This window comes from Blautia sp. MSK20_18 (genome assembly GCF_020553125.1).
Lineage (GTDB): Bacteria > Bacillota > Clostridia > Lachnospirales > Lachnospiraceae > Blautia_A > Blautia_A fusiformis.
Genome location: NZ_JAJCGR010000011.1, coordinates 57,672 through 104,595, shown reverse-complemented (window position 1 = coordinate 104,595; position 46,924 = coordinate 57,672). Strand labels below are relative to the sequence as shown.

Below are 46,924 nucleotides of genomic sequence, written 5' to 3'. Positions count from 1 at the left end.
CCAACTAGCTAATCCAACGCGGGTCCATCTTATACCACCGGAGTTTTTCACACCGGACCATGCGGTCCTGTGCGCTTATGCGGTATTAGCAGTCATTTCTGACTGTTATCCCCCTGTATAAGGCAGGTTACCCACGCGTTACTCACCCGTCCGCCACTAGAAACAATCTAAATCTGCCGAAGCTTCAATAAAAGGTTTCCCGTTCGACTTGCATGTGTTAAGCACGCCGCCAGCGTTCATCCTGAGCCAGGATCAAACTCTCTGATAAAATGTTTGATTCGTTTACTCAAGACAACCGTTTGGCTATCTCTCGTTTTTACTGCTTTTGGTTTGTTTAAACCGTTCTTTAAATGTAAAGAAATTTTCGAGAATCGTATGTGTTTCACTGTTTAGTTATCAAGGTTTGTTGTGTCTGTCTCTCAGACAGCTCGTTTATTTTATCTCATCTCTTTTTGTTTGTCAAGCACTTTTTTAAGTTTTTTCAAACATTTTTGAGTTAAGATTTTGTTGCCGCTTTGTTGGCGACTCGGATACTTTATCATATCTTCTGTCTTTTGTCAACTATGAATTTCATTTTTCTGAAATTCTTTTTAATTGTTTGTTTTTCAAAAACAATTATTTGCGACAGCTCAGTTATAATACCACTGGGAGTTATGCTTGTCAACCATAAAATTCAATTTTTTTAAAATATTTCGTTTATCCCGTTTATTAAGAAAGACGCTGCCAATAAAAGCAGCGTCCTTCCACCACACTATCTCCAAATCCCCTTTCTCTTCCGGATCGTATAAAACAACTCATTCTCCATCGCCATAACCTTCTGGATCGGCACACTCTTAAACACCGGCATCTTCATCCTAGTCCTGATCCACCAGAAAGAATAAACCGCCAGAACCACAAAAGTGATCACCACAACCAGCCAGATCATATTCCGCTCCACCGGATCAGAAGAAATATTCAGGATCATATAACACGTCCCCGCAATACCAACAAGCGGAAACACCGGCCCACCAGGAACCCTGAAGCTCCTCGGCACCTTCGGCATCCGCTTTCTCAGAATCAGCACATCCACATGCGCCAGCACATAAGAAATCATCCAGAACACCGAACCCACCAGGATCAGGAACGAAATAATAGAAGAAGAATCATTACTGATCAGTGCAAAAATAAAAATCGTCACACTGACAAATACAACGCCACACCAGGGAACCCCGTGCTTATTCGTCTTCGCAAAAATCCTCGGCATCATATTCATCTTCGCCATCCCCTGGCAGATACTCGCCAGACCATTCACCGTAGAATTCTGCGTACTCACAACTGCAAGCGCAGCCACCAAAGTCATCCAGATCTTACCTGCACTGCCAAGAAGATTTTCTCCGTAAAGCAGATGCGGAGCCGGGGAATCCATAAGCTCCTGCCATGGCGTATAATTATGAAAACCAAACACCATGATCGACTGCACACCACAGATCAGAGCAAGACCTATGATCATACCAAGAGGAACATTCCTCTTCGCATTCTTAACACTCTTGGAAACCGGGATCACATACTCCGCCCCGATAAATAGCCAGAACGCCGTAGCTGTAGCAGAAAACAGCTCCGAAGGCTTCGTGGCCATTGTATACGGCTGCGAAACCACCTGCCCTGTCCCCAGCTTAAGCATACCGATCAGTCCCATGATGATCATGGAACCAACCAGAAGAAACGCGACCAGATCCTGGATCTTTGCAAACATATCCACACCACGAAGATTTGCGATCATGATCACAATGGTCATGATCAGCGTATACGCAATACTGGGAACCGGCAGCTTGATCGTCTGCGCCATCGCATAGGAAAAAATCGAAGCCTCCACACCAGAGGACAAAATATTACAGAGCAGATAACCGCCCACCATGGAGATCAGCGTGGGAAAAGGCCCCAGACATGCCAGCGTATACTGCGCCAGGCCACCCGTCGTATTCGGCATAATGGCATTCAACTCCGAAAGCGAAGCCACCGTAGTCATATTCAAAAGACACGCAATAATCATGGAAAAAATAAACACAACACCAACCGTACCTGCACCCTGCCCCAGTGAGACCAGACAGCTGGTGGCAATGACCAACCCTACTGATATAGATACAACACTTCCCAGCCCTAATTTCTTATCTTCACTCATAATCCCAGTCACCTCCCAATAAGTCAGACGGATATTCGCGATCCGCATTCGTTTAGCAGCCCAAAACAGACAACATAGAAACAGGCGAAGTTCCGCTTTATCTGCGGACACCCTCGCCTGCCATCACGATTCTCTGCTTACCCTTTACAGAGCATCTACACCTTCATCACCCGTTCTTACACGGATCACATTATCAATATCGTAGATAAAAATTTTGCCATCGCCAATATGCCCAGTATAAAGCTCATGCTTGATCACTTCCACAATCTTATCCACCTGCTCCTTTTTTACCACAACACTGATCTGCTGCTTCGGAAGGAGCTCCATCTCGTAATTTTCATCCACCTCGTACTCACGGGTACCTTTTTCAACGCCACATCCAAGCACCTGCATAACAGTCATACCTCTGACACCGGCTTTACTAAGTGCAGATTTCAGGCTGGAAAATTTTGCAAGGCTTGTGATGACTTCTATTCTGCATAAGCTCATCTTATAATATCATCCCTTTCTGAAAAAATACATTGATCATTAACTCAGATATTCACGTCTATCTCTGCAGCATATCCATCAATATAAATGCTTTGTAATTCATTCAGAAAAGACATCAGCCCAGCTAAGCCGATGCCTTTCCGCATAAAAAATACTCTCTGTAAAATTCTGTCTTATCTTATACATTAAGTTCTTTCTTTGTATCAGCAAGAGCCTCGTCCATTCTGGAGATAACATCCTTGATATCCTGTTCGGAGATAACAGCTGTAGGCTCGAAACGGATGGTTTTCGCATTAACAAGTGTTCCTGCTGTCATGACACGTCTTGCAAACAGACCCTTTGCAGTCTCATAGCCAAGCTCACATGTATGGAACTCAACTGCAAGCATAAGACCTGTACCACGAACCTCCTGGATGATCTCAGGATATTTTTCCGCAAGGCTCTGAAGTCCTGCTTTCAGGATCTCACCTTTACTTTTGCAGACACCCGGGATATCATTTTCAAGCATATATTTGATAGTTGCGATAGCTGCTGCACAGCATACCGGGTTTCCGCCAAATGTAGGAGAGCCAAGAAGCCATGGGTTGTCGATCAGATCCTGAACCCACATCTTCGGTTTACAGATGATACCTGTGATCGGCATGATACCGCCGCCGAAAGCTTTACCATATGTCATGATATCCGGTGTAACACCCTCTGCCTCACATCTCCACATTGTACCGGTACGTCCCATACCTGTCTGGATTTCATCAAAGATCAGCGCCACACCTGTCTCATCACAGATCTCACGAACCTCCTGAAGGTATCCTGCCGGAGGAACGATAACGCCAGCCTCGCCCTGGATCGGCTCAAGGATCACACCGGCAACCTTCTCTCCAACTGCCTGAAGGTTCTTGATCGCTTTTCTTACATCATCTGCAATACCATACTGCACATGCTGTACCTGCTGTACCATCGGAATATAAGGAGTACGGTATGTACTTTTACCACCCATGGAGATTGCACCCATGCTCTTGCCATGGAAAGCACCTACTGTGGAAATGAACCATCTTCCGCCGGTTGCGATACGTGCAAGCTTCAGAGCCATCTCAACGGCCTCTGCACCGCCGTTTGTGAAGAAGCAGTACTGCAGGTCGCCAGGTGTGATATCTGCAAGTGCTTTTGCAAGATATCCACGAAGCGGATCAAGAAGTTCCTGAGAATGAAGTGCCTGATGATCAAGCTGCGCTTTTACGGTTTTCAGAATCTCCGGATTTCTGTGACCACAGGTGTAAATACCGAAGCCGCCAAGACAGTCGATAAATTTTTCTCCGTTCAGTCCATAGCAATAAGCTCCTTCATCCTGCCACTCAAGAACTGCACCCTGCTCAGAGTCAGAAGAAACAGATTTACGGTATTTCAGCCAGCCCGGGCTTACATAGTTGTCAAAATGATCGATGGTATCTGCCACCATCTGTTTTTTCTCCTCTGCCGGAATATCTTTCATATCTGTGTTGATCAGTCCGATCACTCTATCAAGATCTTTGATTACCTGTTCGCTCTTTGCCATAATACATTCCCTCTCTTTCTGAAAATCATCCCGCGATCTGCCTCTGCATCCTGCGTTCATTCTGGTAAAAAAACAGGCGCATTCGCTGTATTTCTACAACAAATGCGCCTTTGCATTTCGTTTAATTGTTTTTTGAATTGCCTATATTGTACCCCGGTCAGCCAATGTGTACAATTCTTAATTTCTGGCTGTTTATGATTAGTTTCTGGTAGGCATACTTGTTTTTAAGTATATCTCTTCTCAGTTTCTCTCGAAATTATCTGCAATATACTCTACGATCGGTGCAGGATCTTCCAGACTGTGCGGATGATGGTCACAGTCCGGTTTTACGATCACTTTGATCTGGCCGCCGTTTTCCTCATAATATCTGACCAGATTGGCACCGTTTTCCTGATAAGGCACAACACTGTCAACCGCACCCGCTACCAGCATGATCCTGATCCCCGCTTTAAGAAGCTGAGGCATTTTGTCCAGAGGATTCCCCCTAAACTCCAGAGCATTCTCATCTGTGAGATGATAAACTGCCTTACACTCTTCCCATTCTTTCGAATAACGCTCACTTGCTCCATATCCTCCCGGCCAGCTCGTCACATTCATAACCGGCGCATCCAGATACAGCGTGGAGATCGTTTCAGGATTTTTCACCGTATAATTGACAGAATAAAGACCGCCTCGGCTGAAGCCGAAAAGATCTGCTTTTTTATTAAGGCCTTCTTCCTCTGTGATATACTGATAAAACATTTCCATAAGGCTTATGGATTCCGGGCATCCGTACATGTCGCTGATCATCATATATGCAATATGCCAGCCTTTTTCAAGAAGTGCTCTGTCTGCATAATCAAAAGCTCCGAAAAACTCTGCGCGCCATACCCATGGTTTTCCCGGATGCACTTCTTTCGGCATGACCAGGATACACTCATGGCCATCCAGTTTAAAATCCTTTCTCTGATATCCTTCCCATTCGGAGATCCTAACTTCTTCTGCTTTCATTCCATTACCTCCATTATTCATGCCCACACAAGCCACTGCTGCATAAGCTCTTCACAATCCACAGTTTGAAAATGCCGCCTCCCTCAAAGGAGACGGCATCCAGACATCCGCATCAGCAGACATGTTTATTCTTTTTTATTACCACTGGCACGGCTCAAAGTCTGCTGTGTTCTCAGAAGTAACAACGTCTGTTCTCAGATAGTTTACACGGTTTACATCAATGCCACAGAACCACTCGGAGATTGTACGAACTGCAAGACCAGCATCACCCTGGCAGGTCTGATAGGACATACCATAAAGTTTTCCGTCTTTTACAAGATCAAGACCCTGTTTGGAGATACCAGCTGCAACGATTACGATATCGTCACGTCCTGCTGCCTCGCAAGCCTCAGCTGCACCGATAGCCTGGTCAGAGTCATCTGCAAGAACGATAGCATTTAATTTATCGCCATATTTTGTGATCCAGTCGGATACGACCTGTTTAACCTTGGAAGCCTCAAATCCAGGAGACTGGATATCAAGTGTCTCGATATCCGGATATTTCTCAGCAAGCTCTGTCATAGGTCCATAGCAGCGTGCATAGTAAGGAGATCCACCTACGTTATGTGTAATGTAAGCAACTCCTCCTTTGCCTTCCATCTTCTCGCCAAGCATATCGGCAAGTGTTCTCATCTGGTACCAGTCATTCGGGCCAGTGTAGGAAATGATGTAGTTCATAGCTTCTGCTTCTGGTGTTGTATTTACACAGAATGCCGGGATTCCAGCGTCTGTGATCTTCTTGAACTGCTGTGTTGCATGGTCAGCGGAAAGCGGAATCAATGCGATTGCATCCGGATGCTCGTTGATCGCCTGGTCAATGTAGCTGTCCTGATTTCCCTGATCCCAGTTTGGATCATAAACAGTTACTTCCATTCCGACTGCATCACATGCTTTCTGGAAAGCCTCTGTGTAGCATGTTGTCCAGGCATGTGCACCATGAACGATCAGGATAACTTTTTTGCCTTCCTGTCCATCTGCCGGTGACTCCGGGAATTTTGCATCATTTGCCTCGTCCCAGTCAAGATACTCTTTGTAATGCCAGTGATTGGCATCTGTCTCTTCGTAATTGTCTTCACAATATGCAGCATCTCCGTCTACTTCCGGAACATCGAAGCTAAGCGGTGCTTCCATCATGAGATGGTCATCTGTTGTTTTTAATGTTTTTTCTGCTTCCTGCAGTTTGTCGTAAGAATCTTTTGCAGCGTCCGGAACTTCTACTGCTTCCTCTTCTGCACTCTCATCACTTGCCTCTGCCTCAGTTGCCTGGGCGTCTGTGTTCTCCTCTGCAAATGCTACAGACCCCGTACCTAACAACATAGCACCACATAACAGAACCGCCAGTCTCTTTTTCATCATGTTTTCTTCCTCCTATACCTTATATAGTTTTTATTTTATTAAAAGCTCCCTCCGCTTTTAATTTCCCCTATTATTTTTCATTACTTATTTTGCACCTTTCATCTCTTTGAGATGTTCCAGATGAAGATTCGGACGACGTCCAAGGATCTTATCTTTATTGTATTTTGCAACTGTCTCATAGATCAGGCAAAGCACAAGTGCTGCACCGATAACCAGTACCTGAAGCTCTGTGGATTTACAGAGAGATTTCAGGAACGCGATCATCAGAAGAGAAATGTAGGTCCAGCCTACGCTTCCTTTGCCGCCGTAGATATCTGTTCCACCGATAACAGTTGCTGTAAATGCCATATAGAAAGGTGAGATTCCTTTTTCACCCATGGTTACATTCGCCGCGCCGGAATAGATTCCGTTCAATGCTCCGCCAAGTCCTGCTGCAAGTCCGGAAATGATAAATGCTGCTATTACAACACGGTCACTGTGGATACCTGCAAGCCATGCTGTCTCTGCATTGCCACCTACCATATGGATATTTCTTCCAAGTCTTGTGTAACGAAGAATTACAATTACCAGGATTACAAAAAGTGTTGTGATAATAAAGTACGTTGAGAATGGAAGAAATGGAAGCAGCTGATTATTCAGCTTCTCATTCAGATCATAATCTCTTCCGATACTCAGCTCACTTCCGTTACAGTACACATACATGATTCCCTTGAGAACCAGCTGCATACCGATACTTGCGATAAATGCGTGGATCTTCAGCTTTGTAACAAGCAGTCCCATGATCAGGCCGTTTACAACACCCATCAGAGCACCGATGAGAATGCAGATTGCCCACGGAAGCTTCTGGTTGCTGTGAAGCCCAAGTGTAAGAAGTGCTGCAAAGGTTGACATGTACATAACTGTCATATCCATATGCCCTGCAATGAGGACGATAGTAAATCCAAGTCCCAGCCAGATAACAAGACTTCCGTTACCTGTTACTGCCCGGATATTGTAGGCTGTATAGAAATTGTCCACAAACAGTCCACAGAAAAGTACGATCGCAAGTAATAAAAATGCGCGGTTTTTGTTGATCATTGCTGCATTCAGCTTAAATTTCTTCTCCATCATGCTTTACCCAACTTTCTGTTTGAATGTGTGTTTAACCATACGATGAACAGGAATACGATACCCTGGACAAGATACTTGGTGTATGTCCCAAGACCGATCCAGGAAAGAATATTGTTGAGGATACCATAAGCAAGAACACCACCGAAGGTTCCAACAATACTTCCTTTTCCACCGTTCAGGGAAACGCCACCCAGAAGGATCGCAGTCAGAGCATCAAAATCATAAGCGGTTCCGTTTTCGTAGGAAGCACATTTTCTGAGAGCTGCATAAAAGATACCAGCTGTTGCGCTGCAGAGACCATTGATCACATATGCGATAATGATCTGTTTTGTACAGTTGATTCCTGAAAATTTCGCTACTTCATAATTGGTACCGATGATCTTCAGTTTCTGTCCGAATGCTGTTTTTGTGTGAATCACCCATGAGATCACAAACATAACCAGCATAACGATTGCCATCAGGGAGATTGCTCCACCGATATAGGTTCTGGAAATCGCGTAAAACTTTTCAGCAGATGACTGCATGCTCTCTTTCGCGATATCCTCTGCGTAGAGCATTTTTCCCTGCCATACTACTCGTATGACACCGGATATCAAAAGATTTACCGCCAGTGTCCAGATGATGGCGTTGGCTCTCATCTTACCGATCATGAAACCGTTGATCAGACCGATCAGGGCACCTGCAAGAAGTCCTGCAATAATAGATCCCACAAAACCGAAGTTAATGCACTGTACTGCCATAACTCCGCCGAATGCCATTGTGATCGGCACAGACATATCTGTCATGTTTCCTGAATATGTAACGTAGAACAGTCCTGCACAGACCATACCGGTCAGGGCTACTGCTTCCAGAATAGACTGGATATTACTTTTTCCGAAGAACTGTCCTTTCGAAATGATCATTCCCAGAATGATAAGTCCTGCAACAATGATCCAGATGCCAAGCTGATTAAAGATCAGGCTGGCTTTGTTGATCTCTGTTTTTCTTGTATCTACCTTTGGAGCGGCAGTATTTCCATTTTTATTTACTTCTGACATGATACGAACTCTCCCTCCCCATTAGCTGCAATCAGTATTGAATTTTCCGTCATATCTTTTTTCCGGATCATTCCGATCGTATGTCCTTCACGTAAGATCACTGCTCTGTCTGCAAGTCCCACAACTTCCGGAAGGTCAGAAGAAAGAAGAATTACGGAATTGCCTTTTGATACATAATCCTTAACTACATTATGGATAACCTGCTTGGCATTAACATCAACACCTCGTGTAGGTTCATCCAGGATCAGGATATCAACACCTGCTGCCAGCCATTTGGCCATCAGCACCTTCTGTTGGTTTCCACCGGAGAAGCTGTTTACCAGACGGTCTCTGTCTGCCGGATAAACGCTCATCTCATTGATCTTCTCATCAATCAGTCCGTTCAGTTTCTTCTGATTGTAGAAAATACCGTTGGAATTCCGATCAATAATACAGGAGGTCACATTATCACCAACTGTCTGGTTCAGTGCCAGACCTACGACTTTTCGATCCTCTGTCAGATATCCAAGTCCTCCGGCGATAGCTTCTCCGAAGTTCCTGAAATGCGTCTCTTTTCCATGTATATAGACTTTTCCACCATCGGCCTTATCCACACCGATCAGTGCTCTTGCGATCTCTGTTCTTCCTGCCCCGGCCAGTCCGCAGATAGCAAGTACTTCACCCTTATGAAGCTCGAAGTTTACATGATGGAAAAATCCCCAGTGTGTATAATCTTCAACCTTCAGTACAACTTCATCCTGTACCATGGATTTATGGTTCTCATAGAAATTCTTTACAGGAGTTCCTACCATCATCTCAACCAGCTTGTCCGGATTCGTATCAGCTACTGCACAGGAGCCTACCAGCTTACCATCTCGCATAACTGTAACATTGTCTGCGATCTCAAAGATCTCTGCCAGGTGATGGGAAATATAAACCACTGCAAGCCCCTCTGCCTTCAGCTGACGGATGATCTTGTAAAGGCGTTCAACCTCGTCGCTGGAAAGAGCGGATGTGGGCTCATCCATAACAATAATGGATGGATTAAAGCCAAGAGTTTTCGCAATCTCGACAAGCTGTGCTTCGCACTGGCTGATTTCAGAAACATCCATAGTCGGATCAATATAATCCAGTCCCACTCTTGCAAGAAGTTTCTTTGACTCCTCAATTGCTTTCTTCTTATCTACAAAAATACCTTTCTTCGGAAGTCTTCCCACCAGAAGATTCTCATAAATGGAAATTCTTCTTGCAAGAGAAAGTTCCTGATATACCATTCCGATTCCTGCTTCCTTGGCCATTGTCGGGGAATGGAGAAGTTTCTTCTCTCCGTTAATGTAGATATCTCCTGTATAGTCATTAAACAAACCGTTCAGCATTTTCATCAGAGTTGATTTTCCCGCACCATTCTCTCCCATCAGAGCATGCACTTCACCTTTTTTCACACGGAAATCTACCTTATCAACAGCCAGTGTACCTGGAAAACGTTTTGAAACCTTCTGCATATCCAGAGCATATGTCTGTCCCGTGCTGTTTACTCCACTGCTCATATTTATCTCCTTTCCCATGAATGACACCTCCGCCAATGTCAGTTCATCTTTCTGAGTAACAAATCCGATCATTACGAAGTATTTATTAGTATAATAAGAAAAACCGATGAAAATTGAAATTCAATTTTTTCATCGGTTTAGTCTTATTTTTCACATCAGTGACAGTCCTTTTTTTAATCCAGTGACGGTCTGAAATAAGTGTCTATATTATCTTTTGTAAGGCTTACCACCAGGTTCTTATACCACAGTCTCAGGATTTCTCCCGAAGCAGCTCTTTTTGCACAGCTCCATGCATATTCCGCTTCATATTCCGGCGGCTGGGTTACAATACCATAAAGCTTTCCACTCTTTACCGCTTCCATATGCTCTGTTTCATTTCCAATTCCTATTACCTGGATCTTGTCCTGTATTCCTCTTGCCTTCAGCATATCATAAACTCCCAGTGCCATATTGCTGTCATGGCAGTAAAATACATTGATATCCGGATTCTGGGAAAGAAGTCTGGATGCTGCCAGACCTGCTTTTGCCCGGGACCAGTTGGCTTCTTCAATCCCCACAACTTCAACGTCCGGATAACTGGACAGATATTCCAGAAATGTCTGTGTTCTGTAAATCTGGGGATCTGTTCCCTGAGAACCTTCTATGATTCCCACTTTTCCTTTTTTTCCATTAAGACATTCCACCACCAGCTGACCTGCCAGATCAGCCTCTTCCGACATACTTGCCCCTACATAAGTTGTAATATATTCCGCAGATACAGTATCCACCTTCATATTCAGATTGATCACAGGGATTCCGGCGTTCTTTGCCTCGCGAAGTACATTCAGATAGGATTTCGCATTAACCGGACAAAAAATGATGGCATCAACCTTTCTCCGGATAAAATCCCTCATCTGCTCTTCCTGGTTTTTTACATTCCATTCTGCATACTGGATTTCCAACTTATAATCCGGATCTTTCTCTGCTTCTGCAACAAGAAGATTTCCAATAGCATACTGATAACTGGCCTGACTGGATGCAAGGGTGGCACCGATTATTTTTTTCTTTGTTTCCTGCTGCGTTTTTATACCGGCTGCCTCAGATCTGACTTCTGTTTTATAATGAACAGTTACTGTCGTTATTATCATCAAAATTGCCGCCGCAAAAATCAGGAGCCTTTTTTTCATATGCTTCTTATTCATATACTGCCTCCCTCATTATATGGAAGAACATAAGTCACTGTCGTTCCAACGCCTTCTTCTGATGAATAGCTCAGACCGTATTTCTTTCCAAAACGGAGCTGGATGCGTTCATTTACATTTTTGACTCCGATTCCGGAACCGCTGATATTCTCAGATTCGATCTCATCAGAAAGGATTTTCCTGCATATTTCTTCCGGCATTCCGCATCCGTCATCGCTGACTTCTATGATCAGATTCTGTTCCCGCCTGTACGCCCGGATAGTGATCTTTCCTGTTCCTCGTTTCTTTTTGATGCCATGATAAATACAGTTTTCCACTATCGGCTGCAGGATCAGCTTTATCGTCCTGCACCGTTCCACACCAGGCTCTGCTGAAATTTCATATGTAAATTTATCTGCATAACGCATACTCTGAATGATCAGATAATTTTTCACATGCTCCAGCTCCCTTTCCAGAGAGATTTCTTCATTTCCCTTGTTCAGGGATATCCGGAACAGCTTTGCCAGTGCTTCTGTCATTGCCACGATATTTGAGTCATTTGTCTCTGCCATCCATATAATGGAATCCAGCGTATTGTACAGAAAATGCGGATTGATCTGTGCCTGCAGAGCCTGAAGCTCGTACTTTCGCTTATCTTCCTGTTCTTCGATCACCTGCTCTTTCAGATTCCGGATACGGTCCATCATCTGATTAAATTTCATTGACAAATGTCCGATCTCATCGTCTGTAAGAATTTCCATACGCTGATCCATATTATCCGGATTAACCTGAACCATATATTTTTCCAGTTTTTTCAGAGGCTTTACTACTCCTGTAAGAATCCGGTTAAGCAGAAGCAGGGTTACTATAAGAGTAATTGCCACAGCCAGGATCATTACCCCACTGATTGCCATTGTTTCTGCCATCACAGACTTGTACGGAACCATACTTACCAGAGTCCACCCTGTTGTTTTCATATCGGTTCTGGTTACCAGATATTTCTCTCCTCTGTAGTTCAGCCTGAAACAGCTCTCCTTCGTTTTCCCAAGTGCTGTATTCAGCTCCTGACGGTTTTCCTTCTCATCAAAAGCGAAGCGTTCTCTTCCATTTTGCTGCTCATAAACCAGCTCGCCCTTATCATTTATAATACATATAAAATTCTCCTGTTTTTCCTGAAAAGAATTACAGATCTCCGTGATCTTATTCATATTCAGATTGATCAGGATCACACCTCGGAAGGTTCCGTTTTCATAGCTCTGGACTTCCCTGCTCAGTGAGATCACCTCATCATCTGTGTCAAAAAATGAATGTCTGTTAGGTCCTGTGATAATTGCATCCTGTGGCTTTGCCACTGCCTTCGCATACCAGTCCAGCTTGGAATAATCCAATGCGACCTTCTGATAGGTATACATAGATCTGTTCAGGAGCATTTTTTTCTTTCCAAAAATCATAATGGAGGAAATATCTGCCCTGGAAAGTAAGGTGTCACTGAATGCCTGGGAGCTCATCTCATAAGAACGCATATTTTTTCCGATTCCGCTATCCACATAATCATCTTCTTCTTTGATCACAGTTTCCAGATAATCCTGAAGATAATAATTATAATTTACATTTTTTGCAATGGAATCCACTTCCTCCAGATAGCTGTTCAGATAGGCTTCCATATTTACCAGATTTTCTTCTTCGTACTTTCCCCGTTCATTAAATGCCCTTGAATGAAAGACCATATAAAAAACAGTAACCATAATACACATGGTAACAATAATCAGCACCGCTGTCTGACTCAGGGCCCGGTTTTTCAGGCTGCTTTTCTGTTTTTTCTTCATGGCTTACTCCTTTGCCCTGAACTCGGAAGGAGACATTCCTGTATATTTTTTGAAAGAAACACTGAAATAATGAGGATTGGAAAATCCTGTTTCATAAGCAATCTCATAGGTTTTCATATCTGTTGATCGAAGCAGCTGCATGGATTTTTCCATACGGACATCTGTAAGATATTTTACAAAATTCGTTCCCGCTTCTTTCTTGAAGAGTCCGCTTAAATATCCTGTGCTGACAGATGCAAATTCCGCTGCTGATGTAAGGGAAATCTCCGGATTTTTATAATTTCTCATTACATAATCCTTCACCTTGTCAATAACCTGCATTCCACTGTTTGTCTGAGTAGAATTCATTTCGTCACGGATACTGCATGCAAAACGGATCAGCTCATCCTCCATCTCTCTTAGGGAACTGTATGTTTCAAATTTCTGGTATAATACAAATCCTCTGTTCCACATTTCATCCGGGATATCCTTAAGCCCGGCAAGTTCTCTCAAAAGCGCATTCATTGCCTCCATATAAATAACCTTGACATTTTTTCCGGAAAGGGAACCGTCCTTTCCATTGTCACGAAATACAGAACGTACTGCTCGTTCGATTTCTTCCGTATTGCCGATCATGATACTCTTAGTAAGATGGTGAAGTTCCTGCTGCGGATAATAGAAGGAACGCTCCAGATAATTCAGGTCTTCAATATCATAAACATTATTGCTTCCCAGTGAATATTTACACTCCAGTGCTTTCTTTGCATTGCGGTAGGCCTGGTTCAGTTCATCCAGGGTGGCTGCCGTTGTCCCCAGTGCACAGGTGGTTTTCAGCCGGATCGTGTTATAGATAGACTTCTGGATAATACAGAGGACATCATAAATAAGATCATGCGATTCTGCTTCAAGTGTACCGCAGCGAAACAAAATTACCACTCTGTCTTTTCCATCTTCAAAAACATAATGTTCTTTTCCCAGACATTCTTTCACAATATTCCGCGATGCAAAAAGATAAAGATCATAATCTGCCCCTGAAATATTTTCCATATCAAGATCCATGACTCCAATCTCATATGGTGCCTGGCTCATATCCAGCTGAAGGCTTTTTGCCCTCTCCAGATACAGCCTGAGATTACGGTCTGCAGAACAGACAATCTTGTTCAGTGTCTGTTCCTGAAGTACAGGCAGGCTCTGGCGAAGCTGATTCTTCATTGACTGGATATACTGTCTCTGGCTGTTCTCTATATGAAGCTTCTCGCAGATCTCCTTCATTTCCTTATAAAGGCTTTCGGCACCGATAGGCTTCAGGATATAGTTCTTCACTCCAAGTCCGACAGATTTCTGTGCATACTGAAAATCCTCATGTCCAGTGAGGATCACAACATGGATCTGCGGAAATTCCCTTGAAAGGATCTCCGTCAGCTCCAGACCATCCATAAACGGCATCACAATATCTGTCAGCACAAGATCCACATGATTTTTCCGTATAATATCCAGTGCCTCCTGTCCATCCTCCGCAAGAAAAATCTCCGAAAATCCCAGAGATTCCCAGTCTATGATCTTTTTCACCCCATTGCGGATAAGAGGTTCATCATCAGCAATCAGAAGTGTATACATTTTCTTCCCCTCCCATCTGTACATCGCCCGTGATTATATATAATTTTTGTCTGTTTTTCGTGCACTTTTTTGTTGATTATACTATATTTTCACAAAAGTTACAACTTTTCCCACAATTATTCTTGTGTATATTGCATATTACAAAAATTATTAAACGTGGTTTTTCGTCATCTTCTGAATATTTCGTGAATCGTTGGATATCCATACATGCTGAACAGGTGATCCGCCTCTTCCTGTGCTGCTTTCAGAGCCTCCTCAATAGAGATATCTCCCTGGTATATTTTTCGCAGAGCCTGACACATGATCTTCTCAATCTGCTCTACAGGAATAATCAGGCGATTCTTTCGATACGGACTGTTTCGTCTTTTTGCATACTGAAGGCTCTCCTCAGTGCTGACCAGCCAGGGATACAGCTTCAGAAGCTCACTGTTGCGGTACGGTGTCACAACTGTTGACGCACCATTCAGTATAGTCAGATACAGATTCGTATCACTGTTGCACAGCCAGGAAAAAAATCGGCAGACAGCTTCTCTGTGTGAGGAAAAAGGATTCAGTCCCAGATTCCATCCTACACTGGCAGGTGCTTTTCCCGGAACCATACCGGAAGCGATCCGACCGGATACATTCTCTTTCACCCGCTGGTTTATTCCATGGGCAAACTCTGAATATGTGATCAGCATAGCTGTCCTGCCTGTACAGAAATCATCTACTGTCTGAGTGATAGATTTGTTCATATCTTTCTCCGGTATATAATCCAGCGTATGGAGAATACTCTCAAAAGCCATTCTGTTCTCCTTCGTATGAAAGGTTGGCCTATGATAATTATCCCACAGCTTTCCGCCGCAGGCCCAGAGCCTGATCAGGATCTCCGGTGCCAGTTCTTCATCGATCGCTCCCGCAAAAGAAGCTCCGTATTCTGTAGGTGACGCAGGATTCTCCTTCCTTGTAAAAAAGGCAGCCACATCATTAAATTCCTTCCATGTTCTCGGTGCCCGAAGTGATATCAGACTCCTTTTCTGGTATTCAGTCTGAAGCTCCCTGTTTTCAAACAGGTCTTTTCTGTAGAAAAGAAGCTGTGTTCCTCCGCTCACCGGGATTCCGAAATACCGTCCGTTCAACTGGCAGTTCCGGAAGCCTGACTGAAAAAACTGATCCTTTTTGAAGCTGTCACTTTCAATAAAGGAAGAAATATCTGCAAGACACATATTTTGAACCATATATTCCAGCCACGGAACATCATAGGTATAAAAGTCATAGGTCTGCGTCAGCGTAGCACAGGACTCTGAAATCATGGAAAGCAGCTGGTTCTGAGGTACACAATGAAACTCTACCTGAATCCCGGTTTCCGCTTCAAAATGTCCGGTAAGCAGCTGCAGTGCCTGGATAGTCGGATTGTCCACTGACAGAAAGCGGATTTTCTCTCTGCAGGATATCCGGAAGCTCTGTTTCTGCTGCTTTTCTTTTTCCGGCAGACTCACAAGCCGGATATCCTTTTCCGAAAAATCAATCTCCTGTATAATCTGCTCATACAGCCTTGGGTTATGGATATTCTGCAAAAGTATCCTGGCTGCCTGCTCCCCCAGAACAGTACTGTTTCTGGAGATTTTGATCACACCATCATTCTGATTGATGTTGATCCAGGATTCCTCGGAACAGCTGATCAGAACAATATCCTCCGGGGTTCGCAATCCGCAGTATTCCATGGCAGTCTGAATTCCATATGTGATCTCACGACTTGTTGACAGCAAAACCTCCGGCGGCTTCCTGGAAAAAATTTTCATAAAACTGCTGAATGCATCTTCTCTGGTAAAATTCGTCGCACATATCTTCTCCGGTGCCAAATCTTCTCCCAGTGTTTCCATGGCATCTCTGCATGCCCGGACATAATTCCGCTCAGAAGAAAACTCAAGAGGACCACAGACAATACTGATATCCCGGTATCCCTGTTCCAGAACCTGTTTTGTTATGCTGTAAAAGGTATCGTAATGACGAAATCCTACATAATTACAGAACACCGAATCCGGCTCACGTTCAACAAAAACCGCCGGAATCTGATAATCCATAATGTGGTTCTGAAAAAAAGCTGTATTACCGGGCTGTGTCGTCACGATAATAAGCCCTGCTGAATTCTGGGTAATAAATTCGTCGATCTTCGTACATTCAACATCTGCGGAATCATTGGAAAACGCAATATTAATGGAATATCCATGGGACTGAAGATAAGAAGATATTCCGTCAAAGAGCCCTGAGTAAAACTGGCTCCTCATTCCCGGAAGCAGCACGCTTACCATATTACTGGCTTTTTTTTTCAGATTTCTGGCAGAATAATTCGGAATATATTTCAGCTTCTCCACAGCGTCCATTATCTTTGTATAGGTTTCCGGACGGACTGCTTTCTTTCCGCTCAGTGCGCAGGAAACGGTTGCTATGGATACACCTGCTTCCCTTGCAACGTCTTTTAATGTTATCATTTTTATGTCCCTTCAAATGCTTCTGTTTCGTCGTTTTTCTCTCTGTTTTTATCTGTTTTTCATTATATGTCCTATGAGATCCGCTTCATTCAACATAGTAAAATTCGTAGTAAAACGTTTAGATTTTTATTCCGGCAATCGTATTGAAACACACACTTTTTTTTCACATAATGTAGTTATAAGTTGAAGCAAATGAAAAACTACAGGAGGTAAATATATATGAAAATGACACCCAGAGAACGTGTAATGGCGTCTGTCAATCATCAGAATCCTGATTCCCTTCCAATGGATCTGGGAAGCAACGTAAGTGCCGGAATCAGTGGTATGGCTTACGGAAAATTAAAAGAATATCTTGGAATCACAACAGGCCACAACCGTATTTACGATGTGGTACAGCAGGTAGCTCAGCCTGAGATCCAGGTTCTTGATATCATCGGAGCTGACGTCCTTGACGTTGGCCGTGTATTTAACACAGAAGACTCCAACTGGTACGATGTAACCTTATCAAACGGCGTTGCCGCACAGTGGCCGGGCTGGTTCAGGCCGAGACATAACAAAGATGGCTCTTATGAATATTTTGACTGCGAGGGCACACTCATTGCCAAGATGCCAAACGGCGGAATGTGTTTTGACCAGCAGTACTTCCCATATAAAGAAGATTACCCGAAAAACTACAATGATCTGGATAAAGAGATGGGAAAGGTTATCTGGAGTGCTATGGTTCACAGTCCATGGGATCATTCCAACGAAAAATATTTCTGGGAAACACTTCGTGAGAGATGTCTTGTACTGAAGAACAGCACAGACCGTGCCCTGATGATCACCTGCGGATGCAACTTCTTCGAATGGGGAACTTTCCTTCGCAGAATGGAAAATTATCTCATGGATATTTATGAGGAACCGGAGCAGGTTCTTGCACTTAATGACCAGCTTCTGGAACGCCACCTGAAAAACCTGGAAAACACATGTAAGTACCTTAACGGAATCGTAGATATCGTCCGTTTCGGTGATGACCTCGGAATGAACAACAACATGTTCATGTCCCTGGAAAAATACCGTACCTTATTCAAACCGTATCATACAAAGATTAATGAGTATGTACATAAACACAGCAGCATGAAGACATTCCTCCACTCCTGCGGTTCCATCTTCCCGGTCATCGGAGATCTGGCAGAAGCAGGCTTCGATATCCTTAATCCGGTTCAGACATCAGCAGCCAATATGGATCCTGCCAGACTGAAACAGGAATACGGCAAAGATATCACCTTCTGGGGCGGCGGATGCAACACCAGAAAAATTCTGAACATGGGAACTGAAAAAGAGGTTTACGACTACTGCAGACGCATGATCGATATCTTCTTCCAGGATGGCGGATTCGTATTCAACCAGGAGCACAACATCCTCGGTGATGTTCCTCCTCAGAATATCATGGCTATGTATAAAGCTGTTGAGGATGCCAGAAGATAAAGTACAGACAATATGTTTCTAAAACCCCAAAAGGGATGCCGCATGAACAGAATCTCTGAATTCTGTTCCATACGGTATCCCTGATGGCATAGGTTTATCATAAGCGGTTGGATTATTCAGTTATGCTCCGATCAGCTGATTTGCCAGTGTTGCAGCACTTGCAGCATCCTCGGAATATCCGTCTGCGCCGATCTCGTCTGCGAATTCCTGAGTGATCGGTGCTCCGCCGACCATAACCTTGATATTGCTTCTGAAATCAGATTTGTTCAGTGCATCTACAGCATCACGAAGTGCAGGCATTGTTGTTGTAAGAAGAGCGGAAAGAGCGATGATCTTTGTATCCGGGTTCTCTCTGTAGCACTCGATGATCTTGTCATTGGAAACGTCAACACCAAGGTCGATAACCTCGAAGCCTGCACTCTCGATCATCATGGCAACAAGGTTTTTACCGATATCATGAAGGTCTCCTGCTACTGTTGCAATGATAAGTTTACCCTTTACGCCTGTAGCTCCGGATGCAAGATGCGGTTTCAGAACCTCAACACCTTTTTTCATGGCTCTTGCTGCTACCAGCATCTCAGGTACAAAGATCTCATTATTTTTGAACTTCTCACCTACAACAGCCATGGCATCGATCATACCTTTATTTAAGATCTCCTGTGGATCGCAGCCTTCATCAAGAGCTTCCTGCACTGCTTTTCCTACCAGTTTCGCTTTACCGATTTCTACTAATTTTGCAACTTCTTCGATTTTTGACATTGTTCTACCTCCAAATATTATGTATATTCATTATTTGCTACGGACAGGCTGATAATTTTTCGCACTCATCTCAGCTTTTATCGTATTTTTTATGGGATTCGTTTGCAGAGTCCTCCGCAGGCTCTGCAAACCTGAAGGGATCCTGATTATTTTTTTACAGGTCCAATAAGACCCTCTCTGTATGCTCCGATGTACTCCATACAGTAGTCATCTTCTCCAAGAAGAGCTTCTGTTGCATAAATAAGGCCAAGCATGTCTCTGTTTGTCGGATCAAGGATTCCACTGTCCAGTCCGGCATTCATAGCCAGTACCATAAATCCAAGGTTGATCAGCTTACGAACCGGCAGGTTGAAAGAAATATTGCTGATCGCTGCTGTAATGTGAATGGACGGATACTGCTCACGAACAGAAGTGATAACCTCGATATTTGTCTCAATTCCGTTCTCAGATGTACAAAGCATCTCTACCAGCGGATCAATGTGGAGCCTTGATGGAGCGATTCCGTATTCTTTGGCTTTTGCCATGATCTTATCAAATACGCGAAGTCTGTCTGCTGCATTTTTCGGGATTCCGGTATCATCACTGAGAAGAGCGATAACTTCCCAGCCTTTATTTTCTTCCTGTGCCATAACAGGGAAAATCTTGTCGATCTTGTCGCCCTCGCCGGATACAGAATTGAAAAGTCCCGGACGTTTACAGAATTTATAAGCCTGGATCAGTACATCAGCACTTGGACTGTCCACAGAAATCGGAAGGTCTGTTACTTCCTGAATACAGTCGATCATCCATTTCAGTGTTTCAACTTCCTCTTCCTCCGGAACAGATGCACAGCAATCGATAAATGTTGCTCCGGCTTCTGCCTGTTTTCTTGCACGGTCTTTGATAAACTCCGCATCTCTTTTTGCAATAGCCTCTGCAACAGAAGGAATGGAACCGTTGATTTTTTCTCCAATAATAATCATATTTTTCTTCCTCCCTATTCGTAGATCTTGGTTGCTTCGTCAAACAGCGCCTTGATATTGCTTGGCGGAACATCCGGCTGTAATCCCTCATGGCTTGGTGATACGATAAGGCCTGTCGGGAAGTAGGTACGAAGCTCTTTAACCTTTGCAGCTACCTGCTCCGGTGTTCCGTTCGGAAGAAGATCCTGTGTATCAACACCGCCGCAGAAAGAAATCTTTCCGTCGAATTTATCTTTCAGGTTTGCAGGATCCATACCTGCTGCAAGTGCCTGGATCGGATGGATAACATCAACGCCAGCCTCAATGAGAAGCGGGATAGCTTCAACAATAGATCCGCAGGAATGATATACAACCTTTACGCCATAGCTGTGTGCCAGATCGATAAGTTTCTTTGCTCCGGGAATAACGAACTCGCTGATAAGAGCCGGGCTGATCATCAGGCCTCTCTGACTTCCTACATCATCACCGATGAGGATTGCCTGTACTTTACCTTTTGTTGCCTCAAGGAAAATCTTAAGGGCTTTCAGATAAAAATCTACAATATGATCATCTACATAATGTACCATCTCAGGCTCTGCAACCATGTTCATAAGGCATGTCTGCATTCCGAATGCAGCACAGGTATCCTGGAAGTGGCAGGCCCAGAGCATACCCATAACTACTTTATCATCCGGTGCCTCATCAACAAGACGGCGGCACTCTTCCGGATCGATATAAAGCTCCGGATCCGGCCATGGGAAATTCACTGCCTCCACATCTTCAAGATCCTCACACTGTGCAAAGCATCCGTCTGCTGTCAGTGTTCTGTGCTCTGTATCTACGTTGCTTCCGTTCATATACCAGTCAAATGCCGCGAAAATTGCGGAGCATGTCGGGGATTTGTACGGGATCTCTACTGCGTAGAAATCATCTCCGCATACTTTTTTCAGTTCTTTGATATTGTCTACATGGTAGTAATCGCAAAGTGCAGGAACTGCCTCCGGTGTCGGATCACCAAGCCAGCAGGCCGGTCTGTCTACCGGTTTTCTTTCTACAGTTGCGATAAATCTTTCTCTACTGTTCATGTTTCTTTTCCTCCATATCTATTGCTTTTGCTTATTAGTTAAGGTGATAAATTTCTTCCATATCTGACCAGAATTCGCCCTCTGCTCTGTCAGGAAGGGGTGACATCAGCGGTTTTACAACATCCCACCATCTTTGTGTTGCCGGATCTGCTGCCATCTTTGCCATATCTGCATCAAAATCTTCGCCTTCGTACTCAAAATATGTAAAAAGATATTCTCCTCTGCTGTAGATAGAATAATTTTTCAGGCCGCATTCTTTGATCATTTCATTTACGCCCGGCATTGGATTTGCATGCCATTTTTTATATTCGGCAAGCTTTTCCGGTTTTACCTTGATCATCTGACCAAATCTTTTTTTCATACTTTCACCCTTTCCCTGCTGCTTCCAGTTTACAGTTCTTACATTCCGTTCTTTATGAAAATCATTATAAAAAAAGCCGGTAAAAATATAAATTCAATATTTTCATCGGTTTAGTCCTTTTTTTCATGTAAAAAATCTGAACATGTAAAAAATACACCTATAGCAATTCCAGAAATTAATACATTAAAAAGAAGTTGAACAGAGCATGATGCAACAATCTCCGGAAGTGCTGTAATCTGATTAATGTAACTATTGAATAAAAACAGGAATGTATTATACTGAAATCATACTCAGACAATGGGAAAATCAAAGAATTTACAGGGAGGTTTTTTATCATGGAATACAGACGTTTTGGAAACACGATCTATCTTCGACTTGATCCGAAGGAAGAGATCCTGGAGGAGATCGGCAAGGTTGCAGAGAAAGAGAACATCCGCCTTGCACAGGTCACAGGCCTTGGTGCCATCAATGATTTCACCGCAGGTGTATACAACACCGTAACAAAGGAATACCACTCTATCCAATTTCAGGGAGCTTATGAGATTGTTTCTCTTACTGGTACCGTTACCCGCAAGGACGGTGACGTTTATCTTCATCTCCATATCGCAGCCGGTGACGAAGAAGGCCTTGTACACGGCGGTCATCTGAACCGTGCCATCATCAGCGCTACTGCCGAGATCCAGATCCAGGTGATCGACGGAGAGATCGGCCGTGAGTTCAGTCAGGAGATCGGTCTGAATCTGTTTAAATTCTGATTTTGCCAGAGGGATTCCGGACACAGTCTACTGCTTTACAGTTTAAAAATTTCATCACACATAAAAAGGGTGAAACTACACAGCATAATGCTGTCAGCTCACCCTTTTCTTTAGCTTCAATATTGCCCTCTTCCGCACTCTCTGTCACGGTTCCGGCTTCCGCCAGCGGCATTTCCTCCTGTGCATAGGCCGTCACTGTTCCCGCTGACAGAGATGTGACTGTCACGGACGCCGCAAGCAGCCAGGCCATGATGGTACTCGTCTTTTTTCGCATACCTGTTCCTCCCTTTTCCTCTAATTCACTTTACAGTTTTCTGTAAAGCTGATATCACTGTAAATTTGCCTGATATTTTCTGTTCTGTCAACAAAGTGGATTTTAACAAAATCTGGTCAAACAGCTATTCGCAATTGAAGCAGAGGACTTCCCTGATTCACCGACATTTACATTGACAAATTCCCCTGTTATGATATACTTTGATGATAAAACTATTTTATACTAAAATTATTTAACGAAAGCAAATGAATGTGAGGATCTGATCATTATGAAGAATTTTAAAATCGGTGATAAACTTACGAGATTTCCCCTGATCCAGGGTGGAATGGGCGTTGGTATCAGCCTTGGCCGTCTGGCAGGCACCGTTGCAAAGGAAGGCGGGATTGGAATCATTTCCACCGCTCAGATCGGCTACCGGGAAAAGGATTTCGACCGTAATACCGAAGAAGCCAACCAGCGGGCTATCCTGTCCGAGATGAAAAAAGCACGCAGGATTTCTCCTGACGGTATCATCGGCTACAACATCATGGTTGCACTGAAGGAGTACGCATCTCATGTAAAAGCCGCTGTCCATGCCGGCGCTGACCTGATCATCTCCGGTGCAGGACTTCCTACAGAGCTCCCTGCTCTTGTCAGCGGAAGCAAAACAAAGATTGCCCCCATCGTCTCAACGGACAAATCTGCAAAGGTTATCCTGAAATACTGGGAAAGAAAGTACAAGCGCACTGCAGACCTTGTGGTGATCGAAGGTCCCCAGGCAGGCGGTCATCTGGGTTTCCACAAGGAAGAGCTGGATTCCTATACACCGGAAGCCTACGACAATGAGATCCGAAAGATCGTCCAGACTGTAAAAAGCTATGCCGCAAAATTCGGCACGGAAATCCCTGTAGTAGCTGCCGGCGGCATCGCCACGCACGAGGATGTAAAGCATGTCCTTGATCTTGGTGTGGACGGCGTTCAGGTCGCCACCCGTTTTATCCCAACGGAAGAATGTGACGCAGACATCCGGCTGAAAGAATCCCTGATCCACGCCGCAAAGGACGACATTGCCATTGTAAAAAGTCCGGTAGGTATGCCGGGACGTGCCATTATGAATCCCTTCATGCAGCACGTCATGGCCGGAGAAAAGATCCCGCACAGTCCCTGCCACCGCTGCCTTGCCAAATGTTCCCCCGGCGAGATCCCTTACTGCATTACAGACAAGCTGATCGCCGCCGTAAAGGGCGACGTGGAAAACGGCCTGCTGTTCTGCGGAGCAAAGGCCTATATGGCAGATAAGATCGAAACCGTGCACGATGTGATCGCTGATCTGTTTGGCACAGAATCGGAGTGCATCCGGCTGTCATAAAGATAAACCTGCGCCGCTAGGCGCACCTAAACAAAAAGCCCCTGCTTTCATTGCTTTTCGCAGTGAAAACAGGGACTTTTAGTTTTTCTACCGGTTATCGATCTTTTCCGGGTACATGTCATGCTCTGCAAGGCGTTTCCAGGCAATCTCCTCCCATCTGGTTCCGGCTTTTCCGTAATTGCAGTAGGGATCAATGGAAATGCCACCTCTCGGCGTAAATTTTCCCCAGACCTCAATGTATTTCGGATCCATGAGACGGATCAGATCCTTCATAATGATGTTCACGCAATCCTCATGAAAATCTCCGTGATTGCGGAAGCTGAAAAGATACAGCTTCAGAGATTTGCTCTCCACCATTTTTTCACCGGGTACGTAGGATATCGTGATCGTCGCGAAATCCGGCTGTCCGGTAATGGGACAAAGGCTTGTAAATTCCGGGCAGTTAAATTTTACAAAGTAATCGTTGTCCGGGTGCTTGTTCAAAAATGTTTCCAGTACCTCCGGAGCATAATTGTCCGGATATTTTACTTTCTGATTTCCGAGAAGGGTGATCCCTTCTTTTTCCAGGTTTTCTCTGCTCATATTTTTTTCCTTTCTATGGTCAAACGGATATTTATGATCCGATCTATCTGTCAAGTGCCGGATCCTTCACTCCATTGAGCCGGAATGCCTCTGCTCTGTCAATACAGGTTCCACACACACCGCAGGGCTTTTCGCCGCCTTCGTAACAGCTCCAGGTCAGTTCATAAGGAACATTCAGCTCCAGGCCGGTTTTTACGACCTCTGCCTTTGTGCAGCTGACAAAAGGCGCCTCAACCTTCAGCTGGCCGCCGCTTCCCTGATAGATTGCCTCGTTGATCGCATTGTGAAACGCACTGCTACAGTCCGGATATGCATTTCCGGCTGCATCATCCGCATGTGCTCCGTAATAGATCACACTGCAGTTTTTTGACAGCGCAATACTTGCTGCCGAAGAAAGAAACAATCCGTTCCGGAACGGCACATAGGTTGAAACCGGTGAGCCATCGGTTTCCTTCAGCTGCTCTGCATAGCTTTCGTGCGGGATCTCTCTGTCTGAATGCTTCAGAAGCGAACAGTCACTGTACCGGAAGATCGGCTCCAGATCCAGATAAAGATGCTCCACTCCGTAATATTCTGCTGTTTTTCTGGCAGCCTCAATTTCTTTTGTGTGCTTCTGTCCGTAAGCTACTGTTAATGCAATTACATTCTCTTTTCCATATTTGTTTACGGCAAGCCCCAGGCAGGTGGTGGAATCCACACCGCCGCTTGCAAGTACAAGTGCTTTCATAGCGTTCTCCTTTTCTGCGGTATTTCTTGTTATATTGTGATATGTTTTCCTGTCATACTCCCCGTTTCTGCGGGTCCCAGATCACCTTATGAAGCTGGATCTGAAGCTTTACATCGTTGAGCTTTTTTTCCATAAGGAAATCCACGATCTCCACCGGCTGGATCCTGCCAAATACAGGGCTGAAATAAACTGCCGTTTTTCCGATCAGCCTGTACTTTTCCAGGATTTCCAGAGCTTTTTCCATATCTCTGCGGCTGCTGACCACGAATTTCAGCGTATCCTCACTGCCCAGAAGCTCCAGATTGGAAAGGAGCATCTCTTTTTCCATGCCGCTGTCCGGTGCTTTATAATCCATGGTAAAGGACGGACGTTTTTTTAATATATGATAAGGCTTCAGATCTACGCTTCCATTGGTCTCAATCTCCACCCGCTGGGATGGATCCTCCAGGATTGCCTCGATCAGCTCCTCCATGCCTTTCCGTAAAAGTGGTTCCCCGCCTGTAAGTGTCACATTTTTTACGCCTGTTTCACGGATCCAGGAAAGGATCTCTTCTTCTGTCAGCCTTTCACTCTCACATCCCGGCTCATTTGCCCAGCTGGTATCACAATAGCTGCACTGAAGATTGCAGCCCTTAAACCGGATAAAAGCGACAAGCTCTCCTGCCCGTCTGCCCTCTCCGTTGATGCTGACAAATTTCTCTACAACCTGATAGGTACTCATAGCCATACCGCCTCCGTTTCTTCTTCCGTTTCCCGGTAAGCTGCACAGTTATTTGGTGTTTCGTAAACAACAGCTCTTTTTACAGGATAGCCCTTTTCTTCCATTTTCCTGAAAAAATACTCTGAAAAATTCTCTGCTGTAGGGCGAAAGGGAACCTTCACCAGATGAAAGCCTTCTTCATCCAGTGCTTCCAGGGTTTTCGGACGTAATGTATTTTCTTCATAGATCAGCGTGTGATCCATGGAATCTGCCAGCTCCCGAAGATCCTTTTTCAGATCTCCGAAATCTACCAGCATCCCTCGCCCCTGACCGTTTTTCTCCAGCTTCCGGCTTTCGATCTCAATCTCCACATGCCAGCGATGGCCATGGATATTGGAACATTTGCCGGTGTAACCGGACAAAAAGTGTGCCGAATCGAAATCTGCTTCTGTTTTTAACTGATACATAAATTTTTCCTCCTTCTGGATCTGTCACACCACCCGAATATTTCCATAAATAAAAAAAGCCGGGATTCCCGGCCTTGATCCAGTTAAAGTAAAAAAAGGGCAGACCCGCCACGAGTCTGCCCTGATTCTCACATCTTCTTCAGCCCTGGTTTTATTTATAGACAGGATGGTACAAACGAACTGTCTTATATTAATTTGTATGGTATTTCCGGAGATACTGCATCAAACGATAAATTGGACCAGATCATCCGTGTTCGCTGCTCACTCATGAGCGCAGTCGCTCCGCAACGATCTATGGGAACTTTCAGCTCCGGAATTACGGTAAATTTTCTGCAGAATTATCTTCTTCCGCAGCACTTCTTATATTTCTTACCGCTTCCGCACGGACACGGATCGTTGGGATAGATTTTTCTTGCAGATGCCGGCTGCATCGGCATTGCTGTCGGCACAAAGCTGTTCGGCATTGCAGTGTGCGGCTTGCCTGTGGCAAACGGCCATACTGCTCCTGAGATCTCATTCGGTGTGTAACCGCGGAATTCCAGCATTCTTGTGTTATTGTTTGCCTCCATGATCAGCTTTGTAAATTTCTCAAGCTGCTCATCGTTAAACTGGATTCCCTTCTGGTTCAGGTTTTCCATGATTGCTGACATTCTGCCATCCATGGAGCATTCTTTGTAAATAAAGAACAGTACCTGATCCTTCACTGCATCGGAAACCTTCATCTCATCCAGCAGAAATCTGCCCAGTCTCTGGTAAGAAGCAGATTTTGTCGGATACCCGTTTTCGGAATAATCCAGGATCTCATCTACAGACGGAATATAGAATTTCCGTCCACCCTGACGTCTCTCGATATCCTTGTAGATGTTATTGACCAGTGCGGATTTCAGGATCAGCTGATCCTCCGCAAGCTCACAGATACAGGCCTTCTCCGGAATGGTATGATACAGCTCGATGAAGCTGTCATATCCGATGTCAAAGCCTTTTCTCTGCTTAAACATCTCATATACGGTCTTTGCCGGTGCAGATACATACAGATAGCTTACCATAATAAGGCAATCCTTCAGCCAGTTTACCTGGCTGCGAAGTGTCTGGAACTCCGGTGTATTGATCTGATCGTAAACAGCTACAACCTCTGCCGGAACTTCTGCGTAATCATCACTGTAGGAAACAAGGTAGCCCATATCGTTCAGCCATTCTAACGTATTCCACTCATCCTCTGTAACATGGAAGCATTTTCTCTGAATAGCCGCCTCAAAAGCCAGTACCTCCTGATCGTCTGCTACGAGGAAGCTTGCTTTCATAACCTCCGGTTTAAGAACCTCTGCGGCAACCTTTGCGGCGATCTCTTCCTGATCCATTCCCTTGCAGTGAAGTCCAAGCTCACCTGCAATACTGAGAAGGTCTTCTTTACGATAGGACATGAGGAAATCTTTTACTGTAGGATTTCTTCTGCTGCCTGTGGCTACCTCATCTGCTTTTGCAGCTCTGGCTGCTGCCTCTACTGCTGCTACTGTTGCAGCAATGTCTTCCGATACTTTGGCTGTTTCCGCCTCAGTTTCAACTGCTGCAGTGCATCCCAGCTCTGGTGCCTCTGTCCAGTACGGATCATCCTCACCCTTTACTTCTTTTATAATAGAAGGAGCTTCTGCTGTTCCCTCGTCTTTCTTCTCAATATCAACTCTGTATTCCGGAGCTTCCTTATCCGCACCATACTGACGGAAGGTAAACCATTTCTCGGAATCCATAAGCTCTACAGTCTCTGTCTCGCCTGCATTTAATAATGTGAAATTATTCTTCGCTTCTCCGTCACCGTTCTCACGGATCTGTACTTTTTTCTGAAAAAATTCAATCTCATATAGGCTGCCTGCCGGATACTGAACCAGTTTTTCAAGCATGGCTGCCATATTTGCAAATGTAACGTCAGCCGCAACAGTACAGCGTCTCCATACCGGCGGTTTCGTTCCTTTTCTTGTGATTTTTAACTGATAAAACATTCCTGTGTTCCTCTCCTGTAAATATATGCCGGATCAGGAGATACGAATAACTCCTGATCCGGCGTAAGCAACTTCCCCTATGTTATACAAAAATAGAGAAATTGTCAATATTTGAGAGGCTTCTACAACACAATATCATATTTCTCAACCTGGATCACAGCATTTCCGTCACTGTGAAACAGAATCTCATCTGCTTCCACTGGTGTTGGGATCACGGTAGTCGCAGTTTTGCTTCCATCATTGATAAAAAGCTCTATGGAGCTTCGATCCAGGATAAAACGCAGCTTCAGATTTTGTCTGTCATCTGTGATCTGGAGCTTTCTTGTACATACAACATCACGCTGCACCCCGCTCCAGGTTCTGTCGATTTCCAGTATCTGTCTTTTTCGATCATAGGTAAAGACCGTTGTATATTCTTCATTGCGTGCAAGCTCGATCCGGAACTCATTGTACACATCCAATGCTTCCTGATTTGGATTTCCGGAGTTCCTGCTTCCATCCATGATGCCATCTGCGTTCTGCAGTTCCACAGTCAGATCGATCATTCGGCCACGGACGCCTTCAAGGCTTAAGCTCTCACCCACTTTTACATTCTCATAACAGCAACGGTTTTTCCGATAATTCTCAATTTCTCGGACCGGCTTCTGCCAGATCTTTCCGTCACGATATTCCAGCTCTCTCGGAAGAGTCATCATTCCCTGCCATCTCTGCTTTTCCTTGATCACACAGCTATCCCAGGATTTCATCCAGGCGATCATCACTCTTCTTCCATCTGGAAGAAGGGTTGTCTGCGGCGCATAAAAATCAAGTCCGTAGTCCAGACTTACCGGTGCGTCTTTTTCAAATGTATGTTTTTCGCTGTCATAATCTCCCGTAAAATACAGGGAATTATGTCCATTATGAAACTCATACCCTTTTGCCCGCATATGCTGCGGAGAACAGATCAGCACATGTTTATCCCCGAGCGGAAAGAAATCGGGGCATTCCCACATAACACCGATTTCTCCTGTGGAGTTCTCCGCAAGAATTGTTTCAAATTTCCATTCTTTCAGATCTTTACTGGAAAACAGAACTACCTGTCCAGGAATTTCTTCGCTGCGGCATCCTACGAGCATATGGTATGTTCCGTTATCTTCCCATACCTTCGGATCACGGAAATCAACTCTGCTGCATTTCTCCGGAAGCATATCTCCGGTGACTATCGGATTTTTCTCTGCCTTTACATAATCTTTTCCGTCACCCCAGGCAAGGCACTGATTCTGCCGGACTTCTTCTTTTCCATCAGGCAGCTTTTCTGTTGTAACTCCTGTGTAGATCAAAGCCTGTTTTCCATCCGCTTCAATAGCACTTCCGGAAAAGCATCCCTCTCGATCATATTCCTGATCCGGTGCAAGCGCTGTAGGAAGCTGCTCCCATCTGATCATATCCTCCGTCACACTGTGGCCCCAGTGCATAGGGCCCCAGTCACGGCTGTAAGGATGATACTGGTAAAAAAGATGTACCTTTCCTTTAAAAACAGAAAATCCATTGGGATCATTGATCCAGCCAACCGGTGCAGATACATGAAAGGCCGGTTTCTCTTCCTGCGGGATATTTTTTGCTTCCTCTATTTCATAAAGACGTGCTTTTTCAAGTTTTTCACTCATACTCTGCTCTCTCTTTCTTTTTTATGTTTCTGACCGGTATCTTTTTCTGTTTTTATTTCTCTGTCTCACTAAGAGACTTCTGATACTGGTCAAAATATTTCTGTTTGATTGCCAGATAATCAGACAGTCCATACTGCTCCATCTTTTTCAGATAGGAATCCCATTCTTTATCGATGCCGCCATTCAGGATCCAGTCTGCTTTTTTCTGTTCCGCATACTTCTTGATATCCGTGTCGTACTGAGATACCTTATTGGTATCATCAATACTCATAAATACATTCGGATACACATATTTACTGTTCATATCCTTAAGATATGTTTCGTGCATATTGTCGAGACGCCATTTTGCATCTGCCGGCTCTGTTACATATACATCGTAATACTCGTTAAGTATTGCCAACGGTCCGTTTACAGACTGTGCTTCACGAACCTCTACCGGAGATGCATCTCCCAGATCCATATGTTTCAGCATCTGACCACCTTCTGCATTCTCGGACATCTCAAAGATATTAAATGAATCTTTTTCCCCGTAAGTACCCCAGTTATTCTGCGGAGACTGGATCGGTGCATACATCTGATCGATCCATGCTGCTGCCAGTGCCGTATTCCGACAGCTTGTAGTCAGAACGCAGCGTCCTCTGTCAAAGCCACTGGTTTCACTGTTATTCTGTCTTGTGATATTTACAAGACCATCCGGACCGGCCAGCGCCGGGAGCATTACATAATCTTCATTGTTATCAATATTTGCAATATCCCAGGTGAAACACAGACCATATCTGTGGTTCTTACCTTTTGCAACATAAGTTGACCATTCCTGGGTAAAAGCCTCCGGATCCACCAGCTTTTCTTCTACCAGCTGATGGAGCCACTGAATACCTTCTTTATAGCCTTCCTGTACAGTTGTATAAATAACGGTTCCATCATCTTTTACTGCAAAATGATCACCGGTGTCACCATATCCTTCTCCGAATCCGTTGATGAGAATTGCAGGATCCTGATCACCATTATTGATGATAAAGGACATCGGGATTACACCACCCTCAATGTTGAATTTCTTTTCCAGTTTATCTGCATTGTCGCGGAAAGCGATCAGAACCTGTTCCAGTTCCTCAGTTGTAGTCGGAACGTCCAGCTTCAGATAATCCAGCCATTTTTTATTAATGTAGGGAATATCTCCAATTGCCTGAATGGCTTCTTTCCCCGCACCAAGCTGCTCGATCCATGGGAAAGAATAAATATGTCCGTCCGGTGCTGTACACATTGTTTTGTATTCCGGGTATTTTTCAAATACAGCCTTAAGATTCGGCATGTATTTATCAATGAGATTTTCTACCGGAATAATGATTCCCTGTTTGGCATAACGAAGAAGATCATAATCACTCATCCCTGCGTTAAAAAGTCCATCCGGAAGATTTCCGAACTGTGCCAGCGCCAGATTTTTTTTGTCATCAAACTGATCCGATACAAAACAGGTCCAGTCAATGTGGACATTGGTCTGCTTTTCCAGTCTTTTAAAAATCGTTCTTTCATTAGGTTCCTGTGTAGATGTTGCAGGTGCACTGGTAATAAAAGACAGCTCTGCTTTTTCTTTCAGAGGAAAGGACACATCTTCCACCGGGATATCCGGATCTGTTTCTGCTTTCATGTGTTCTTTTCCGTTTCCACATCCGGCACTGCATACCATTATAATTGCAGAAAGCCCGATTGCCAATAATGCTTTCATTCTTTTTTTCATCATTATCAACCTCCTGTCATCAGCCTTTTACAGAACCAACCATAATGCCCTGGTCAAAATATTTCTGGAAGAATGGATACATGATCAGAAGCGGTAAACTTGATACAATGATCGTAGCATATTTCAGAAGTTCCGCTACCTTTGCCATCTGTGCAGTACTCTGGATATCTGCGATCATTCCGGGCTGCGGTGTATTCTGTACAAGGATGGAACGAAGTACCAGCTGCAATGGCTGCAGTTTCGCATCATTCAAATAAATCATAGCGTCAAAATAACTGTTCCACATTCCTACAAAGGACCACAGTGCAAGCACTGCGATGATCGGTTTGCATACCGGCATCATAATCTTGAAAAAATGCTCGATTTCCGTGGCACCGTCAATGGCAGATGCCTCTCTGAGTTCCTTGGGGATAGACTGATAATAGGTTCTGGCAAGGATCATGTTCCAGACATTAAACGCACCCGGAAGCAGGATTGCCCAGATTGTATTTACCAGATGCAACTGATTGATCAGGATAAAAGTCGGGATCATTCCTCCACCGAAAAACATGGTAATGAGAAAAATAACATTGAAGAAATTTCTTCCCACAAATTCTTTCTTGGACATTGGATATGCTGCCAGCAGAGTTACCAGAACTGAAATAATGGTAAACACCAGGGAATAAAAAAATGAGTTTGCAAAGCCTCTCCAGATCATATTATTTTCAAGAACTCTGCGGTACGCATCGATCGTCCACTTCCGCACATCAAAGCTGATCCCCTGGCTGTTCAGCACATTCGGATCCATAAAGGATGCGATCACAACATATAAAAGCGGAACCAGAATGGAAAGTACAAATGCACCCAGAAGTACGTATCCGATTCCTAAAATGGCTTTGTCAGATGCCGAATATTTCTTTTTCTTTGCTTTTGCCATAACAGCACCTCCTATAATCCCTCTCCGTCATTCAGTTTCTTGACTACCCAGTTTACAAAGATCAAAAGAATTACATTGATCACTGAATTAAACAGCCCCACTGCTGTAGAATATCCATAGTCTCCATTCAGAAGACCGATTCTGTATACATAAGTAGAAAGAATCTCAGATGCAGGAAGGTTCATATCTGTCTGCAGTGCATATGCTTTTTCAAAACCAATGCTCATAATATTTCCGGCCTGAAGGATAAACTGGATCACAATGATGTTTTTAATAGCCGGAAGCTGTACATACCAGATCTGCTGCAGGATATTTGCTCCATCCACCACTGCTGCCTCTTCCAGATCCTTACTTGCATTGGCAAGTGCTGCAGTATACATAATGGATGCCCATCCGGCTGTCTGCCAGATTCCGCTGGCTATGTAAATGGTACGAAATGCTGCCGGCATAGTCATCCAGTTGGCATCGGAACCGATCAGTTTATTCAGCGGACCTACCGGTGAAAGAAACATACGAACCATACCACAGAGTACGATAACGGAAATAAAATTCGGCGCATAGATCAGAAGCTGAATTTTTTTCCTGATCCCGGCTCTCCGGATCTGATTCAGAAGAAGTGCCAGGATGATCGGAATCGGAAATCCCCACAGCAGTCCGTAAATACTCAGTTTCAAAGTGTTCACAAGATAATTCATAAAATCCGGTGATGCCAGAAATCTCCGGAAGTATTCCAGTCCTACCCATTTGCTTCCAAATACACCATCAATGACATTGTAATCCTCAAAAGCGATCAGTACGCCACCCATGGGCACGTATTTGAAGATGATCGTCAGAAGAAGTGCAGGCAGCAGAAAAAACACATACAGCTGCCAGTTCTTTTTCACATACTGAAGCTTTTCTGCAGCAGTTCTTTTTCCTGCCGGAACAGCTTTCGCAGAACCTTTTTTCATTCTCTTTTCCTCCCGTTTTTGTTCTTTCGTTCTTGTTTAGTAACCGGTAAAGTAATCGGTTACTTTATAATTTGATACTACTATATGACATAGCTTCTGTCAACCTTTTTTGTTAATTTATTCAAGAAAAGTTACCGGTAACTTAACTGGTTATTTTTTTATTGCTATTTAACGTCTGTATTGTTATACTTAATTACATCAATCCAATTATCTTGTACGGTCTGCAGATTTCTCTTATATGATCACATCTGCATTCCGTATCATAACTTTCTGCTGTTAAAAGGAGACTATTTTTTTATGGCTAAAAAACAGGTAACATTTGCCGATATTGCAGAATACACTGGTTTTTCCAAGACTACGATCTCCAGATATTTCAATCATCCGGATTCTCTGACCCTGGAAAATCAGGAAAAGATCGCAAAAGCCCTTGATGAGCTCGGCTACAGAAAAAACAAGCTTGCCAGGGTTCTTGCCAATGGAAAAAGCGAATTTGTAGGGATCATTGTCCCGAACCTTTATCTTCATTATTATTCCGAAATGCTGACACAGCTTCTTCGAAGTTACTCCGATTATCATTACAAATTTCTGGTTTTTGTCAGTGATGGCGGCCCGGAGAAAGAAATGCAGTATCTGGACGAGCTGATGGCTTATAAGATTGAAGGACTTATTATTCTCAGCCATACTCTTTCCTCCGAAAAACTGGCTTCCTATAATATTCCTGTGATCGCCATTGAACGTGAAGCAGAACATATATGCAGCGTTACAACAGACAATTACATGGGCGGCATGCAGGCTACTTCTCTGCTGATACGTAATCAGTGTGATGTACTGATCCACATCAATGTCCATGTACCTGAGAATATTCCGGCTTATGACCGTATCCGTGCCTTTGAGGAAACATGCCGGGAATATCATGTTCCTTATGAACTGAACCTTAATGTTTCCGGTGATTCCTATCAGGAGCTTTTTGAACAGATGCGTGTGATCTTTCAGGATATTGACAGTAAATATTCCGGTCAGAAAAAAGGCATATTTTTATCCAATGATACTTACGCAAATATATTTCTCAATCTGATCTTCCAGAAATACAACTGTCTGCCGGATGAATATCAGATCATCGGATTCGATAATTCACCCATTGCTGCGGAGTCCATCATTCCGATCACTACTATTGGACAGCAGATTGATGTGATCGCACAGACTACCATGGAACTGCTTGTGGAACAGATGAACGAAATGAAGAAAAGAAAACCGGCACCGCTTCAAAAACCGATCCACAAAAAGATCACTCCGGTTCTGATACGACGGCAGACAACCGGAGACTGAAAATACTTACAACATTTTTCCATATTCCATAACAACCCGTATATTCATGTACCGGAAACTTCATGCTATAATTCTGTGGAAAAATGTCAGATAACCATTACCGCCGGGAAATATTTGACAGGTTTCCCGACATCTATAAATATCTATTCAGGGAGGAAATCATGAAAAAAGATCAGGAAATTTTTCAGAAACGTTTAAACCATCATCACGACGAGCTTCGCTGGCTGTACACAGAGCTTTATCACAATGATGACATGTTTGCAGAGCTCTGCGACCAGATGTACCAGTATTTTACAGCACGCCGCCGTGCTCTCAAAAACCGCGACCTCGAAAGAGAAAATAATCCGGACTGGTTCCGCCAGAAGGATATGCTGGGCATGATGCTCTACATTGACAATTTTGCCGGCAACATCAAGGGAGTTTCTGCCAAGCTTCCATATCTTAAGGAGTGTAATGTAAACTGTCTGCATCTGATGCCGTTCCTGGATACCCCGAAGGGCCGTTCCGACGGTGGTTACGCAGTAGCCGACTTCCGCAAAGTCCGCCCGGATCTTGGTACCATGGAGGATCTTGCCGCTCTTGCTGACAAATGCCATAAAAACGGAATGAACCTGTGTATGGATTTTGTTATGAACCACACCTCCGAGGATCATGAGTGGGCAAAAAAAGCACGCCAAGGTGATGGCGAATATATGAGCCGCTACTTCTTCTACAATAACCGCGAGATCCCGGACGAGTACGAAAAGACCGTACCACAGGTATTCCCAACCACTGCTCCGGGGAACTTTACCTGGCTTCCGGATATCGGTCACTATGTCATGACTACCTTTTATCCGTACCAGTGGGATCTGAACTACGGCAATCCCCGTGTTTTCAATGAGATGATGTACAACTTCCTCTTCCTTGCAAACCAGGGAATGGACGTGATCCGTATCGATGCGGTTCCGTATATCTGGAAGGAACTGGGAACTCCCTGCCGTAACCTGAAGCAGGTGCATACGATCGTTCGTATGATGCGTATGATCGCCGAGATCGTCTGCCCAAGTGTTGTACTTCTGGGTGAGGTCGTTATGGAGCCGGAGAAGGTTGTTCCCTATTTCGGAACCGTAGAGAAGCCGGAATGCCATATGCTTTACAATGTAACAACCATGGCTACAACCTGGAACAGCATTGCCACTCGTGATATCCGCCTTCTAAAAAAACAGATGGACATTGTAAACAGCCTTCCGAAACAGTACACCTTCCTGAATTATCTCCGCTGCCATGACGATATCGGCTGGGGACTTGATTTCGCCACCCTGAAGGAATGGGGCATGGATGAGCCATCCCATAAGCGTTACCTGAATGATTTCTTTACAGGAAAGCATCCGGGAAGCGACAGCCGCGGAGAACTCTATAATGATGACCCGGTAACTCAGGATGCCCGCTTCTGCGGAACTACTGCTTCCATGTGCGGGATCGAGGCTGCTCTTTTTGAAAAAGATGACGAGAAGCTGAAAAGGGGTATCCGCGAGGATCTGATGCTTCACGCATATATGCTTACCCAGTCCGGAATCCCGATGCTTTACAGCTCCGATGAAATCGGACGTCTCAATGATTATTCCTATAAAGAGGATCCGGATAAGGCTGCAGATTCCCGCTATATCCACCGTGGTGCTTTCCAGTGGGAGCTTGCCGGAAAAAGAAACTCCAAATCCTCCGTTGAGGGACAGATCTTCCAGACTCTTAGCCGCATGGAGCAGATCCGCAGCCAGGAATCTGTTTTTGATAAGGACTGTGACGTGTATACATACGATGTTCATGATGACAGCATCCTCTGCATCCTCCGCCAGAAAGGAAACGAACGTTTCATCGGAATCTTCAATTTCAGTGACAGCAAAAAAACTGCCTGGATGCAGGAGGAAGGAACCTTCCGCGATCTGATCACTGACCAGACACTGGAGCTTAAGGACGTGGAGCTTCCGGCTTATGGATTTATGTGGTGTAAGAGGATGTAACTGTTACTTGGTAAATAAAAAAGACGTGGACTTACGGATCCACGTCTTTTTATTATGTTATATCTTTATTTTTTATAAGCTGTTCTGGTATTCAGAAATTACTTGCAGAGCTCCTCTGCCATTGCATCGATCTCTGCCACATTCTCATCGCTGAGGGAGGACATGATCTTTACATTGTTCTCAAGCCATGTGATATTTTTACTCTTCTCGAACATTCCTTTCATGACTTTAGCTGCAGTCGGTGCCCAGCTTCCGTTCTCAATGAGGCCGATGGTGCGGTTCTGGTAATTACGCTCTGTCAGGTTCTCGATGAATGTACGCATAAACGGGAATGCTTCTCCGTTGTATGTAATGCTGGCCAGTACCAGCTTGCCGTAGCGGAAAGCATCCTCCACTGCCTCTGCCATGTCTTCTCTTGCAAGATCGCAGACAACAACCTTCGGGCAGCCCTTTTCCTCCAGCTTCTGTGCAAGAAGCTCTGCTGCTTTCTTTGTATGTCCGTATACAGATGTGTAGGCGATCATTACTCCTTCACTCTCTACTTTATAAGAAGACCAGATATCATATTTCTCCAGATAATGTCCAAGATTCTCGGTAAGGACCGGTCCGTGGAGCGGGCAGATGGTCTGGATATCAAGAGTTGCTGCTGCCTTGAGAAGCTTCTGTACCTGCGGACCGTATTTTCCGACGATTCCGATATAGTAGCGACGTGCTTCACAGTCCCAGTCCTCTTCTACATCAAGAGCTCCGAATTTGCCAAAGCCGTCTGCGGAAAACAGAACTTTGTCTGTGCTGTCATATGTAACCATAACCTCCGGCCAGTGAACCATCGGTGCAAATACGAAAGTAAGGACGTGTTTTCCAAGTGTCAGGGTGTCACCGTTGGCTACAATATGTTTCTTTCCTTCCAGATCCATTCCACGGAAGAAATTCTCCATCATGGTAAAGGTCTTTGTGTTGGCAACAACAGTTGTATCCGGGTATGCTTTCATGAAATTCTCAATATTTGCTGCATGGTCCGGCTCCATATGCTGGACTACAAGATAATCCGGTTTCGCACCATCCAGAACCTCTGCAACTTTTCCCAGCCACTCTTCTGTGAAGCCGGCATCTACAGTGTCCATAACTGCGATCTTCTCATCTTTGATCACATAGGAGTTGTAGGACATTCCGTTTGGCACTACATACTGTCCCTCAAACAGGTCTACCTGATGATCGTTTACTCCTACATAATAAATATCATTTCCGATTTTCATTGTATTGAGTTCCTCCTTAGTCTGCTGTATTTTATATTTCCAATATTTCTGAAAATACTTTCTTATTGCTCTCATTTATTATATCATTTATTATATCATTGTTCGTACTGAAATCAATGTAGAATCTATAAATAAAAACAAACCTCTGCGCCTGGTAAAAGAGCTATTTTCCCCTCTTTACAAACCTATTCCAACATAGTATTGTATACCTTGGATGAAGGAATTTTTTATAATTTTTATGAGGTAAACTATGTGTGAAAATGAAAAAAAGAAAACGTCTTCCATTGAGATGACCTCCGGCTCTCTCTGGAAAAATATCCTCCTCTTTAGCCTTCCCCTGATGGGGTCCCAGGTGTTGGAGGTTCTTTTTAATTTAAGTGATGTTGCGGTTGTAGGGCGATTTGCAGATTACATGGCACTTGGAGCTGTGGGTTCCACAACTCTGCTGGTCACTTTATTTACCGGAATCCTGATCGGCATGGGCGCCGGAGTCAATGTTCGTGTAGCACACGAGCTTGGTGCCGAAAACAGAAAAGGTACCGAAGAAACGATTCATACATCTCTTCTTCTCTGTGCCATCGCAGGACTTCTAGTCTGTGTCGTCTGTCTTCTGTTTTCCGGACAGATGCTGTCCATGATGAATACGAAACCGGAGCTGATGGACCAGGCTGTTTTATATATGAAGATTTATGCTCTGGGTATGCCGGCCATGGCTGTATACAATTTCGGTAACGGCGTATTAAGTGCCCGCGGCGATACGAAGCGACCGCTGATCTATCTTTCCATTGCCGGAGTGATCAACGTTCTTCTGAACCTGTTTTTCGTTATCGTCTGTCATATGGCCGCCGCAGGTGTGGCAACTGCCAGCGCGATCGCACTGTATATCTCCGCAGCGCTGGTAATGATCCACCTCCTTCGGAGAAAAGACGAATGCAGGGTATCCCTGCGTAAGCTCCGTCTTCACCCTAAGGCCTGTAAAGCAGTACTGCTTCTCGGTATTCCCACAGGTCTGCAGAACGGGATTTTTGCCATTGCAAATCTGTTCGTACAGACCGGTGTCAACTCCTTCGATGCAGTCACGGTTTCCGGAAATGCCGCTGCCGCAAATGCAGACTCTCTGATCTACAACGTCATGTTTGCTTTCTATACTGCATGCGCAAGCTTCATCGGTCAGAACTGGGGTGCCGGAAATAAAAAACGTATGCTGAAAACTTATGGGATCAGCCTTACCTATGCCTTCATCGCAGGTGCGATCCTTGGTGGACTGCTTCTTGTTTTCGGTCCGCAGTTTCTGTCACTGTTTGCCACAGAACCGGCAGTCATCGATGCCGGCATGGAGAGGATCCGGATCATGGGCTTCAGCTATGCCTTCAGCTGTTTTATGGATTGCAGTATCGCCGCTTCCCGTGGCATCGGAAAAAGTATCCCACCGACCATCATCATCATTCTGGGATCCTGTGTATTCCGTGTCATCTGGTTCTATACGGTGTTTGCACACTTCCAGACCATTTCCTCACTTTATCTCCTGTATATTTTCTCATGGGGAATTACAGGCTTTGCGGAGGTTCTGTTCTTTGCTGTAAGCTTCCGGAAAATTCGGACCTGATACTTCAAATATATAGCGCCAGACGAAGCATTGATCTGGCGCTTTTTATATCTTTCTCGCGTTTTATGTACATTTGTCTTTACAAGGCGGACATAATTGTATATAATTATCTTGTTGTGCTTTTACGCGATGCAGTAATACCGGCTTAGAACGATCCGCCCTTTACACTGGATCGTTGCTTTGTGGCTCAGCATTTTTTTAGCACACTCACACAATAGGAAAGAGGAAACTAGTTATGAAAAACCTGATTCAAAAATGGAACAGCATCAACCTGATCAAGCGTATCATCTGTGGTCTGATCGTTGGTATCATTCTCGGACTTGCGATCCCTCAGGCATCTGTGATCTCCATTCTCGGTGACCTGTTCGTCGGTGCTCTTCGTGGAATTGCTCCGCTTCTGGTGTTCTTCCTGGTAATGAGCTCTCTGTGCCACATGGGAAAAGGCCAGAAAACAAACATGAAATTCGTTGTTGTACTTTATCTTCTGGGAAATATACTCTCAGCACTGGCAGCTGTGATCTCCAGCCGCCTGTTCCCGATCATGCTGACTTTTTCCGAAAGTACAAATACTTCCGACGTCACTCCGCCAAGCGGTGTTGCAGAGGTCCTCAAAAACCTTCTGATGAACATTGTTTCCAACCCGGTTGACGCACTTGTCAACGCCAACTATATCGGTATCCTTGCATGGGCCATCATCTTCGGTATCGCACTGAAGGCCGCAAGTGAAACTACCAAGACTGTCATCGAAAACATTTCCGATGCAACCTCCACAGCCGTAAGATGGATCATCAGCCTTGCTCCATTTGGTATCATGGGCCTGATCTTCACAACCATCTCCGAGCAGGGGCTTGGCGTACTGTTAAGCTATGGCCGTCTGATCTGTATACTGGTGGGAACCATGCTCTTTGTTGCACTGGTGATCAACCCGATCATTACTTTCATCTGCACACGCCAGAATCCGTATCAGCTGGTTCTGCGCTGCCTGAAGGACAGTGGTATCACAGCCTTCTTTACAAGAAGCTCTGCCGCCAACATTCCGGTAAACATGGAGCTGTGCAAGGATCTCGGACTTGATGAGGATACCTACTCCATCTCCATCCCTCTTGGTGCGACCATCAACATGGGTGGTGCAGCGATCACCATTTCCATCATGGCTCTGGCAGCTGCACATACACTCGGTATCAGCGTAGACTTCCCGACCGCTCTGATCCTCTGCATCCTGGCTGCTGCAAGTGCGGCTGGTGCTTCCGGAGTTGCCGGCGGTTCTCTTCTTCTGATCCCGATGGCCTGCAGCCTTTTCGGAATCCCCAATGATGTTGCCATGCAGGTAGTTGGTGTCGGTTTCATCGTAGGCGTGATCCAGGATTCCTGTGAGACAGCACTGAACTCTTCCACAGACGTACTTTACACAGCATGCGCCTGCAGGATCAGAAAGAATAAATGATCACACTTATAAACCGTCAGGCGGATATTCATAATTGAAACAGGGGACTCCCTTGATTCGGTTAAAAGGAGCAGATCTTCCGTATTTGGAAAATCTGCTCCTTTTTTTGGCTTAACAATATCTGCCCCATATAAAATTATCCGTAATCGGTAAATAAAACATCCTCTACATTCGAAAAAGCTTCCAGTTCTCTCCCATCTGCACAGCCAGATATACGATCTCAAAGATCACAGCTACAGATCCAAGCTTAAAAAGCAGGGAATCCACAAAGCCTCCTGCCTTACAGAAATCCAGCGCAATGCCTCCCGGCAGCGGATACAGGATCCGTACCCGTTTCCGGTTAAAGCAGTCCAGCACTAGATGTGATGCGAATCCAACCACAAAATAAAGGACCAGCTTCGCGGACACCATGGATATGGCTGCACTTAAAATGGCCATAGCCATGATCGAATGCATAAATGACCGGTGCGGCTGATTTTTTCCAAAGGCGCAGACTGCAATAAAAATAATAACTCCCATGGCAACCGGCGCCATAGACTGGTTATTGCGGATCTTTTCCCAGATGGAAAAATCATAAAAATAATTCAATGCGATCTCTGCTGCCACAAGCAGTACCGCGATCAGTGTGAGCCTGTCCGCATCCTTATGGGATTTGGAGGTTCCCACATCAATGTCGCTGATCAATGCTCCAAGCATTCCTGTTCCTGCCGCAAGTACCAGACCGGAAACCGTAGAGGGCTGTGTAACTGCCAGCACTGTTCCGAGTCCGACTACCGCGTGTGTTTTTCCTGTCATAATTCTCCCCTTATTGTAAAAAATCTTCCGTTATTCAGGATTATCCACTGCTACAGATCAGACACTCTCTTCTGATCTTCTGCATATATAAATGTATCACTTTATCATTTACCGCAGATCTGAAAATACAATAAGGCAGCTGTCAGCCTTACCTTTTACTGACAGCTGCCTCCACGAAACAGCATTATATCACATAAAAAATCACGATTCTATCTAAAATCTTTCTACTTTCTTTCACGTCCCGTTTAAATGGAATATGTCTCTTGGATCTCTCTTTTAATCAGACCAGTTCATACGTCCGTAGCGAAGTGCAATACCTTGGATCTCTTTCTGAAGCTTCACAGTCAGCTCCCTTTTGCGGATCCTCCACTTCCAGTTCTTTCCTACTGTGGAAGGCTGGTTCATTCTGCAGCTGTTATCCAGGCCCATATAATCCTGCATAGGGATCACACAGAGCTTTGCACTGCTTCTCATAACCAGGCTGATAAAGCATTTATGCAGCTCTTTATCCGGTGTATAGTTATCACAGAGATAATCCCTGGCAAGCTTACGCTCTTTTGCCATAATGCTCTTCCACCATCCGGCGATGGTCTCATTATCATGGGTTCCTGTGTATGCCACACTGTTCTCCGGATAGTTGTGTGGAAGATAATCGTTGGCACAACCGGAATCTCTGGAATCAAACGCAAACTCCAGGACCTTCATTCCCGGGAATCCACTGTCATGGACAAGCTGACGCACAGAATCTGTCACATAGCCAAGATCCTCCGCAATGACCTGCTTCCAGCCAAGGGCCTGCTCCACTTTGCGGAACAGATCGATCCCGGGACCTTTTTCCCAGTGACCGCCAATGGCATTTTCTGCACCGTATGGAATGGAAAAATACTCGTCAAAGCCACGGAAATGGTCGATCCTTACCACATCATAAAGGCGGAATACGTAGCTCAGTCTGGAAATCCACCACTGATATCCTGTATTTCTGTGGTAATCCCAGCGGTACAGTGGATTTCCCCAAAGCTGTCCTGTTGCGGAAAAACCGTCCGGCGGGCATCCGGCTACAGCCACCGGCACATTCTCCTCATCCAGCTGGAAAAGCTCCGGATGAGCCCAGGTATCTGCACTGTCCATAGCTACATAGATCGGGATATCTCCGATGATCTGAATGCCTTTTTCGTTGGCATATTTTTTCAGTTTCATCCACTGCTCATAGAATTTGAACTGCATATACTGCTGGAATTCAATATCAAAATATAATTCTCTGCGATAGTAGTCCATGGCATTTGCCCAGCGAAGGCGGATATCCTCTGCCCATTTTGTCCACTCAACACCGCCGAACTGATCCTTTACTGCCATAAAAAGTGCATAGTCGGAAAGCCACCAGCTGTTTTCTGCAACAAATTTCTGATAATCCGGATTCTCGCTGGTGTTGCTGTTTTCGTAAGCTTTGCGGAGAAGCTTATAACGGCCTTTGTAGATTTTTTCATAGTCTACGCTGTCTGCTCTTCTTCCCCAGCTGACCTTATCACAGTCCTCCTTTGTAAGGACGCCTTCCTCCACCAGTGCCTTCAGGCTGATAAAATACGGATTTCCCGCAAAAGTGGAGAAGGACTGGTACGGAGAATCTCCGTAACTGGTAGGTCCCAGCGGGAGGATCTGCCAGTAGCTCTGTCCCGCTTCCTTCAGCCAGTCCACAAAATCATAGGCACTCTTTGAAAAACATCCGATGCCGTACTCTGACGGCAGGCTTGTGATCGGCATCAGAATGCCGGCTGCTCTTTTATCCATATCTTTTCTCTCCTTATGTTGAGCCCTGCATCTCAGAGCATCTTATCTATTATCCTCTCACGGATGCATATTCATATAATCTACGCAACCGTTTGCGTAAATTATACGTCCATTTTGCATGAAGTGCAATGCGTTTTTGTCTTTTCTACCTTTCTTACAATTTTTACATCCTGATTTTGTGCAGTTTTTCATTGTGTCAAACAGAATCTGTCTGCATCTCACTACCTGATTTTCTGTGCATCTGTTTTTACGCAATTTCATGCAATTTCCGTGCAATATGTTTGACAGTATCCTTGTTATGAACTACAATATCTCTATCAGACTGAGATAAAAAAGCCGGATCAGAGGCATACTTCCGCTTTGATCCGGCATATCCGTGAGGAGGCAAATTTATGGCAGTAACCATCAAAGATGTGGCAGCTCTGGCCGGGGTGTCCCCGTCCACCGTTTCCAGAACCTGCAAAAATAATCCATCTATCAGTGAAGAAACCAAGGAACGTGTACGCAGAGCCATGGCGGAGCTTGGCTATGAGCCGAATTTTCAGGCCAGTAACCTGGCAGCACAGATTTCCCGCTCCATCGGTATCATCCTGCCTCCGTCCCCAAAGGAGACATACGAGAATTCCTTTTACCTTGAGACGATCCGGGGGATCAGCCACTACTGTAACGCACATCAGTATATCAGCACCATTGTTACCGGTCAGAATGAAGAAGAGATCCTTAACGCAGTACGTTCCATGTCCAGAAGCGGTAAGGTTAACGGATTTATTGTTCTTTATTCCCGTGTGAATGATCCTGTTATTGATTTTCTCTTCAGTGAAGGACTTCTCTATATCCTGATCGGAAAACCGGCACAATACACCAATCATACGATCTATATCGATAATGACAACCTTCTGGCCGGACAGGAGGCAACGGAGTATCTTTATGCTCTGGGCCACCGGAAGATCGCTTATCTGGGTGTAGATAATTCCCTGGTCTTTTCCGCAGACCGCAAAACCGGCTACATGACTGCGCTGATCAGCCACGGATTAACCGTACAGCCCGAATACTGTATAGAGGTTCCTGCCGCTTCCCAGAATGAGTTTCAGGAGCTTCGAAAGCTGCTTTTAAGTGAGGAGCGCCCTACAGCTGTGCTTGTCAGTGATGATATTCTGGCGCTTTCCCTGGAAAGGATCTGTATGGAAGCAGATATCTCCATACCGGAGGATCTGTCCATTCTTTCCTTTAACAACTCACTTTTTGCCAGACTGACTTCGCCTCAGCTGACCTCCATTGATATTAACTCCGGGCAGCTTGGAATGGAAGCAGCCACGCAGATGATCAGTCATATCGAAAATCCGAGCCTTCCGGCCACAAAGATCATTGTACCTCACCAGCTGATCGAAAGGGACAGCTGCCGGAGGATCTGATCTGCTTTCAAACAAAAAACAGGTATCTTCTCTGCTGACTGTGTATTGACCACCACTTATCGATCTGACATTGGTGGTCGATCTACCGCCCGGCAAAAAGATACCTGTTTTTCATTTTTTATAATGCTTTCTCATAACACCAGTACATATGTCCCCAGAGTTCACACTCTCCCACGTTCTCAAAATTCAGCTTATCATAAGAACGGAGTGCTTTTACATTGTCCTTCGCAACAAGAAGATGTACAGCTTTATAGCCCCGCTTCTTCAGCTCTTCCATCACACCCTTAAGAAGTTTCCCGGCAATCCCCTGATTCTGGAATTCCTGACATACTCCCACCCGGGAGACCTCCGCTGACGGCACCATGGTTTCTGACCAGCATGTGAGACATTCCACATTTGGATCATCATCAATGGAGATCACACCTGCGATATTTCCCGCATCGTCCCGCATACAGAACAGCGCATCTCTGGAAAGATCAAATTCCACTTCTTTTTCTGAAGGATACTCCTCTGTCCACACACAATAGGGCGTCCCCAGCAATGAACGGTACAGCTTCAGAACTGTATCTGCTTCTTCTCTTTTTACACGCTCGAAATTCATTTTATATCCTTTCTCCTGAAAATACATTCTTTTTCCGCCCGGATCTCGCCAGTATCAGGATCACAGCAAATGTAATGATCTCTGAACTCAGAAAGGAACTCCACACGCCATTGATCCCAAATAATCCGGAAATAGCTTTTTCCCAGGACCGTCAAATCTGCAATCTGCACCATGTCCTTTTCTGATTCTGGTTTTCATCCCATTTATCATTTATTCTAACTCAAAAAAGCTTCTCTTTTTGTTACTGATAATAACATCTTTCGCTACACCCCGCCGGAAACACTATCCGTTTTAACGTACATTTAAATTCCCTCTCATTTTCTGCAGCGTCCAGGATTTCCAACGCTTTTCGCAAATTCCGGATATCTTTTTCCATGTGATCCACATAGTTTCCCCGGCCAACCAGCTTCAGATGCGTGATCCCTGCCTGCTTCAGCTGATACAGTGCACACAGTCCACAGCCTGTCTCACCACAAAGATATCCGGATTCATCATATGCTTTCAGATCCGGTTCCTGATCCCACGCCTGCTCCTGAAGAGCCATTATTTTTTCCGGAACAGCATCACCATTCCGTACAGTTCCAAGCCAATAGGACACCCTGCAAAGATATCCCATCTCATCACAGTGAAGAGAATTACAGAATGCTCCCGTAAACTGGCACATCTCATTCAGCACAAAGGCCTCGAA

The 46,924-nt window shown here is 44.7% G+C and carries 38 protein-coding genes, 1 rRNA gene and 1 pseudogene (1 of these 40 running past the window's edge); 8 read left to right on the top strand and 32 right to left on the bottom strand.

Annotation, left to right across the window (positions count from 1 at the left end):
* The 13 genes from LI091_RS08495 to LI091_RS08435 all read right to left on the bottom strand — a co-directional run.
* Window positions 1-268: ribosomal RNA gene (locus tag LI091_RS08495) — 16S ribosomal RNA — on the bottom strand; the annotation flags it as partial.
* A gap of 483 nt (window positions 269-751) precedes the next feature.
* Window positions 752-2,158 carry an APC family permease gene (locus tag LI091_RS08490; protein WP_059086393.1) on the bottom strand — a complete coding sequence of 469 codons (1,407 nt, stop codon included), beginning with the start codon at window positions 2,156-2,158 and terminating at the stop codon, window positions 752-754.
* Between the two features lie 144 nt (window positions 2,159-2,302).
* Window positions 2,303-2,647 carry a P-II family nitrogen regulator gene (locus LI091_RS08485; protein ID WP_059086394.1) on the bottom strand — a complete coding sequence of 115 codons (345 nt, stop codon included), beginning with the start codon at window positions 2,645-2,647 and terminating at the stop codon, window positions 2,303-2,305.
* Window positions 2,648-2,825: 178 nt separating this feature from the next.
* On the bottom strand, window positions 2,826-4,196 hold the full coding sequence (locus LI091_RS08480) for a putrescine aminotransferase (RefSeq protein WP_015526621.1): 1,371 nt from the start codon (window positions 4,194-4,196) through the stop codon (window positions 2,826-2,828).
* Between the two features lie 240 nt (window positions 4,197-4,436).
* A complete protein-coding gene (locus LI091_RS08475; protein ID WP_059086395.1) occupies window positions 4,437-5,186 on the bottom strand; it encodes an alpha/beta hydrolase family protein in 750 nt (249 codons plus the stop codon).
* 138 nt (window positions 5,187-5,324) lie between these two features.
* Entirely contained in the window at window positions 5,325-6,581 is a 1,257-nt protein-coding gene (locus LI091_RS08470) for a sugar ABC transporter substrate-binding protein (protein WP_015526623.1), read from the bottom strand.
* 84 nt (window positions 6,582-6,665) lie between these two features.
* Complete coding sequence (locus LI091_RS08465; RefSeq protein ID WP_059086396.1) at window positions 6,666-7,691, bottom strand: ABC transporter permease; 1,026 nt, start codon at window positions 7,689-7,691, stop codon at window positions 6,666-6,668.
* Window positions 7,688-8,728 (bottom strand): ABC transporter permease, encoded by a 1,041-nt coding sequence (locus LI091_RS08460; protein ID WP_265191045.1) that lies wholly within the window; start codon window positions 8,726-8,728, stop codon window positions 7,688-7,690. Before LI091_RS08460 ends, LI091_RS08465 begins: the two co-directional genes overlap by 4 nt.
* Entirely contained in the window at window positions 8,716-10,272 is a 1,557-nt protein-coding gene (locus tag LI091_RS08455) for a sugar ABC transporter ATP-binding protein (RefSeq protein ID WP_015526626.1), read from the bottom strand. Before LI091_RS08455 ends, LI091_RS08460 begins: the two co-directional genes overlap by 13 nt.
* Window positions 10,273-10,427: 155 nt before the next feature.
* Window positions 10,428-11,435: a sugar ABC transporter substrate-binding protein gene (locus LI091_RS08450; protein WP_059086398.1), complete on the bottom strand. Its 1,008-nt coding sequence runs from the start codon at window positions 11,433-11,435 to the stop codon at window positions 10,428-10,430.
* Window positions 11,432-13,240, bottom strand: a complete 1,809-nt coding sequence (locus LI091_RS08445) for a cache domain-containing sensor histidine kinase (protein ID WP_015526628.1) — start codon at window positions 13,238-13,240, stop codon at window positions 11,432-11,434. The genes LI091_RS08450 and LI091_RS08445 overlap by 4 nt, the downstream gene beginning before the upstream one ends.
* A 3-nt stretch (window positions 13,241-13,243) precedes the next feature.
* Window positions 13,244-14,836: a response regulator gene (locus tag LI091_RS08440; RefSeq protein ID WP_265191044.1), complete on the bottom strand. Its 1,593-nt coding sequence runs from the start codon at window positions 14,834-14,836 to the stop codon at window positions 13,244-13,246.
* A 167-nt stretch (window positions 14,837-15,003) separates the two neighbouring features.
* Complete coding sequence (locus LI091_RS08435; RefSeq protein WP_059086400.1) at window positions 15,004-17,307, bottom strand: extracellular solute-binding protein; 2,304 nt, start codon at window positions 17,305-17,307, stop codon at window positions 15,004-15,006.
* A gap of 219 nt (window positions 17,308-17,526) precedes the next feature.
* Here LI091_RS08435 and LI091_RS08430 point away from each other — a divergent pair, with 219 nt between their 5' ends.
* Window positions 17,527-18,774 (top strand): uroporphyrinogen decarboxylase family protein, encoded by a 1,248-nt coding sequence (locus LI091_RS08430; RefSeq protein WP_110925806.1) that lies wholly within the window; start codon window positions 17,527-17,529, stop codon window positions 18,772-18,774.
* Window positions 18,775-18,894: 120 nt separating this feature from the next.
* Here LI091_RS08430 and LI091_RS08425 read toward each other — a convergent pair whose 3' ends face one another.
* From LI091_RS08425 to LI091_RS08410, 4 genes are all read right to left on the bottom strand, one after another.
* Complete coding sequence (locus tag LI091_RS08425) at window positions 18,895-19,533, bottom strand: corrinoid protein (protein ID WP_015526633.1); 639 nt, start codon at window positions 19,531-19,533, stop codon at window positions 18,895-18,897.
* A gap of 146 nt (window positions 19,534-19,679) precedes the next feature.
* Window positions 19,680-20,495 carry a methyltetrahydrofolate cobalamin methyltransferase gene (locus LI091_RS08420; protein WP_059086401.1) on the bottom strand — a complete coding sequence of 272 codons (816 nt, stop codon included), beginning with the start codon at window positions 20,493-20,495 and terminating at the stop codon, window positions 19,680-19,682.
* Between the two features lie 14 nt (window positions 20,496-20,509).
* A complete protein-coding gene (locus tag LI091_RS08415; RefSeq protein WP_015526635.1) occupies window positions 20,510-21,559 on the bottom strand; it encodes a uroporphyrinogen decarboxylase family protein in 1,050 nt (349 codons plus the stop codon).
* A 34-nt stretch (window positions 21,560-21,593) separates the two neighbouring features.
* Window positions 21,594-21,920 carry an L-rhamnose mutarotase gene (locus LI091_RS08410; RefSeq protein WP_059086402.1) on the bottom strand — a complete coding sequence of 109 codons (327 nt, stop codon included), beginning with the start codon at window positions 21,918-21,920 and terminating at the stop codon, window positions 21,594-21,596.
* Between the two features lie 335 nt (window positions 21,921-22,255).
* Here LI091_RS08410 and LI091_RS08405 point away from each other — a divergent pair, with 335 nt between their 5' ends.
* Window positions 22,256-22,675: a PPC domain-containing DNA-binding protein gene (locus tag LI091_RS08405; protein WP_265191043.1), complete on the top strand. Its 420-nt coding sequence runs from the start codon at window positions 22,256-22,258 to the stop codon at window positions 22,673-22,675.
* On the opposite strand, the gene LI091_RS08400 is transcribed toward LI091_RS08405, so the two are convergent.
* Complete coding sequence (locus LI091_RS08400; protein ID WP_173776076.1) at window positions 22,665-22,949, bottom strand: hypothetical protein; 285 nt, start codon at window positions 22,947-22,949, stop codon at window positions 22,665-22,667. The two genes, LI091_RS08405 and LI091_RS08400, sit on opposite strands and share 11 nt — an antisense overlap.
* 268 nt (window positions 22,950-23,217) lie before the next feature.
* Between LI091_RS08400 and LI091_RS08395 the strand changes: the two genes are divergently transcribed.
* Window positions 23,218-24,297: an NAD(P)H-dependent flavin oxidoreductase gene (locus tag LI091_RS08395; RefSeq protein WP_021652910.1), complete on the top strand. Its 1,080-nt coding sequence runs from the start codon at window positions 23,218-23,220 to the stop codon at window positions 24,295-24,297.
* Between the two features lie 87 nt (window positions 24,298-24,384).
* Here LI091_RS08395 and queF read toward each other — a convergent pair whose 3' ends face one another.
* From queF to LI091_RS08350, 9 genes are all read right to left on the bottom strand, one after another.
* The gene (gene queF, locus LI091_RS08390; RefSeq protein ID WP_059086405.1) at window positions 24,385-24,879 is read right to left on the bottom strand and encodes a preQ(1) synthase; all 495 of its coding nucleotides are present in this window, start codon (window positions 24,877-24,879) and stop codon (window positions 24,385-24,387) included.
* A 43-nt stretch (window positions 24,880-24,922) separates the two neighbouring features.
* Window positions 24,923-25,639 (bottom strand): 7-cyano-7-deazaguanine synthase QueC, encoded by a 717-nt coding sequence (gene queC / locus LI091_RS08385; protein ID WP_256164017.1) that lies wholly within the window; start codon window positions 25,637-25,639, stop codon window positions 24,923-24,925.
* Window positions 25,640-25,658: 19 nt separating this feature from the next.
* Window positions 25,659-26,327, bottom strand: coding sequence for a putative 7-carboxy-7-deazaguanine synthase QueE (gene queE / locus LI091_RS08380; protein ID WP_173734268.1), 669 nt, complete (start codon window positions 26,325-26,327; stop codon window positions 25,659-25,661).
* Window positions 26,324-26,773, bottom strand: a complete 450-nt coding sequence (gene queD / locus LI091_RS08375; RefSeq protein ID WP_021976186.1) for a 6-carboxytetrahydropterin synthase QueD — start codon at window positions 26,771-26,773, stop codon at window positions 26,324-26,326. Before queD ends, queE begins: the two co-directional genes overlap by 4 nt.
* A 338-nt stretch (window positions 26,774-27,111) precedes the next feature.
* Window positions 27,112-28,767, bottom strand: coding sequence for a YecA family protein (locus tag LI091_RS08370; RefSeq protein ID WP_173734271.1), 1,656 nt, complete (start codon window positions 28,765-28,767; stop codon window positions 27,112-27,114).
* 122 nt (window positions 28,768-28,889) lie between these two features.
* A complete protein-coding gene (locus LI091_RS08365; protein ID WP_110103178.1) occupies window positions 28,890-30,413 on the bottom strand; it encodes a glycoside hydrolase family 32 protein in 1,524 nt (507 codons plus the stop codon).
* A gap of 52 nt (window positions 30,414-30,465) precedes the next feature.
* Window positions 30,466-32,097, bottom strand: a complete 1,632-nt coding sequence (locus tag LI091_RS08360) for an ABC transporter substrate-binding protein (RefSeq protein ID WP_442860776.1) — start codon at window positions 32,095-32,097, stop codon at window positions 30,466-30,468.
* 70 nt (window positions 32,098-32,167) lie between these two features.
* Complete coding sequence (locus LI091_RS08355; protein ID WP_015526648.1) at window positions 32,168-33,064, bottom strand: carbohydrate ABC transporter permease; 897 nt, start codon at window positions 33,062-33,064, stop codon at window positions 32,168-32,170.
* Window positions 33,065-33,075: 11 nt separating this feature from the next.
* Window positions 33,076-34,014, bottom strand: coding sequence for an ABC transporter permease (locus LI091_RS08350; RefSeq protein ID WP_015526649.1), 939 nt, complete (start codon window positions 34,012-34,014; stop codon window positions 33,076-33,078).
* Window positions 34,015-34,311: 297 nt separating this feature from the next.
* On the opposite strand from LI091_RS08350, the gene LI091_RS08345 reads away from it, so the two are divergent.
* Window positions 34,312-35,340 (top strand): LacI family DNA-binding transcriptional regulator, encoded by a 1,029-nt coding sequence (locus tag LI091_RS08345; protein ID WP_173734267.1) that lies wholly within the window; start codon window positions 34,312-34,314, stop codon window positions 35,338-35,340.
* A gap of 161 nt (window positions 35,341-35,501) precedes the next feature.
* Entirely contained in the window at window positions 35,502-37,337 is a 1,836-nt protein-coding gene (locus tag LI091_RS08340; RefSeq protein WP_173734266.1) for an amylosucrase, read from the top strand.
* A 101-nt stretch (window positions 37,338-37,438) separates the two neighbouring features.
* On the opposite strand, the pseudogene LI091_RS08335 reads toward LI091_RS08340, so the two are convergent.
* A pseudogene (locus LI091_RS08335) lies at window positions 37,439-38,593 on the bottom strand (FprA family A-type flavoprotein); the annotation flags it as partial.
* Between the two features lie 250 nt (window positions 38,594-38,843).
* Between LI091_RS08335 and LI091_RS08330 the strand changes: the two are divergent.
* On the top strand, window positions 38,844-40,199 hold the full coding sequence (locus tag LI091_RS08330) for an MATE family efflux transporter (protein ID WP_021652900.1): 1,356 nt from the start codon (window positions 38,844-38,846) through the stop codon (window positions 40,197-40,199).
* 235 nt (window positions 40,200-40,434) lie between these two features.
* Complete coding sequence (sstT, locus tag LI091_RS08325; RefSeq protein WP_173734265.1) at window positions 40,435-41,643, top strand: serine/threonine transporter SstT; 1,209 nt, start codon at window positions 40,435-40,437, stop codon at window positions 41,641-41,643.
* Window positions 41,644-41,808: 165 nt separating this feature from the next.
* On the opposite strand, the gene LI091_RS08320 is transcribed toward sstT, so the two are convergent.
* Together LI091_RS08320 and malQ are read right to left on the bottom strand one after the other, a co-directional pair.
* A complete protein-coding gene (locus LI091_RS08320) occupies window positions 41,809-42,438 on the bottom strand; it encodes a metal-dependent hydrolase (protein WP_173734264.1) in 630 nt (209 codons plus the stop codon).
* Window positions 42,439-42,714: 276 nt separating this feature from the next.
* A complete protein-coding gene (malQ, locus tag LI091_RS08315; protein WP_173734263.1) occupies window positions 42,715-44,223 on the bottom strand; it encodes a 4-alpha-glucanotransferase in 1,509 nt (502 codons plus the stop codon).
* Between the two features lie 392 nt (window positions 44,224-44,615).
* Here malQ and LI091_RS08310 point away from each other — a divergent pair, with 392 nt between their 5' ends.
* Complete coding sequence (locus LI091_RS08310; RefSeq protein ID WP_129975167.1) at window positions 44,616-45,635, top strand: LacI family DNA-binding transcriptional regulator; 1,020 nt, start codon at window positions 44,616-44,618, stop codon at window positions 45,633-45,635.
* 118 nt (window positions 45,636-45,753) lie between these two features.
* On the opposite strand, the gene LI091_RS08305 is transcribed toward LI091_RS08310, so the two are convergent.
* Complete coding sequence (locus LI091_RS08305) at window positions 45,754-46,236, bottom strand: GNAT family N-acetyltransferase (protein ID WP_021650238.1); 483 nt, start codon at window positions 46,234-46,236, stop codon at window positions 45,754-45,756.
* A 241-nt stretch (window positions 46,237-46,477) separates the two neighbouring features.
* Window positions 46,478-46,924: the end of a U32 family peptidase gene (locus LI091_RS08300; protein WP_173734262.1), read on the bottom strand. It continues 558 nt past the right edge of the window; 447 of the gene's 1,005 nt are visible here — the last part of the coding sequence; its start codon lies beyond the right edge, outside the window; it ends in the stop codon at window positions 46,478-46,480.

What these genes read in the sequence shown, in the direction of transcription:
- LI091_RS08490 (WP_059086393.1), bottom strand. Translation starts at nt 2,158, where the DNA reads ATGAGTGAAGATAAGAAATTAGGGCTGGGAAGTGTTGTATCTATATCA.
- LI091_RS08485 (WP_059086394.1), bottom strand. Translation starts at nt 2,647, where the DNA reads ATGAGCTTATGCAGAATAGAAGTCATCACAAGCCTTGCAAAATTTTCC.
- LI091_RS08480 (WP_015526621.1), bottom strand. Translation starts at nt 4,196, where the DNA reads ATGGCAAAGAGCGAACAGGTAATCAAAGATCTTGATAGAGTGATCGGA.
- LI091_RS08475 (WP_059086395.1), bottom strand. Translation starts at nt 5,186, where the DNA reads ATGAAAGCAGAAGAAGTTAGGATCTCCGAATGGGAAGGATATCAGAGA.
- LI091_RS08470 (WP_015526623.1), bottom strand. Translation starts at nt 6,581, where the DNA reads ATGATGAAAAAGAGACTGGCGGTTCTGTTATGTGGTGCTATGTTGTTA.
- LI091_RS08465 (WP_059086396.1), bottom strand. Translation starts at nt 7,691, where the DNA reads ATGATGGAGAAGAAATTTAAGCTGAATGCAGCAATGATCAACAAAAAC.
- LI091_RS08460 (WP_265191045.1), bottom strand. Translation starts at nt 8,728, where the DNA reads ATGTCAGAAGTAAATAAAAATGGAAATACTGCCGCTCCAAAGGTAGAT.
- LI091_RS08455 (WP_015526626.1), bottom strand. Translation starts at nt 10,272, where the DNA reads ATGGGAAAGGAGATAAATATGAGCAGTGGAGTAAACAGCACGGGACAG.
- LI091_RS08450 (WP_059086398.1), bottom strand. Translation starts at nt 11,435, where the DNA reads ATGAATAAGAAGCATATGAAAAAAAGGCTCCTGATTTTTGCGGCGGCA.
- LI091_RS08445 (WP_015526628.1), bottom strand. Translation starts at nt 13,240, where the DNA reads ATGAAGAAAAAACAGAAAAGCAGCCTGAAAAACCGGGCCCTGAGTCAG.
- LI091_RS08440 (WP_265191044.1), bottom strand. Translation starts at nt 14,836, where the DNA reads ATGTATACACTTCTGATTGCTGATGATGAACCTCTTATCCGCAATGGG.
- LI091_RS08435 (WP_059086400.1), bottom strand. Translation starts at nt 17,307, where the DNA reads ATGATAACATTAAAAGACGTTGCAAGGGAAGCAGGTGTATCCATAGCA.
- LI091_RS08430 (WP_110925806.1), top strand. Translation starts at nt 17,527, where the DNA reads ATGAAAATGACACCCAGAGAACGTGTAATGGCGTCTGTCAATCATCAG.
- LI091_RS08425 (WP_015526633.1), bottom strand. Translation starts at nt 19,533, where the DNA reads ATGTCAAAAATCGAAGAAGTTGCAAAATTAGTAGAAATCGGTAAAGCG.
- LI091_RS08420 (WP_059086401.1), bottom strand. Translation starts at nt 20,495, where the DNA reads ATGATTATTATTGGAGAAAAAATCAACGGTTCCATTCCTTCTGTTGCA.
- LI091_RS08415 (WP_015526635.1), bottom strand. Translation starts at nt 21,559, where the DNA reads ATGAACAGTAGAGAAAGATTTATCGCAACTGTAGAAAGAAAACCGGTA.
- LI091_RS08410 (WP_059086402.1), bottom strand. Translation starts at nt 21,920, where the DNA reads ATGAAAAAAAGATTTGGTCAGATGATCAAGGTAAAACCGGAAAAGCTT.
- LI091_RS08405 (WP_265191043.1), top strand. Translation starts at nt 22,256, where the DNA reads ATGGAATACAGACGTTTTGGAAACACGATCTATCTTCGACTTGATCCG.
- LI091_RS08400 (WP_173776076.1), bottom strand. Translation starts at nt 22,949, where the DNA reads ATGCGAAAAAAGACGAGTACCATCATGGCCTGGCTGCTTGCGGCGTCC.
- LI091_RS08395 (WP_021652910.1), top strand. Translation starts at nt 23,218, where the DNA reads ATGAAGAATTTTAAAATCGGTGATAAACTTACGAGATTTCCCCTGATC.
- queF (WP_059086405.1), bottom strand. Translation starts at nt 24,879, where the DNA reads ATGAGCAGAGAAAACCTGGAAAAAGAAGGGATCACCCTTCTCGGAAAT.
- queE (WP_173734268.1), bottom strand. Translation starts at nt 26,327, where the DNA reads ATGAGTACCTATCAGGTTGTAGAGAAATTTGTCAGCATCAACGGAGAG.
- queD (WP_021976186.1), bottom strand. Translation starts at nt 26,773, where the DNA reads ATGTATCAGTTAAAAACAGAAGCAGATTTCGATTCGGCACACTTTTTG.
- LI091_RS08370 (WP_173734271.1), bottom strand. Translation starts at nt 28,767, where the DNA reads ATGTTTTATCAGTTAAAAATCACAAGAAAAGGAACGAAACCGCCGGTA.
- LI091_RS08365 (WP_110103178.1), bottom strand. Translation starts at nt 30,413, where the DNA reads ATGAGTGAAAAACTTGAAAAAGCACGTCTTTATGAAATAGAGGAAGCA.
- LI091_RS08360 (WP_442860776.1), bottom strand. Translation starts at nt 32,097, where the DNA reads ATGGTATGCAGTGCCGGATGTGGAAACGGAAAAGAACACATGAAAGCA.
- LI091_RS08355 (WP_015526648.1), bottom strand. Translation starts at nt 33,064, where the DNA reads ATGGCAAAAGCAAAGAAAAAGAAATATTCGGCATCTGACAAAGCCATT.
- LI091_RS08350 (WP_015526649.1), bottom strand. Translation starts at nt 34,014, where the DNA reads ATGAAAAAAGGTTCTGCGAAAGCTGTTCCGGCAGGAAAAAGAACTGCT.
- LI091_RS08345 (WP_173734267.1), top strand. Translation starts at nt 34,312, where the DNA reads ATGGCTAAAAAACAGGTAACATTTGCCGATATTGCAGAATACACTGGT.
- LI091_RS08340 (WP_173734266.1), top strand. Translation starts at nt 35,502, where the DNA reads ATGAAAAAAGATCAGGAAATTTTTCAGAAACGTTTAAACCATCATCAC.
- LI091_RS08330 (WP_021652900.1), top strand. Translation starts at nt 38,844, where the DNA reads ATGTGTGAAAATGAAAAAAAGAAAACGTCTTCCATTGAGATGACCTCC.
- sstT (WP_173734265.1), top strand. Translation starts at nt 40,435, where the DNA reads ATGAAAAACCTGATTCAAAAATGGAACAGCATCAACCTGATCAAGCGT.
- LI091_RS08320 (WP_173734264.1), bottom strand. Translation starts at nt 42,438, where the DNA reads ATGACAGGAAAAACACACGCGGTAGTCGGACTCGGAACAGTGCTGGCA.
- malQ (WP_173734263.1), bottom strand. Translation starts at nt 44,223, where the DNA reads ATGGATAAAAGAGCAGCCGGCATTCTGATGCCGATCACAAGCCTGCCG.
- LI091_RS08310 (WP_129975167.1), top strand. Translation starts at nt 44,616, where the DNA reads ATGGCAGTAACCATCAAAGATGTGGCAGCTCTGGCCGGGGTGTCCCCG.
- LI091_RS08305 (WP_021650238.1), bottom strand. Translation starts at nt 46,236, where the DNA reads ATGAATTTCGAGCGTGTAAAAAGAGAAGAAGCAGATACAGTTCTGAAG.